General features: G+C 57.8%; 48 protein-coding genes and 1 tRNA gene (1 of these 49 running past the window's edge). 28 read left to right on the forward strand and 21 right to left on the reverse strand.

Translation table 11 applies throughout. The features are described 5' to 3' along the window. Positions 1 to 548: 548 nt before the first annotated feature. Both WBG04_RS01475 and uxaC read right to left on the reverse strand, forming a co-directional pair. A tRNA-Lys gene (locus WBG04_RS01475) sits at positions 549 to 624 on the reverse strand. Positions 625 to 835: 211 nt separating this feature from the next. Next, on the reverse strand, positions 836 to 2230 hold the full coding sequence (uxaC, locus tag WBG04_RS01480) for a glucuronate isomerase (RefSeq protein WP_424312569.1): 1395 nt from the start codon (positions 2228 to 2230) through the stop codon (positions 836 to 838). A gap of 77 nt (positions 2231 to 2307) precedes the next feature. Here uxaC and WBG04_RS01485 point away from each other — a divergent pair, with 77 nt between their 5' ends. Beyond that, positions 2308 to 3312, forward strand: a complete 1005-nt coding sequence (locus WBG04_RS01485; RefSeq protein ID WP_424312570.1) for an AEC family transporter — start codon at positions 2308 to 2310, stop codon at positions 3310 to 3312. A 9-nt stretch (positions 3313 to 3321) separates the two neighbouring features. On the opposite strand, the gene hflC is transcribed toward WBG04_RS01485, so the two are convergent. Together hflC and hflK are read right to left on the reverse strand one after the other, a co-directional pair. Then, positions 3322 to 4317: a protease modulator HflC gene (hflC, locus tag WBG04_RS01490; protein WP_424312571.1), complete on the reverse strand. Its 996-nt coding sequence runs from the start codon at positions 4315 to 4317 to the stop codon at positions 3322 to 3324. Positions 4318 to 4320: 3 nt separating this feature from the next. Further along, positions 4321 to 5289, reverse strand: a complete 969-nt coding sequence (gene hflK / locus WBG04_RS01495; RefSeq protein WP_424312644.1) for an FtsH protease activity modulator HflK — start codon at positions 5287 to 5289, stop codon at positions 4321 to 4323. A 480-nt stretch (positions 5290 to 5769) separates the two neighbouring features. Here hflK and WBG04_RS01500 point away from each other — a divergent pair, with 480 nt between their 5' ends. The 6 genes from WBG04_RS01500 (at position 5770) to WBG04_RS01525 (ending at position 11216) form a co-directional block, all read left to right on the forward strand. Then, on the forward strand, positions 5770 to 6624 hold the full coding sequence (locus WBG04_RS01500) for a histone deacetylase family protein (protein WP_424312572.1): 855 nt from the start codon (positions 5770 to 5772) through the stop codon (positions 6622 to 6624). Position 6625: 1 nt separating this feature from the next. After that, positions 6626 to 7546 carry a 2-dehydropantoate 2-reductase gene (locus tag WBG04_RS01505; RefSeq protein ID WP_424312573.1) on the forward strand — a complete coding sequence of 307 codons (921 nt, stop codon included), beginning with the start codon at positions 6626 to 6628 and terminating at the stop codon, positions 7544 to 7546. Positions 7547 to 7754: 208 nt separating this feature from the next. Beyond that, complete coding sequence (locus WBG04_RS01510) at positions 7755 to 8021, forward strand: DUF4212 domain-containing protein (protein ID WP_424312574.1); 267 nt, start codon at positions 7755 to 7757, stop codon at positions 8019 to 8021. A 15-nt stretch (positions 8022 to 8036) separates the two neighbouring features. Then, on the forward strand, positions 8037 to 9857 hold the full coding sequence (locus WBG04_RS01515; RefSeq protein ID WP_424312575.1) for a sodium:solute symporter family protein: 1821 nt from the start codon (positions 8037 to 8039) through the stop codon (positions 9855 to 9857). A 57-nt stretch (positions 9858 to 9914) separates the two neighbouring features. Beyond that, positions 9915 to 10406, forward strand: coding sequence for a Dps family protein (locus WBG04_RS01520; RefSeq protein WP_424312576.1), 492 nt, complete (start codon positions 9915 to 9917; stop codon positions 10404 to 10406). Positions 10407 to 10472: 66 nt separating this feature from the next. Then, on the forward strand, positions 10473 to 11216 hold the full coding sequence (locus WBG04_RS01525; protein WP_424312577.1) for a purine-nucleoside phosphorylase: 744 nt from the start codon (positions 10473 to 10475) through the stop codon (positions 11214 to 11216). 21 nt (positions 11217 to 11237) lie between these two features. On the opposite strand, the gene WBG04_RS01530 is transcribed toward WBG04_RS01525, so the two are convergent. The 3 genes from WBG04_RS01530 to WBG04_RS01540 form a co-directional block, all read right to left on the reverse strand. Then, positions 11238 to 11639, reverse strand: a complete 402-nt coding sequence (locus WBG04_RS01530) for a Minf_1886 family protein (RefSeq protein WP_424312578.1) — start codon at positions 11637 to 11639, stop codon at positions 11238 to 11240. Positions 11640 to 11749: 110 nt separating this feature from the next. Beyond that, a complete protein-coding gene (gene miaA / locus WBG04_RS01535; protein ID WP_424312579.1) occupies positions 11750 to 12655 on the reverse strand; it encodes a tRNA (adenosine(37)-N6)-dimethylallyltransferase MiaA in 906 nt (301 codons plus the stop codon). Positions 12656 to 12726: 71 nt separating this feature from the next. Continuing rightward, on the reverse strand, positions 12727 to 13566 hold the full coding sequence (locus WBG04_RS01540; RefSeq protein ID WP_424312580.1) for an RNA recognition motif domain-containing protein: 840 nt from the start codon (positions 13564 to 13566) through the stop codon (positions 12727 to 12729). A 348-nt stretch (positions 13567 to 13914) separates the two neighbouring features. On the opposite strand from WBG04_RS01540, the gene WBG04_RS01545 reads away from it, so the two are divergent. From WBG04_RS01545 to WBG04_RS01555, 3 genes are read left to right on the forward strand one after another with little or no spacing between them, the layout of a single operon-like run. Beyond that, complete coding sequence (locus tag WBG04_RS01545; RefSeq protein ID WP_424312581.1) at positions 13915 to 14874, forward strand: D-alanyl-D-alanine carboxypeptidase family protein; 960 nt, start codon at positions 13915 to 13917, stop codon at positions 14872 to 14874. Positions 14875 to 14915: 41 nt separating this feature from the next. Then, positions 14916 to 15989 (forward strand): 6-phosphofructokinase, encoded by a 1074-nt coding sequence (locus WBG04_RS01550; RefSeq protein ID WP_424312582.1) that lies wholly within the window; start codon positions 14916 to 14918, stop codon positions 15987 to 15989. Positions 15990 to 16021: 32 nt separating this feature from the next. Continuing rightward, positions 16022 to 16507, forward strand: a complete 486-nt coding sequence (locus tag WBG04_RS01555; protein ID WP_424312583.1) for an Lrp/AsnC family transcriptional regulator — start codon at positions 16022 to 16024, stop codon at positions 16505 to 16507. A 126-nt stretch (positions 16508 to 16633) separates the two neighbouring features. On the opposite strand, the gene WBG04_RS01560 is transcribed toward WBG04_RS01555, so the two are convergent. From WBG04_RS01560 to WBG04_RS01570, 3 genes are all read right to left on the reverse strand, one after another. Beyond that, positions 16634 to 17509, reverse strand: a complete 876-nt coding sequence (locus WBG04_RS01560; protein ID WP_424312584.1) for a LysM peptidoglycan-binding domain-containing protein — start codon at positions 17507 to 17509, stop codon at positions 16634 to 16636. A gap of 179 nt (positions 17510 to 17688) precedes the next feature. Next, positions 17689 to 18882: an efflux RND transporter periplasmic adaptor subunit gene (locus tag WBG04_RS01565; protein ID WP_424312585.1), complete on the reverse strand. Its 1194-nt coding sequence runs from the start codon at positions 18880 to 18882 to the stop codon at positions 17689 to 17691. A gap of 80 nt (positions 18883 to 18962) precedes the next feature. After that, positions 18963 to 20378, reverse strand: a complete 1416-nt coding sequence (locus tag WBG04_RS01570) for an efflux transporter outer membrane subunit (protein WP_424312586.1) — start codon at positions 20376 to 20378, stop codon at positions 18963 to 18965. 32 nt (positions 20379 to 20410) lie between these two features. On the opposite strand from WBG04_RS01570, the gene WBG04_RS01575 reads away from it, so the two are divergent. Genes WBG04_RS01575 through WBG04_RS01590 form a run of 4 tightly spaced genes read left to right on the forward strand, consistent with a single transcriptional unit; the run spans position 20411 to position 24391 of the window. Further along, positions 20411 to 21142, forward strand: a complete 732-nt coding sequence (locus tag WBG04_RS01575) for a RimK/LysX family protein (RefSeq protein ID WP_424312587.1) — start codon at positions 20411 to 20413, stop codon at positions 21140 to 21142. Positions 21143 to 21174: 32 nt separating this feature from the next. Then, on the forward strand, positions 21175 to 22710 hold the full coding sequence (locus WBG04_RS01580; protein WP_424312588.1) for a UUP1 family membrane protein: 1536 nt from the start codon (positions 21175 to 21177) through the stop codon (positions 22708 to 22710). After that, positions 22707 to 23708, forward strand: a complete 1002-nt coding sequence (locus WBG04_RS01585) for an alpha-L-glutamate ligase-like protein (protein WP_424312589.1) — start codon at positions 22707 to 22709, stop codon at positions 23706 to 23708. Before WBG04_RS01580 ends, WBG04_RS01585 begins: the two co-directional genes overlap by 4 nt. Continuing rightward, complete coding sequence (locus WBG04_RS01590; RefSeq protein ID WP_424312590.1) at positions 23705 to 24391, forward strand: ABC transporter ATP-binding protein; 687 nt, start codon at positions 23705 to 23707, stop codon at positions 24389 to 24391. Before WBG04_RS01585 ends, WBG04_RS01590 begins: the two co-directional genes overlap by 4 nt. Here WBG04_RS01590 and WBG04_RS01595 read toward each other — a convergent pair. Both WBG04_RS01595 and WBG04_RS01600 read right to left on the reverse strand, forming a co-directional pair. Next, positions 24388 to 24693: a hypothetical protein gene (locus tag WBG04_RS01595; RefSeq protein ID WP_424312591.1), complete on the reverse strand. Its 306-nt coding sequence runs from the start codon at positions 24691 to 24693 to the stop codon at positions 24388 to 24390. The genes WBG04_RS01590 and WBG04_RS01595 overlap by 4 nt on opposite strands. Before the next feature lie 59 nt (positions 24694 to 24752). Further along, the gene (locus tag WBG04_RS01600; RefSeq protein ID WP_424312592.1) at positions 24753 to 25850 is read right to left on the reverse strand and encodes a HupE/UreJ family protein; all 1098 of its coding nucleotides are present in this window, start codon (positions 25848 to 25850) and stop codon (positions 24753 to 24755) included. Between the two features lie 77 nt (positions 25851 to 25927). Between WBG04_RS01600 and WBG04_RS01605 the strand changes: the two genes are divergently transcribed. After that, positions 25928 to 27223 (forward strand): dihydroorotase, encoded by a 1296-nt coding sequence (locus tag WBG04_RS01605; protein WP_424312594.1) that lies wholly within the window; start codon positions 25928 to 25930, stop codon positions 27221 to 27223. A gap of 96 nt (positions 27224 to 27319) precedes the next feature. After that, the gene (locus tag WBG04_RS01610) at positions 27320 to 28813 is read left to right on the forward strand and encodes a bifunctional metallophosphatase/5'-nucleotidase (protein ID WP_424312595.1); all 1494 of its coding nucleotides are present in this window, start codon (positions 27320 to 27322) and stop codon (positions 28811 to 28813) included. Between the two features lie 41 nt (positions 28814 to 28854). Here WBG04_RS01610 and WBG04_RS01615 read toward each other — a convergent pair whose 3' ends face one another. The 6 genes from WBG04_RS01615 to WBG04_RS01640 form a co-directional block, all read right to left on the reverse strand. Beyond that, entirely contained in the window at positions 28855 to 30441 is a 1587-nt protein-coding gene (locus WBG04_RS01615; protein ID WP_424312596.1) for an Rne/Rng family ribonuclease, read from the reverse strand. Between the two features lie 25 nt (positions 30442 to 30466). Beyond that, positions 30467 to 32623 carry a penicillin-binding protein 2 gene (gene mrdA, locus WBG04_RS01620; RefSeq protein ID WP_424312597.1) on the reverse strand — a complete coding sequence of 719 codons (2157 nt, stop codon included), beginning with the start codon at positions 32621 to 32623 and terminating at the stop codon, positions 30467 to 30469. Between the two features lie 7 nt (positions 32624 to 32630). After that, entirely contained in the window at positions 32631 to 33224 is a 594-nt protein-coding gene (locus WBG04_RS01625; protein ID WP_424312598.1) for a hypothetical protein, read from the reverse strand. Beyond that, positions 33221 to 34030, reverse strand: a complete 810-nt coding sequence (gene mreC / locus WBG04_RS01630) for a rod shape-determining protein MreC (RefSeq protein ID WP_424312599.1) — start codon at positions 34028 to 34030, stop codon at positions 33221 to 33223. The genes WBG04_RS01625 and mreC overlap by 4 nt, the downstream gene beginning before the upstream one ends. A gap of 31 nt (positions 34031 to 34061) precedes the next feature. After that, positions 34062 to 35090: a rod shape-determining protein gene (locus WBG04_RS01635; RefSeq protein WP_424312600.1), complete on the reverse strand. Its 1029-nt coding sequence runs from the start codon at positions 35088 to 35090 to the stop codon at positions 34062 to 34064. Positions 35091 to 35299: 209 nt separating this feature from the next. Beyond that, a complete protein-coding gene (locus WBG04_RS01640; RefSeq protein ID WP_424312601.1) occupies positions 35300 to 36094 on the reverse strand; it encodes a ParA family protein in 795 nt (264 codons plus the stop codon). An 88-nt stretch (positions 36095 to 36182) separates the two neighbouring features. On the opposite strand from WBG04_RS01640, the gene WBG04_RS01645 reads away from it, so the two are divergent. Then, a complete protein-coding gene (locus tag WBG04_RS01645; protein WP_424312602.1) occupies positions 36183 to 39152 on the forward strand; it encodes an SNF2-related protein in 2970 nt (989 codons plus the stop codon). A 258-nt stretch (positions 39153 to 39410) separates the two neighbouring features. On the opposite strand, the gene WBG04_RS01650 is transcribed toward WBG04_RS01645, so the two are convergent. Together WBG04_RS01650 and WBG04_RS01655 are read right to left on the reverse strand one after the other, a co-directional pair. Then, on the reverse strand, positions 39411 to 40148 hold the full coding sequence (locus tag WBG04_RS01650; RefSeq protein WP_424312603.1) for a hypothetical protein: 738 nt from the start codon (positions 40146 to 40148) through the stop codon (positions 39411 to 39413). 7 nt (positions 40149 to 40155) lie between these two features. Then, entirely contained in the window at positions 40156 to 41040 is an 885-nt protein-coding gene (locus WBG04_RS01655) for a hypothetical protein (protein ID WP_424312604.1), read from the reverse strand. Positions 41041 to 41130: 90 nt separating this feature from the next. Between WBG04_RS01655 and WBG04_RS01660 the strand changes: the two genes are divergently transcribed. The 11 genes from WBG04_RS01660 to WBG04_RS01710 all read left to right on the forward strand — a co-directional run bounded on the left by WBG04_RS01660 (position 41131) and on the right by WBG04_RS01710 (position 56975). Then, positions 41131 to 41961 carry an alpha/beta hydrolase gene (locus tag WBG04_RS01660; RefSeq protein ID WP_424312605.1) on the forward strand — a complete coding sequence of 277 codons (831 nt, stop codon included), beginning with the start codon at positions 41131 to 41133 and terminating at the stop codon, positions 41959 to 41961. Between the two features lie 139 nt (positions 41962 to 42100). Then, positions 42101 to 46786 (forward strand): glutamate synthase large subunit, encoded by a 4686-nt coding sequence (gltB, locus tag WBG04_RS01665; protein WP_424312606.1) that lies wholly within the window; start codon positions 42101 to 42103, stop codon positions 46784 to 46786. 36 nt (positions 46787 to 46822) lie between these two features. Next, the gene (locus WBG04_RS01670) at positions 46823 to 47458 is read left to right on the forward strand and encodes an elongation factor P (protein ID WP_424312607.1); all 636 of its coding nucleotides are present in this window, start codon (positions 46823 to 46825) and stop codon (positions 47456 to 47458) included. A 143-nt stretch (positions 47459 to 47601) separates the two neighbouring features. Then, positions 47602 to 49368, forward strand: a complete 1767-nt coding sequence (locus tag WBG04_RS01675; protein ID WP_424312608.1) for a molybdopterin-dependent oxidoreductase — start codon at positions 47602 to 47604, stop codon at positions 49366 to 49368. A 12-nt stretch (positions 49369 to 49380) separates the two neighbouring features. Next, positions 49381 to 50649: a complex I subunit 1/NuoH family protein gene (locus WBG04_RS01680; RefSeq protein WP_424312609.1), complete on the forward strand. Its 1269-nt coding sequence runs from the start codon at positions 49381 to 49383 to the stop codon at positions 50647 to 50649. A gap of 15 nt (positions 50650 to 50664) precedes the next feature. Further along, positions 50665 to 51231, forward strand: a complete 567-nt coding sequence (locus tag WBG04_RS01685; RefSeq protein WP_424312610.1) for a 4Fe-4S binding protein — start codon at positions 50665 to 50667, stop codon at positions 51229 to 51231. Positions 51232 to 51249: 18 nt separating this feature from the next. Further along, positions 51250 to 51819, forward strand: a complete 570-nt coding sequence (locus WBG04_RS01690) for an NADH-quinone oxidoreductase subunit J (protein WP_424312611.1) — start codon at positions 51250 to 51252, stop codon at positions 51817 to 51819. 18 nt (positions 51820 to 51837) lie between these two features. Continuing rightward, entirely contained in the window at positions 51838 to 52155 is a 318-nt protein-coding gene (gene nuoK / locus WBG04_RS01695; RefSeq protein ID WP_424312612.1) for an NADH-quinone oxidoreductase subunit NuoK, read from the forward strand. Positions 52156 to 52190: 35 nt separating this feature from the next. Continuing rightward, positions 52191 to 54017 (forward strand): NADH-quinone oxidoreductase subunit L, encoded by a 1827-nt coding sequence (nuoL, locus tag WBG04_RS01700; RefSeq protein WP_424312613.1) that lies wholly within the window; start codon positions 52191 to 52193, stop codon positions 54015 to 54017. A 20-nt stretch (positions 54018 to 54037) separates the two neighbouring features. Next, a complete protein-coding gene (locus WBG04_RS01705; RefSeq protein WP_424312614.1) occupies positions 54038 to 55465 on the forward strand; it encodes a complex I subunit 4 family protein in 1428 nt (475 codons plus the stop codon). Between the two features lie 43 nt (positions 55466 to 55508). Then, positions 55509 to 56975 (forward strand): NADH-quinone oxidoreductase subunit N, encoded by a 1467-nt coding sequence (locus WBG04_RS01710; RefSeq protein WP_424312615.1) that lies wholly within the window; start codon positions 55509 to 55511, stop codon positions 56973 to 56975. A 23-nt stretch (positions 56976 to 56998) separates the two neighbouring features. On the opposite strand, the gene trpD is transcribed toward WBG04_RS01710, so the two are convergent. Further along, a protein-coding gene (gene trpD, locus WBG04_RS01715; protein WP_424312616.1) for an anthranilate phosphoribosyltransferase crosses the window boundary here: on the reverse strand, positions 56999 to 57671 show its 3' portion. Its footprint extends 371 nt past the window's final position; only the last 673 of its 1044 coding nucleotides appear in the window; the start codon falls outside the window, past its right edge; the stop codon is at positions 56999 to 57001.

The following is a 57671-nucleotide window of genomic DNA, read 5'->3' on the forward strand; positions in this document are numbered from 1 at the left end:
CCGCAAACACTCTTCCCTCGGCTACCGCACCCCGGCCCAGTTCGAGGCCTCATTCAACACGCTAAACTAACCAAATATCGGTCCAAAAATCAGTTGCATCTCAGACCGGGGCCGCGAGCGAATTCAATGAGCCGATCAAGCAAAGCGTCCCTGCGAGTTTAGAAGGAAAGCTACGAGGGATGCAAAGGGATGGAGGAAGGATTGAGATCATCGGATTTTTACGGGTGACGGATTTTTACGGGTGAGAGTGTGGCCGGGATCAGAGTAGAGCCCGCTGAGCAATTGCTCAGCGGGCTCCTTTTTCCAGAGATAACCCATTAACTCCGAGAAATATTCCAATGGTCAAAGCTCCAGTCTGAGACTGGATCTCTGACGGAAGGTTTTAGAATTCACCGAACCACGTGAGAAATCTAGCGGGTCGAACGCAGTTGTCATGTCGCCTGTTTCCGTGACAGCGGGGAGGATCGGGCGGGTAGAGGAAAACGAAGGGCCGCCTGAGGAAAGTGACCCGGCGGGGCTTCAAGCGCCCCAACCAACTGGTTCAAAAGTGGTACCCCGTCTAGGATTCGAACCTAGGACCAAAAGATTAAGAGTCTTCTGCTCTACCAACTGAGCTAACGAGGCATTTTCCGCTACCGCAGAGATGGACGAAAAAACTAGTCGTAGGCGTGGCCATGGCAAGGGGAAAATCCGTGGAAAGCAGCACTCTGGGTCGGCCGGGCAAGGCCTCTGCATGTGAGGCACCTCCTCGGCATCTTCTTTCGGTTTCCTCCGGGGTGTCTTGGCAGACTTTCGGTCCCCCTTTTCAGGCTTCGAGAAGGGTCACGCAGCAACGCTATTTGAAAAAGGTCGAGGCATTGCCTGAGCAGACGGCTCGAATCAGATCCGCCAGTGTTTCGAAATCGTCGGGAAGCTCGCCTTTGTCCGCTTCACTGCCGATGAGATTGCAGAGGATTCGGCGGAAATACTCGTGCCGGGGGAAGGAGAGAAAGCTGCGTGAGTCCGTGAGCATGCCCACGAATCGGGACAGCAAGCCGGTGGAGGAGAGGGCGTTGAGCTGCATTTCCATTCCCTCCTTCTGGTCGGCGAACCACCAGCCGGATCCAAATTGAATCTTGCCTGGGATGGCACCTCCTTGGAAGGCACCCGTCATGGCGGCAAACAGGTAGTTGTCGGAGGGATTGATGTTGTAGAGAATGATCTTCGGGAGTGAATCCCGCTCGGCGAGGGCTCCAAGGTAGGTAATCAATGGGCGGCCCTGGGAGAAGTCTCCAATGGTATCAAATCCAGCGTCAGGCCCGAGGTTCTTGAAACCGCTGGGGTTGACGTTGCGGAACGGTCCGAGGTGGAGCTGCTTGGTCCAGCCTTTGGCGGCATCGAGTCGGCCAAGGAAGAGCATCAGATAGAAGCAGAACTTCTCCCGCTCTTCGCCACTGGCTGCTTTGCCACTGCGTGCCTTCTCAAAGATGATCGAGGCATCAGCATCGTCACAAGGAAGGGCGGGGCAGGAATCGAAACCGTGATCGGAAAGGCGGCAACCGGCGGCATGAAAGTCATCGTGACGCCGTTGCAAGGCGTTCAGGAGATCGTCGATCTGGGAGATATCGGTATCGGTGACGGCTTCCAGCTTGTCGATCCACGCATTGAAGTTTTCCGGATGATCGACCGCGAAGGCCTTGTCGGGCCGAAAGGTCGGACAGACGCGGGTCTCAAGGTCGGAATCGGCGATGGCGAGGTGGTCATCGAGCGGGTCAACGGGGTCGTCGGTGGTGCCGACCATTTTGACTTTGAACTTCCGCAGGATCTCGTGAACGCAGAAATCGTCATCGGCAAGACGGGCGTTGGTCTCCTCCCAAATGACATCGGCGGTGTCGGGACTGAGCAGCAGGTCGATATCGAAATAGCGCTGAAGCTCGAGGTGGGTCCAGTGGTGGATCGGATTGCGCAGGGTGAAGGGAACCGTTTCCGCCCAGGCTTGGAATTTTTCACGCGGTGGGGCGTCGCCGGTGATCGAACGTTCGTCGATGCCATTTGCCCGCATCAGCCGCCATTTGTAGTGGTCGCCGGCAAGCCAGATGTCGGCGAGATTTGACCAGCGATGATTGGTGGCAATCTGGTGCTGGGAAAGGTGCGTGTGGTAGTCGTAAATCGGCTCGTCTGCGGCGACTTCGTGGTAGAGGCGACGCGCGGTGGGCGAGTAGAGAAGGAAATCCGTATCCGGGTAGGGCATGGGTTGATTTCCAAGGAAACGGGTAAGGGCGTCAAGGGATTAGCTCGGGCGAAATGGGAGGGATCCCGTTTTTGGCCTTGGATATTGGACAGGAGGGTGATGAGGGTGATCGCGTGCAAGGTGCTGGCGGAATTCTTGAGCAGGTGATGCCAGTGTATCTGCTGCTGATTGTGGGCGCGGCTTTGCGGCGGCTCGGCATGACGAAGCGGGAGAACGACAATGGTATTCTGAACCTCGTCTTCCATGTGATGTATCCCTGCTTCATTTGGGACAACATTCTTGGAAGTGAGAGCGTCAAGGACCCGGTTTCAGTGTGCTGGGGGATCGGCATGGGGTTCCTGATCACGGTGACGGGTTTCCTGCTGGCCTGGCTGGTTGCCGGTTTGCTGGGTTACCAAAAGGGCAACGGGCGACGGACTTTCGCGGTCGCATCAGGGGTGCAGAATTTCGGCTACACGGCGATTCCGGTAGTCCAGCAGCTGTGGGTGGGGACCGGTGCGATGGCGATGCTCTTCGTCCACAATCTCGGTGTCGAACTCGCCATCTGGTCGGTCGGCGTGATGCTGATCTCAGGCGACCGCAAGATCCCCTGGAAGCGATTGGTCAACGGGCCGGTGGTGGCGGTGGTCACGGGGCTGTTGATGGTGGCGCTGGATTGGGATGGGATGAAGGTGCCGGTTGACGGCGGAGAACCCGTCAAGGGGGTGCTTCGAACTACGATGAGTTGGCTGGGTGCGGGAGCATTCCCGGTGGCGATCTTCGTGACCGGTGCGGTGATCATGGATCTGATCGGGACGGAGCGGCCGAGCTTCAAGACCTCGCTCGGTAGTTCGGTTCTGCGTCTGGCGCTTATCCCGGCCGTGATGCTGCTGGCTGCAAAATACCTTCCGGCACCGCTCGCGCTGAAGCAGGTGCTGATCGTTCAGGCGGCCATGCCGGCAGCCCTCACGCCCATTCTTCTCGCCAAGCTCTACGGTGGGCGGCCAGCGGTCGCCGTTGAAATCGTCGTCGCCACAACGGTCCTCAGCCTGATCACCCTGCCCCTGATTCTTCTTTGGGGCAGGGCATTTGTTGGAATCTAGCCTGACGACTTATGGCGCGGTGCTGCTCGCTTTGGCTTCCGTGGTTTTCAGGAGGCGGAAGAGTTCGCTATCCGTCGTCATGATCAGCGTGCTGTCCTTCCCGAGGACGGACTGGTAGACGTCCAAAGTACGAGTGAAGTCGTAGAACTCTGCGGACTGAGCTGTCTGACCGTAGGCATCGGCATAAATCTTGGTGGCCTCGGCGTCGGCCTCACCCTTGGTGGTCTCGACGGTCCGATAGGCACCCGACTCGATCTCCCGTAGCTCTTTTTCCATATTTCCCTGGATCTTGGCGGCCTCACCGGCTCCCTCGGATCGGAAGCGCTCGGCGATTTGCTTCCGCTCGCTGATCATGCGTTCGAAAATCCGCTGCTGGACCGAGGGGTTGTAGTTGATGCGCTTGAAACGGATGTCGAGGAGCTTGATCCCGAACTCGCTGAGCTTGGGAGCAGCCTTGCTGAGGATTTCTTCTTCGAGCTTGGTGCGACCGTGCCTGATGGATTTCAGCACACCGACCTTGCCGGTGCGATCCGCCTCGACGAGTTCCTCGGACTGAAGGGCTTCGCGGTCCTTGGTGGTGCGGACGGCCTCGATGAGATCATGCTTGGCAATGGTGTTCCGTGTTTCACTGCCAAGGATGTCGTTGAGCCGGGAGATCGCGCTGCGCTCGTCGCGGAGACGCTCGAAGAAGACACGCGGTTGGTCGATTTGCCAGCGGCCGAAAGTATCCACGAGGATGTAGGTCTTGTCGCGGGTCGGCATTTCGTTGGCGAGGCCGTCCCATTCGAGGATTCGTTTTTCGATGATGTTGACCTTTTGAACGAAGGGGATCTTGAATTTCAGACCCGCTTCCACGACCGGTTCTCCGATCGGTTTTCCGAATTGGGTGACGATGGCCTGCTGACGCTCATTGATCGTGTAGAATGATCCGGAAGCGACCATCAGAACGATGAGCAGGGCGATGATACCGAGGCATCCGAAAGTGGTCTTCTTGGTGGTGCTCATGGCTTATTTGATGGGAAGGTTGGAGGTGTCGTTGAGATTGAGCAGGGGAAGGATCTGCTTCGCCTCCTCGTCGATAATGATTTTTCTTCCAAGGCGTGGAACGACGTCGCTCATGGTTTCAAGGTAGAGACGGCGTTTGGTGATGTCGGCCGCCTTGGCGTATTCTGAGTAGAGAGCATTAAAGCGGGCGGCGTCGCCTTCCGCTTCGTTGATCCGCTGGGTGGCGTATCCCTGAGCATCGCTGATGGCCCGCTCTGCCTCACCACGAGCCTTGGGGACCGCCCGGTTATAGAGCCCGTTTGCGATGTTGATGGCCTCTTCCTTCTGCTGCTGCGCTTCGTTGACCTCGTTGAAGGAACTCTGCACGGGGCGCGGCGGATTGACGTCCTTGAGCTGGACCTGGTCAATGGTCAGACCCATGCCGTACTTCGTGGTGAGGTCCTTGAGCTTCTGCAGCGACTCGGCTTCGATATCCTGTCGTCCAATGGTCAGAACTTCATCGACGGTGCGATCGCCGACGGCTTCTCGCATGACCGATTCGGCGACATCGCGGAGGGTTCCATCGGGATCACGCACGTTGAAGAGGTAGTCCTTGGGGTCATCAACCCGGTACTGGACGACCCATTCGACGAGGGCGGAGTTGAGATCACCGGTAACCATTTCGCGCGCAAGCTGCCACTCGGAGCGATCGGAAACCTGCCAACGGCTGGTGGCTCCATCCGTACCAAAACCGAATTCCAGCTTCTGCTGGCGGCGAACGGCGACGGGGATGACCTGGTCCACTCCGAAGGGAATCTTGAAATGGAGACCACTGTTCACGGTGTCGCTGTATTTCCCGAATCGCAGGACGACCCCTTCTTCCTCTGCCTGAATCGTGTAGAAGGAACTCCAAGCACCGATGAGCAGCAGGAGGAGCGCCGGGAAAACGAGCAGAAACTTTGGCGGAAAGGGGAGCTTGGGGAATCCGGGCATCTTCGGGAGCTGCGGAAACTGTTGGACGTTACGCGGGGGCAAATCAGGTGGGTCGAATGAGTTGTTCATTGGTGGAGTGCTGGATCGATTTGGTGGGACCCTTACGGAGGATCTCGACATGCGCTAGGAGAATGACGAACTGTTATTGGAATCGAAGCTCTGGGAGTTGGTCCGACGGCGCGGAGGAGGGCGGCAAGTGGGCCTTCACGGGTGGCATCCTACCCGCAATCGAGAGACCGCAGGCTTCCTTTCGCCCGGAGTTCCGGGCCTTGGCGGCTTGAATCCCGGATGCCAGAAGTTTCGGTAGCCCGCTTGTTCGCTGAGGATCAACGAACACCACCGGACTTCAGAGATGGGACGCCAGCTCGAAAAAATTTGCTTAGGCAAGGGCGGGCTGGTGTGATTGCGTAGCGGGAGCTGATGCGTTGCTTCTATTCACAGAACCTCGAGCTGGAATTGCCCTCCGGGCATCCTTTCCCGATGAAAAAATTCCGGGAGTCCAAGGACATGCTGCTGGAAGGCGGGATTCTCAGGCCTGAAGAAGTGATTGAAGTCGGTCAGGCTGCGCACCACGTGTTGCAGTCGGTGCACGCTCCGGAATACATTTCCACGATTTACCGTGGCCAACTCGATGCCAAAGCCCAGTTGCGCTTGGGCTTGCCGATATCGCCGCAGCTCTATCAGCGCAGTGCGACCGAGGTCGAAGCCACCCGCCAAACCTGCTTTGCGGCTCTGGCCGAGGGTGTTGCTGTCTGCCTGGCAGGTGGCACCCATCATGCGTTCAGCAACCATGGGGAAGGCTACAGCGTCTTCAATGATATCGCCGTAGCCATTCGGGATCTTCAAATGCGGCAGCCGGGTATTCGCGTGATGGTCGTGGACACGGATGCCCATCGCGGCAACGGCACCGCGGCGATTCTCGGGGATGACCCGAGGGTTTTCACCTACTCGATCCACGTCGGTCAGTTCACGGACGACGACAAGGTCGACAGCTCGATGGATGTCGAGACCGTGCGCTATGTCGAGGGGGGCATGTATCTCAAGCAACTGTTCAGTTCCTTGGCAGCGGCGCTCGACATCTTTTCACCCGACCTGGTGATCTGGGTGGCCGGCGCGGACAACCACCAGAACGACCGCTTCGGTCAGATGTATCTGACGGTTCAGGACCTGGCACGTCGCGATGAGGTGCTGTTGCGCGCCTTCCTCGGCAATCAGGTTCCGGTCGCCGTGTTGTATGGCGGCGGCTTTAACCGTCAAACCGAGTTCACGGCAAAGATCCACCGCAACACCGTGAAGATGGCGAAGCAACTGGCGCACGAATACCGGGGGCTCTGAAATGGAGCGGATTGCCATCATCGGCGCCGGTGCGGTGGGTCTCTACTACGGGGCGCGACTTGCACTGAACGGGGAGAAGGTTTCTTTTCTGCTGCGCTCGGACTACGACACGGTCGAAGCGGACGGAATCCACCTCGAAAGCATTCATGGCGACGCCCATTTGACCGGAGCCCGGATCTTTCGATCTCCCCAGGAAATGGGTCCCGTCGATCTGATCATTGTTGCTTGGAAGGCGACGTCCAACCCCTTGTTTGAAGAGGTGATTCCGCCGTTGTGCCACGAGAACACGCAGGTGCTCACTCTACAGAACGGTCTGGGAAATTGTGAGCGGATATCAGAGGTCGTCGGCCCTGATCGCGTCCTCGGCGGACTTTGTTTCGTTTGTCTCAACCGACTCTCCGCAGGTCATGTTGGACACACCGCCGGCGGCAAAGTGACGATCGGCGAGTGGCAGCCACAGCCTGATAGCCCCCGTGCCAGTGAGTTGGTCAGGCGCTTCAAGGCTGCCAATATTCCCGCCGAGCTTTCCCGTGATCTCAAAGAGGCCCAATGGCGAAAGCTTGTTTGGAACATCCCTTTCAACGGTTTGTCGATCGCCGAAGGTGGCGTCACCACCGACAAGCTCCTCGCCGACTCCGGAATCGAAGCCGAAGTGCGGGCCATCATGAGCGATGTGGTCACCGCCGCTGAAGCAATCGGTCATAAAATCGACCCCGATGTGATCGATTTCGAGATCAACCGGACGAGGAGTATGGCCGCCTATCGACCCTCAAGCATGATCGACTATATCGAAGGGCGGGAAGTCGAGTTCGATGCCATCTGGGGAGAGCCACTGAAACAAGCTCTGCAGGCCGGGGCAAGAGTTCCGCACATGGAATCGCTGGCAGCCCGGATTCAGAAACGGATCGGCAAACTACAATAATCCGGACAGGAGCATTCAGGGCCACCGATGAACAGGCGATTACCGGGATCAGCCGTCCCGTCTCTTGCCTGAGGACTCAGGAAAATCTTGGAATGCTGGGGGCGAAAGCTAGCGTCGCGAGACCTAGACGCTTGAATCCGTCCCACAACGACTGTTTGGCTCCGGGTTTCTGCCGCGAAAATTTCACTAAAACCCAAATACTGTGCTGATGAAATCCGATCACCCTGTGGCCCATCGTCGGGCCTGCCTGCGAATTGTGCTGTGTCTGCTGGCGGTCTGGTTCACGGTCAGTTTCGGCTGTGGCATCCTGTTCCGCGACTGGTTGGACGCGAACGCCCCGCCCATTGGTCACGCACCTTTTGGTTTCTGGATGGCCCAGCAGGGATCGATCATCAGCTTTATCCTTCTGTTGGTTGTCTATGCATTCCTGATGAACCGCCTCGATGCCAAGCACGGCTACTCGGAAAGCAAATAACGAAAACCTATTCAGATGACCCAAGACCAACTGAACTTCCTTTTCATCGGTATTTCCTTCGCGCTCTATATTTGGATCGCGGTCAAGAGCCGGGCTGCCTCCACCACCGATTACTACACGGCGGGCGGCGGTGTCTCTCCTCTCGCCAACGGAATGGCCACCGCCGCGGACTGGATGTCTGCTGCCACCTTCATTTCGATGGCCGGAACCGTCGCCATTAGCGGCTACGACGCGTCGCGGTTTCTGATGGGGTGGACTGGTGGCTTCGTGCTTCTGACCATCCTGATGGTTCCGTACCTTCGGAAATTTGGCAAAGCAACGGTGCCGGACTTCATTGGTGACCGCTACTACTCGAAGTTTGCCCGCGGGGTGGCGGTTGTCTGCGCGATCTTCATCTGCATGACCTACATCATGGGGCAGATGCGCGGTGTCGGCGTGGTCTTCTCCCAGCTTTTTGGCATCGGAATTCCTGCCGGAGTCATCATCGGGGCGACCATCGTCTTCTTTTACGCCGGCCTCGGGGGAATGAAGGGCATTACCTACACTCAGGTCGCGCAGTATTGTGTCATGGCCTTTGCCTACACCATCCCCGCGGTGTTCATCGCGATCGCACTGACAAACAATTTCATCCCGCAGCTCGGCCTCATCGGGAACTTCACGGCCGGCCCCGAGACCGTTCCGTTTCTCGAAAAACTAAACAGCATCAATACCGAACTCGGATTCGCGGAGTACACGTCCGGAAAACTTTCGACAATGAACATGTTCTGCATCACGGCAGCGCTGATGTGCGGCACCGCCGGTTTGCCTCACGTCATTGTTCGCTTCTTCACCGTGAAAAGCGTCAAGGCGGTGCGGACCTCCGCCTGCTGGACACTGTTGTTCATCGCAGTGATCTATCTCACCGCTCCAACCATCGGCGCCTTCGCCCGGGTTAACCTGATTCAGAAGCTCAACGGCACGAACTACACTGAAGCACCCGCGTGGTTTCAGGAGTTCGAAACGACAGGCCAGATGGCCTGGGTCGACAAGAATAATGACGGAAAAATCCAGTACTTCGGCCCGGCGAAATCGGAAGCGGGGACGGCCACTGTATTCCAGGGTGCCGCACCGACCTATCCAGCTTACGACGCACCGGAGGATCAGCGCGTTGGAGTCAATGGCGAACGGCTGTTAGCCAACAAAGCCGATGAGTCGAATCCGAACGAGCTTTGGTTTGGAAATGACATCATGGTCATGGCGAACCCGAGTATGGCGAACCTGCCGAAGTGGGTGATCGCGCTGTTGATGGCGGGCTGCATTGCCGCCGCGCTTTCCACTGCCGCCGGATTGTTGCTCGTGCTTTCCACCTCCATTTCGCACGACTTGATGAAGAAGATCATCAAGCCGGAGCTCAGCGATAAGGAAGAAGTAAGCTACGCCCGCATCGCCTCGTTCATGGCGTTGGTGGTGGCCACCTATTTCGGAATCAACCCGCCGTCCGCATTCATCGCCAAGACCGTAGCCTTCGCCTTTGGACTGGCGGCTTCTTCGTTTTTCCCAACCCTTCTGATCGGGATCTTTTCAAAGCGCATGAACCGTGAGGGAGCCATGGCTGGCATGCTTGTCGGCATCACCTTCACGATCGGCTACATCCTCTACTTCCAATTCCTGGGGGGCCATAAGGAGCACCTATTGTTCGGAATCGAACCGGAAGGCATCGGCTTCGTCGGCATGCTCCTCAACTTCGCGGTGTCCTTCGCGGTCAGCTCCTTCACTCCAGCGCCGCCACAAGAGGTTCAGGACATGGTCGCCAGCATCCACATCCCCAGCGGTGCTGCTGATGCGTCGCACCACTGACGATGCTCCGAGATAGGGAGGGACATAGCCTCCATCCCATTCGTCTTGGCCCGACGGGTGAAGAACTGCATCTTGCATCAGGGTTTACCTGTGTTAAGTGACGACATGTCGAATTCAGAAAAAGTTGTTGGAGCCTTGCGCCAGGTTGTTGCTGATTCATACGCCCTCCTGGGTCAGACGCATCTTTGCCACTGGAACGTGAGGGGACCTGGCTTCTTCGCTCTCCACACCGCGTTCGAGCAGCAGTATACCGAGCTCTTTGTGGCCGTGGACGAGATCGCCGAACGGATCAGAGCCCTGGGTGCCCTGGCGCCGGGTGGATTGAGCCATTTGGCGAAGCTTTCAGGCATGGAGGAGTTGGCTGAGGATGTTCCGGCCGAGGCGATGGTGAATCATCTGGCGATGGCCAACGGGAAGGTGATTGAAAGTCTTCAACAGGCACGGCAGGCCGCTTCGGACGCCGGAGATGATGAAACCGAAGATCTCATGATTGCTCGCACGCAGGTTCATGAGAAGACCGTCTGGATGCTGAAGGCTTACCTGGGCTAGCATCCTTTACGGAGGTTGCGATTTTTTGGGAGTGCCATCAGGGGAAGGAGGGGCTTCAATGTCCTCATGAGTGGAGTGACAGGCATGGTATTGGGATCGGGGCTCGGATCCCTGGCTGAGAAGGTGGCGGTTAGGGAGCAGATTCCTTTCTCAAAAGCAGGTCTGCCGCAGTCGTCGGTCCCAGGTCATGAAGGACGCTTTCTACTGGGTCAGATCGCGGGGCGCGAGGTGATCGTGATGCAGGGCAGGGTGCATTTGTATGAAGGACACACGGCGAAGGCCGTCACGGCAGGGGTTCGATGGATGAAGGAGCAAGGAGCCGACGAATTGATTCTGACGAATGCCGCCGGTTCGGTGAATGCTGAGTTTCCGACGGAGTCGTGGATGATGCTCAGCGACCACCTCAACCTCACGGGAACTTCACCGCTCGAAGGAGGGCCAGAGTTTGTCGATCTCAGTGAAGTCTATCACGGGGAGTGGCGGGAAGCCGTCAGGAAGACCGCAGAGAAACTCAAGATCGCATTATGTGAGGGCGTGTATGCGGGACTACGAGGACCGCAGTATGAAACGCCTGCAGAGGTGCGCATGTTGAGGACCATGGGAGCGGATGCTGTTGGCATGAGCACGGTGCTTGAGGCAATCCAAGCCCGCAGCCTGGGCATTCGGGTTCTGGGATTTTCCTGCCTCACCAATTGGGCATCCGGAATGCCCGGTGCGACTCTTGACCATCATGATGTGATGGAAAGCGGCAAGAGGGCCGCCAATGAGATGGTCAGGCTGCTTGAAGGCCTGTTTGCCGAAAGGTCCTGAGAGGATTCGATCAACGATCGCCTAACCGCGTGCCTTCTGGGTTTCAGGAAGAAAGGGTAGCCTGAATGCCTCGTCGAAATCGAACACGTCCTCGAAGTCTTCGATCCGATCCGAGTCTTGGCGGCCAAACATTTGTTCCTCGATCAGGAGGAAGACCATCTCGCCGATGTTGCGGGAAGCACTGAGACCCCATTCGCTCATCAAGGTGCCGGCCATCGGGCCGAACTCCTGCAGGGCGAGATCGCGAAACCCGAGCAGCAGTTCCTGACCGGAGACATGCCGCGCGCGCCCATCATTGGATTCCGCGGCGCGTTTGAGGGTGAAGTCGAGCGCGTCTTTCAGAAAAAGATAGGCATGGGGATCGAATCGCTTGTCGCGCTTGAGAATACTCTCGATGGCGTGTTCGAACTGCGCGGCTTGCATGGAGGTATTTTGGACTCAGATTGCCGACTCGTCAAAACCTGATCGATGCCCTCATCGTGGAGGATGCGCCAGGTGAGCCGAGATTCGACTCTTGGAGGAAAAGAGACCGCCTAGTAGCCAAGGAGTTCCATGGCCCTATCCAAGGGGATTTCCTTGTTGGGAGGCCAGTGAAGTGGCTTCAACCATTGCTCACGGCGAAACCAGGTTTCCTGACGCTTGGCATACTGCCGGGTGGCGGCGCGAATCCGCTCGGTGCATTCGCTGCGGTTTATTTTCCCAGCAAGCAGATCTTGGATCTCCCGGAAACCGATCGCCTTCTCGAAGGTTTCCGAGGCGGAAGCCAGGCGGCAAACTTCATCGATGGCACCCTGATCAAGCATGCGTTCCGTGCGCTGATTGATCCGCTGGTGGAGGTCGGGACGTTCGCGCTGAATGAAAAGTCCACGCAGCCCGGCTGAAACCTCGCGGGTGAGGCTTGCCCATCGATCACGCAGATCCGAACAGCGCTGTCCGCTGAGTTCACAGATTTCGATGGCGCGGGTGAGGTAGCGTCGGTTTTGAAGGTCGGTGCGCGAAGCTTCGAGGGGGTCGAGCTCTTGCAAGCGATCCGCCAGTTCTCGAAGCGAAAGCGGCGCCAGCGTCTCCCGATAGGCGGGATCGCCCGATGGAAGGGGTGAGGGGCCGTGGGTGAGAAACTTGAGGTAAAGGCCGGATCCACCCGTCACGATCGGAACCGCTCCACGCCCCTGGATCTCCTCAATGACCGGAAGGGCAAGTCCACGGTAGCGCATGGCATCGCAGGTGTCCTCGGGCCCGAGGATGCCGTAGAGGTGGTGGGGGACGCTCGCCTTTTCATCGGTGGTGGGAGCGGCGGTCAGGACCTCAAGGCCACGATAGAGCTGGAAAGCATCGGCATTAACGACTTCGCCACCCAGCCGCTGGGCTAGATCCGTGGCCAGCGAACTCTTGCCGGAAGAAGTCGGGCCGCAGAGATAAATGATCGGGATGGATTCCATCGAATGGCGTGAGGAAACAAAAAACGCCCCGCCCGAACAAGCGGGCGGGGCGCGAAATCATGCGGACAGGCTCAGCTCTTGTTCTCTTCGTTAGGAGTTTCTGCTGCAATCGGCTCTTCGATGTTGAGAGCGACGGCTTCGGCTGCCTCTTCCTTCTTCTCAACTTCTTGGGTATCGCCTTCGTCTTCTCCATCGGCAGGTCCTTGTGACTTGGCCCCGTTCACCACGAGACGACGCCCCATGAAAAACTGGTCGTGGAGTACTTCGACAGCACGTTTGGCTTCCTCCTTGTTCATCATGTCGATGAAACCATAGCCCTTGGAACGGTGCGTCTGGCGGTTATAGACGATTTCGACGCGGCGGACATTTCCGATCCCCTTGAAGAGTTCTTCGATGTCGTTCTCGGTCGCGTCATACGACATGTTGCCGAGGTAGAGTCGGTTCGACTCGACGACAACGTTTTCGGGGACGCGGCGTTCACGGTGTTCCTCGTTGTCACTCCGTGGCTTCCGCGGTTTGCGTTCGCTCCTAGGCTTTGGCTCCGGAGCATCGTCCGAGCTTGTCTTGGCGACGCGGGTGTTGGACTTGGGAGCGCTGCTGCTCGAGCGTGGTGGGCGGACTGGCTCCTTGTAGAGGCCGAATGCCTTCAGGACTTTCTCCCACCAGGTGAGCGGCACCGGTTTCGGTTGGCGGCGTTCGCGAGTGCGCTTTTGTCCACCATCTCGGTTTCCATCAGTGTTGCCGCGACCGCCTTCGCGCCTGCCGCCTTGACCACCTTCACGGTTATCGTTGCGGGGGCTACCGTCTTGGTTGTTACGGCGGTTGCGATTTCTATTTCTTCCGCCACGTGAGCGTCGGCGTTGGCCGCCGTTGCCCGGGCTATCTGATCTTTCGGATCTTTCGTTTGACATGTATTTGTTACTGTTTGGCGGGTCCATGCGGTCCGGTTTCCGCGAGCAGTGATCCCGTTGGATGTTACTGAACGGCGGTTGGCTATCCCGGCGGATCTTCCGGCTTTTTGGTGCCGGGGAAAACCGACCTTGGCGAAGCGGGACGGTGGGTTCTCCTGAAAGACCCGGGGGCGGCGCATGCGACCCGGTATTGATAGTCGGGGAATCTCGTCCAATTTTCAAGGATCCGAAGTGGTCCCGACGGGCGGGAAGCTACGGTCTGGGGTGGGCATGGCAAGGCGCGAATTGCATTCTCAGGCTTTGGAGTTGAGCCGTGCGGAGTGAACGCTACATTTTGACGCGTCGCCCATGATTCGAGCCATTACCTGCCTTGCCACCGCCATCTGCCTTTTTACCATGGATATTGCCCTGTCTCAGGGAAATGAGGCCATGATGGTCGTCGAGGCCCATTCCGGCAAGGTTTTGATTGCAAGGAACTCAACGGAGAAGCGTCCCGTCGCCAGTCTGACCAAGATCGCCACCGGGGTGATGGTGGTTGACTGGGCGGAGGCTGCCGGAGTGGATCTGGATACCCGTGAAGCCATCGTTCCTCAGGTGGTGGCGATGACTCCGGGCCCGAATCCGATGAGTTTGGTGCCCGGCGATCGATTGACGCTGCGGGCCGCCCTTTACTCAACCTTGCTGGGCTCCGACAATATGGCGGCGCTGACGCTGGCGGACCACGTTGGGCGGGAGTTTCTTGCGCGGAAAGGACGCTCTGGCGAACCGATCAACGCGTTCGTTGGAGAAATGAATGTTCTTGCCGACGCTTTGGAGATGAAGAAAACCCGGTTTATCAATCCGCATGGGCTCGAGCTTGAAGGCAAGGCGGGGACTTCCACTGCGGCAGACATGGCGAAGCTTTCGATCTATGCCATGAGACGTCCGGGATTCACCTTCGTGTCTCGCCAGAAGGAGCGACAGATTTCGGTTACTGGAGTGGAAGGGACAAGGGCCTTCAACCTCAGGAATACCAATGAACTCGTCTCCGACATCATTTTGGGAGTCAAGACCGGCACGACCCGCGCGGCGGGTCCATGTCTCTCGATCTCAGTCGAGCGGGATCCCCTCATTCGCCCCAAAGCCGATGGCAGCAAAGGGGTCACACCACGCCGGTTGATCATCGTCTTGCTCAACAGCCCCGATCGCTTTGGTCGCGCACAAGCACTGATTCCGCAGGGCTGGAGAGTCTATGACCAATGGGTCAATGCCGGGGCACCGGTGAAGGACCGAAAACGCGAGATTCTTCAGGTTCCGAATCCGCGCTAGACTTTCCGCATGAACTGAAACACCTCTCCATCTATTCTACTATGAGAATCGGAATTCTAAACAGCGGTGGCGACTGCCCCGGACTCAACGCAGTGATCCACGGTGTCGTGGGCGCAGCAGATCAACTCGGTTGGGAAGTGATCGGCTTCAAGGACGGCTTCGAGGGCTTGCTGCCACCGGGCGACTACAAGGTGCTCAAGCCAAAGGACACCATTGGCATCGTCAAACTCGGCGGCACGATTCTCGGCACGACGAACAAAGGGAATTTTGCGGCCAAGATCGGCAAGGGCAATCTAGCTGAAGTGCCGGCCGAGATCGTCTCGAAAGCCAAGCGCACCCTCGACCAACTGGAGATCCGCGCGCTGATCATCGTCGGCGGTGACGGCTCGCTGACCACCGGCCTGCAGCTTTATCGCGAAGGTTGGCCGATCATTGGCGTTCCAAAGACGATCGACAACGACCTTCAGGCGACCGCGATGACCTTTGGTTTCGACAGCGCCGTGAGCACGGTGGTCGACGCCCTTGACCGCCTTCACACCACGGCGGAAAGCCACAAGCGGGTGATGGTGCTTGAAGTCATGGGACGCCATGCCGGGTGGATCGCCCTATGGGGCGGGATCGCCGGTGGAGCAAATGTGATCCTGCTGCCTGAGATCGCCTTCAGCACCGAGAAAGTGGCGGAAGTCATTCGCCAGCGTGATGCCCAGGGCCAGCACAGCACCCTGGTCGTGGTCGCCGAAGGAGCAAAGCTCCCTGACGGTGAACTCGTGACCATCCACGAGAATGCCGGCGGAGAGGTTCGTCTCGGTGGAATTGGTGATATTGTGGCGCGGCGGATTGAGACTCTCACCGGCAAGGAGACGCGTGCCTGTACCCTCGGTCACCTCCAGCGGGGCGGCGCCCCGACGGCGCTCGATCGGATTCTTGGGACCCGTTTTGGTGTCATGGCGACAAAGCTTGCCGAAGAAGGCCGCTTTGGTCGGATGGTCAGCTACCAAGCCTACCATGTGGACTCCGTTCCGATTGAGGAAGCCGTGAACAAGCTTCGTGTGGTCGAACCCGACAGCGAGATGGTCGATGCCGCCAGGGCGATTGGTATCTCACTCGGTGACTGAAGCGATGAATCCGTCATCCAACTACTTATCTCATGTCTATTGACCCATTACTCCAGCTACTCCGCCTCAAGGCACGCTACACCCACAAGGAACTGGCTGAAACCCTTTCACTGACCGAGGACCAGGTCCACGCCCGCATTTCCGGATGGGAAGCGGATGGAACCATTGCGGGCTATCAAGCGGTCGTCGATCCAGCCCGTGCTGGGGACGAGGATGTCTCGGCCTTCATTGAGGTCAAGTCGACGCCGGAACGTGGTGGCGGCTTCGACAGGCTTGCCTTGCGGATTGCCCGCTTCGAGCAAGTGACGAGCTGCTATCTGGCCAGCGGTGGCTACGACCTCATGGTGGTGGTCGAAGGAAAAGATCTTCGTGATGTGGCACGCTTTGTCTCGGAGAAACTCAGTACGATGGATGGCGTCCTCTCAACTGCCACCCATTTCCGGCTCAAGACCTACAAGGAAAACGGGTTTCTCTTTGATAAAACGGAGGCCCCGGAGAGACTGAAAGTCGCTCCCTGAGATCGATTGTTTCAAGTCGTCGGGCATCCCATTCGTCTGAGCCAAAAAACCCCATCCGAAAACTGGTTCCGGATGGGGTGGCATACCCGTCAACGGGTATCTTCTTGGGGAAGCGAAGCTCTTTTATCAGGGCTGAGCGGAAACATAGAGCTCCGATCCTTTTGCGAGGACCGTGTTCGTCTCGAGATGAAGACCGTTGAGGGCATTCAGTTTTGCGGGTTCCATGCCATGGGCTTTGGCAAAGTCCCCGAAAGTGATCTCCTTTTCGATACGAACGGAGCGGATGAGAGGTTTGTTACTTACAGGCTTTGGTGATTCGGTGGATGAAAGCTGCGGTGCATCGGCCGCTTTAGTTGCGGGCGGCTTCTGGGCGACGGCTTCGGTTTCGCGAGGTACGAGTTTAAGACTTTGACCGACCTGGATCGCACGGGGATTCGCATTAGGATTCGCCTCTGCGAGGGTTTCCACGCTCAATCCATACTTTCGAGCAATGCCAAAAAAGGTCTCTCCCTCCTTGACGGTATGGGTGCCGCCGCGGGCCGATGGTGCATTCGTCACTTTCTCAGCAGGTTTCGGCTCTGGCTTGCGAGTGCCGGCATCGGCGACCGGAACTTCCTTCGCGGGGAGGAGGAGCTTCTGACCAAGACGAATCAGACTGGCGTCCTTGAGCTTGTTCAGTTTGACCAGCACCTCTGGAGTGGTGCCATTCTTACGGGCAATCCGGCTCAAAGTGTCGCCACGGGAAACCGTATAATACACCGGCTTGGGATCAGGGGCGGGTGGGGTGTTTTGAGTCGCGTTCTCGACCGTTTTTGTCGTTGTCTGCGTTCTGGATGAAGTTTCGAGCAGGCTCCGCAGGCGGCTGTTTTCCTCTTCGAGCTGACGAATCTGGCGCTCTTGCTCCGAACAACGCTGTTCCAACACCGCGATACTGGTTTCCGCCTTGGTCGATTCAGACAATGCGAGCAGCGGCAGGATCGCGAGTAAAGAAAGCTTCTTCATAACGGCGCGAAGACTTTCAAAAACTTCTGAAAGGCGCAATTACAAAGTTAAGGAAACTTAAATATTAATATTTACGAAATTAAGCGGGATGAGCGATTTCTCCGCGTGGGCGCCCGCAGCCTGAGCGGATGAGGCACGGTCCGTGGACGGAGGTGCGGCAAGGCGGAGCCCGCAACAGCTCAGGAATCTGACCGAGCCGCTGCCTTGGCGGCGGAGGATTGAGGCTGGACCACCTCGACGGGAGCGCCATCCGGAGCGTAGGGCAAGCGTGTGGTGGAGAGCCACTGTCCGTTTTCGAGACCCTCGCGAACGACGAGCACCTCGGCACTCGACCAAATGGGCTCAATCAAGGTGCGCTGGATGGCTGGGTCTTCACGATTGATCAGATAGACCACGTTGACTCCGCGAAGAGCCTCCCGTGGAATGACGAAAACGTCCTTGAGCACCTTGCCCTCAATGGCGGCCCGGACAGGCTGTCCGACCCGAAGGGAAGGCTTCCCGATCTCCAGTCCGAAGGGGTCATCGATGCGGGCGATGGCGAACAACTCGCGCGAGGATTCATCCAAGGTGCCTTCGGCTCGGACGATTCTTGCCTGCCAGGTGGACGGTTCTTCATCGACGGCCTGACCGAGGGCATCCGTGAGGGTGACCGGGATCTCTGGATCGTCGGTATGGGAGGGAAGGGTGATAAAGGCGAGCTGCTCAGGAGTGAGCGGGAGACGGACTTCTGCGAAGTCGGTGGCGAAGATTTCGCCCAATGGAGTGGAAGCACCGACCGCCTCACCAAGACCGACGTCGCGGCTTCTGACTCGCCCCGCAAACGGAGCCCTTACTTTAGTGCGTAGAAGATTGCGTTCCGCCTGATCCAGTTCGGCGCGGGCGGCATCAACATTGGCGCGGGCTTCCTTGAGCTGAGGGACGCGCATCACGAGTTCGGAAGGCTCCGTCTCGTATCCGAGGTCCTCCCAATTGAGTCGCGCCTGCTTGGCGCGGGCTTCTTCCTGGGCGAGCGCCGCCTCGGCCCGCGCGAGACGCGACGAAGCCCCTGCCTCTGCGGCCGCAAAATCAGCGGGATCCAATTCGACCAAGACCTCGTCCTTTTCAAAGAAAGCACCGTCTTCAAAGGACGGATGAATTTGAATGATCGAACCCGAGATCGTAGCGGTAAGCGTCGTCTCGTAATGAGCGCGCACCACCCCCTGGCTCTCCAGGATGATCGGGAAATCCACGCGGATCAGCTCGCTGACTTCGGACTTCAGTTTCTGCTCCTCGTGATGTTCTGGTTTGGGAGCTTCGATCGACTTCGAAAGCTGGAATGCGAAGATGCTTCCAAACAGCAGGATCAGGAAAGGTATGAGAATGCGGACAAGCATGGGTGCGGACGAGCCTGAGAAATAGTTGTCACGCTCTGGCTTAATGCCAAATACGAAGCGCTAGAGGGCAACCTTGCGGGTCATTTTGCCGAATCTTCGGTCCTGAAATCGCCTCCAAGCGCGAGGTGGAGGTCGATGCGGTTCTGAAGGCGCTGGTTCCGGAGACGAATCAGGCTCAGCCTGGCATTATTGTCCCTTCGCTGGGCTTCGAGCACATCGAGAATGTCGGACCCTTCGATGCCGTCGGCGTAGTCCCGAGTTGACTGCTTCTCAGCGAGCTGGGCTTGCTCGACTTCCGTCATGAGAAAGACTTCCTGGGATGCGAGCGACGTATCGGCAGAAAGCGTCGACTCCACCTCGCGAAAAGCCTCCAAAGCCGTCTGGCAGTAGTCATTGATCACCGCCTTGTTGCGTTCCACGGACGCCCTCGCGACGTTGCTAAGTTCGCCACCGGAGTAGACTGTTTGGGCGAGACTTGCGGCAACCGATGCCGCCAGATAGCTGGGATCCAGAAGGTTGTTGAAGTTTGAAACCGTATTACCCCCGCCGCCTGTCAGTCGGATGTTGGGAAGAAGATTCTTGCGGGAGGCGTCGGCACGCTTCGCGGTGGCGAAAATTCGTTCCCTGGCTGCTGCCAAGTCTGGTCGGCGCTCGACAAGCCCCGCTGGAATGCCGGCTGGAACGCCCTTTTTGAGAACGGGGAGTTCAGATCCCGCCCTCGAACTTCCGGCAGGATAATCCCCGCATAGGACTTCGAGCGTGCGTGCGGCTTCATCGCGGGCCTGGATACTCGCTTCAAGACTACGCCGAGCGGCCGCGACATTGGTTCGCCCAAACTGGACGTCGAGCGAGCCTTGGCCGGTGCCGACATAGTTTCGCTCGCTGATGCGAAGGTTTCGCTCGAATGAATCGAGGATGACCTTCGACAGATTGAGCTGCTGTTCCGCGGCGATCAGATTGCACCAGGATTTGGCAGCGCTGGCGGCAAGTGAGAGGCGAGCCCCCCGGTAGAGTGCACGAACGGACGCCATGTCGGCATCGTCGGCTTGGTTCAAATCACGCAGCCGTTTCCAAACGTCGACTTCCCACGAGGCCGAAAGGTTGAGGCCGTAGCGCTCGGACTCCGAACTTTCGGCCGGACCATTGCCAGACATCGAGTAGGCGCCGGATGATGAGAGCAATACATTCGGCAGGCCTCGGGACTTCCCGGCGATTCTCAGATATTCGGCCTCCTGCATTCTGGCGGCCGCGGCGGCCAGGTCTTGGTTTTGCGCCATCGCCCGGTCAACCACAGCCTTCATCCTGGGGTCGTGAAAATCAGACAGCCATCCCTGACTGATCTTCCCCTGATTCCCTTTCGCTGAGGCCTTCCACGCGGCAGGGGGGGATAGGGCATACGATTCCTCCGGAGCCTCAAATTGCAAGGAATGACAAGCGGTGAAGCCCGTCATACAAATGAAGAGTGCCCAAGTGGCTTTCGCGAAATTCCATTGCATTCTCCAATAACAGGTGGTGATAGTCAGCCCGCGTGACGAATCAACGAAAGGTCTCTACGTTCCTAATTTGCCTACTCTATCTGTGGGGCTCTGCCGCGCTGTTAACAGCGGCCGATCAGGCTGTCACTGAGGAAAAGCCAGCCGCTAGCCAGAAAGAAAAGGAAGCGCCACCCGAAAAGGAGACGCCTGAGGAAAAAAAACCGGAGAAGGCCGCACCTGAGAAGGCTGACGAGGAGTCAGCAACCCCATCCGACGAAACGGAGGATCCGAAAAAGGTCGAAGATGAGGAAATCGCGGTCGCCGTCGCACGACCGGTTTCAGCCGATCCCGTCCAGATTTATGGATGGAGGGAGTATGTGACGGTGAGCGATGGCAAGTTGGAAGAAAGAATGAAGGCGAAGTTGGACACGGGTGCGTTGACAAGCTCGATCCATGCCGAGGAGAAGGAACTTTTCGAAAGAGATGGCAAGAAGTGGGTGAGGTTCGTCGTCGTCGATCCCAGCGACAAGGATTCCAAGAGACTGCGGATCGAAGCACCTCTCGTGCGTATTGCGCGAATCAAGGAGCCGGGAGGGGAGTCGGAATCGCGAGAAGTCGTCCGGCTTGGATTCGTCATCGGCGACCGGAAGCTCAAGGCCGACTTCACGCTCAATAATCGATCAAACATGCTGAGCCCAGTCCTCATCGGTCGGCGGACGATCAAGGAACTCGGATGGGTCGACTCCAGTCGGGCCTACCTTGCGGACAAAAAGCTGATGCGCTGAGCTCGTCCGCGTCTGTGTCCTCCCGCAATCCCATGGCTTCACGAATCAAGCTTTTCGCCATCGTCCTGATCCTGACCCTGACAGGTGGCGGTATCGCGGCTTACAAGCATGTGTATCTCGGGATCCCCGTGATGGTAGGAAACAAGCCGGCCGAGTGGCTGGTGGAGGCAAAGGTCAGTTTTATCGCAACTGGCAGCCCGGTGAATGCGCGGCTTTCATTGCCCGCCGTGGCCATCGATGAGAACTTGGGATTCGACGCTCGTTCTGCGGGTTACAGTTTTGTCGTTGAGAGAAATCAGGGCGAGTATTCGGCGATTTGGTCGGCCGACGAGATGATCGACAATCAGGCTCTCTACTATCGGGTTCGTTTCGCCGATCAGGGAGTTAAGAGTGGCGATCCGATCCCCCAGTCCGGCGAGGCACCTACTCCAGAAGATCCGGGCCTTTCCGGAAGCCTCCGTTCCGCCGCCGAAAATGTCGTCCGGAGAGCCAAGGAGTTATCATCGGATCCCGATTCACTTTTTGTCGGCGTCTTTCGAGAAATTACCGCGATCGGAAGTTCACCGGAAATCGCACTCCTCAAGCGTCACTACGAAGAGGAGGCCGGCGATAGTGCCCTGACTCGGCTTGGCATCGACCTTCTGAACATGGCGGGCGTGCCCGCGCGCGTGGCCTATGGTGTGAAACTTGAAGAAGTCCGTGGTGCTCAGGATCCGATCTGGATGGTTGAGTATTTCGACGGAGTCTATTGGAAGGTTCGTGATCCAGACGATGCCTCGGCAATTCTTGATCGGCGGACAGCCTTCGTCTGGAATCGCGGCGGTGAACCACTTCTTGATCTGAGTGGCGGTGAGAATTCCCAAGTCACGTTCACGGTCACTCGGGATCAGATTCCTCTTGATCGCCTCACCGACTTGCGGGACTCGAGCCTGCTGGTTTCGACAATCTTCGGGCTGCCCGCCTCCGAACGACAGGTTTTCAGCTACGTCGTACTCATTCCAATCGGTGCCTTCGTTGTCGTGGTGCTTCGCAACCTCGTGGGAATCGCCACCCTCGGCACCTTCATGCCGGTGCTGCTTGCGCTCTCCTTGCTGGAGATGAAATGGCAGCACGGACTGGTGATGTTCGTGGTCATTGTTGGTGCGGGTCTCTACTTCCGATTCGCGCTTTCGCGGCTGAATCTCCTCGTCGTTCCCCGGGTGGCTGCCTGCGTGGTGATCGTGACGCTGCTGATGATGATCCTCAGCGTGCTCAGCTGGCACCTTGGGATTCGGGATGGACTGAAGATCACTCTCTTCCCAATGATCATTCTGGCGTGGACCATCGAACGCATGTCGCTGATCTGGGAGGAGGAAGGCAAGCGCAATGCCATGCTTCAGGTTGGAGGGTCGCTGTTGGTCGCGGTGATCGCCTTCTTTTTCATGAAGGAGCGTCAGATCCGCTACTGGGCCTTCTATTTCCCGGAACTGCTTCTGGTGCTCTTGGCCGGCATCATCCTGCTCGGTCGCTACACCGGCTATCGCTTGAGCGAGCTGATCCGATTCAAGAGTTTCCGCACGCACGAATGAATCGTTGGTGGCATCGCTTTTTCAGGACCCCCGGAGAGCTCCGGGAGATGGGCGTGGTGGGCATCAACATGCGCAACGCACGCTTCGTGCTGCCTAACAATCCAAGGAGGCTCTACGATCTTGTGGACAACAAGATTCGGACCAAGGAGCTGGCGGAAGAGCTCGGAATTGCCATTCCTGAAACCTACGGGATCGTTAGTAATCCCCATGACATGAGTCGCATTGCAAGCATGGTGGGGGAGCGCGATTCATTCGTGATCAAGCCGGCGCGCGGTTCAGGAGGGAAGGGGATTCTCGTCATCTCCGGGAAGGAAGATGGACTGTTCATCAAACCAAGTGGCACGCGCCTCACGCTGGAGGAAGTGAAGCACCACATTTCGAATATCCTCGCGGGACTCTTCAGTCTGGGCGGACGACGTGATGTGGCTCTGATCGAGTATCGCGTGCTGTCGTCAAAAGTCCTGACCGACATCAGTTTTCAGGGCGCGCCCGATATTCGGATCGTCATGTTCCAGGGTTATCCCGTGATGGTCATGCTGCGCGCGGCAACCCGCGAGTCCGATGGTCGGTCCAACCTCCACCAGGGGGCGTTGGGTGTGGGAATCGATATCGCGACCGGGAAGACGATCCGGGCCATCCATCACGGCAAGCCGGTTACCGTACACCCCGACCTCAAGGTCCCCTTGATCGGAATTCAGATACCGGAGTGGGACAAGATTCTCGATATCGCCGTGACTTGTCATGAGATGACCGGACTCGGTTATCTGGGTGTCGACGTGATGATCGACGACGAAAAGGGCCCGCTAATGATCGAGGTCAACGCCCGACCCGGACTGGCGATTCAAATGGCCAACGGTGTCGGCCTGCTGAAACGACTTGAGCCTGCGGTGGAGCGCGCGGCGAAATACAAAGCCGAATCCCGTGCGGCGAAAATCGCCTTCTCGAAAAAGAACTTCGCCGTAAAATTTCCCGAGGCGGATGCCCTCAACCCACCATGATCAAGGCCAGCAACCTTCACCGCAGTTATCAGATCGGCAAAAAGCGGGTCGAGGTGCTGCACGGTATCGAGCTCTCGATAGAAAAGGGAGAACGGGTATTTCTCTGCGGTCCAAGTGGCGCGGGGAAGTCCACTCTACTTTACACCCTGGCGGGATTGGAGCGTCCCCAACAAGGAAGCGTTTCGATCGCGGGCACCGATCTTTACGCCCTGAACCCGAAGCGGCAGGCGGCGTTCAGGAACATCAATATCGGCTATATTTTTCAAAACTACCTGCTGCTTCCGGAACTCACCGCGCTGGAGAATGTGATGGTTCCCGGAGCGATCGGGGGGCGGGACTCGGAAAAGCAGGCGAAGGAAGCCCTCGAGCGGGTTGGTCTTTCCGAGCGAGCCGATCACCTGCCTGCGGAATTGTCTGGAGGAGAGCAACAGCGCGTTGCCATTGCCCGGGCTGTGGTCAATCGCCCCGCCGTCTTGTTTGCCGACGAACCGACGGGAAACCTCGACTCACGCAATAGTGGCGAAGTCATGAAATTACTTCTTGGTCTGGCCGGTGAAAGCGGCACGACACTCGTGGTCGTGACCCATGATCCGAGCCTTGCCAACAGCGGCGATCGGCAATTGATCATCAAGGACGGAAGCATCAATCCCGCCTTAGTCACTGAAGTTTCGCAACGCTGCTAGCGGGGCCGGACAGTCCGATAGCCGGTCATGTAGCCGCGGCCAAAGTCCTTCTGGGTCGACTTGGTGTAAAGATTGGCATAGCGAAAATACTTCGGTTCGAGGCCACGCCGGGCATCCCGGACCCCGAGGTTGAAGCCCTGATTGTGGGCGAGCTTGCCGTCGTTCACCGCATTGGCCGGGTAGCCTGATCCATAACCCGGACCATAACCCGGATTGTAGCCGGGTCCGTATCCGGGAGCAGGTTGATAGTAGCAGGAACTCAGAACTGCGACGAGCAGGGGAAGAATGGCGAGGCGTTTCATTGAGTCCGGACGATCAGCGCTTGCCCTCATGACATCAAGGGAGAATGTGCCGTCGCCGACTAGCTCGCCAGCACTCGCTCAGCGAACATCATCAATCCGGTGCACGCCACCAGGATCGACCCGATGATTCTCACCCAGCGAAAGGCCTCCTTTTTCCACCAGCCGAAGAGCCCGAAGGCCACGGCGAGAACCAGCAATTGTCCGAGCTCTACTCCGATATTGAAACCAGCGACTCCAAACACCAGGGAACCGGGTCGATCAACGGGAAGCAGCGGGGCAAGCATGCGCGCAAAGCCGAGCCCATGGATCAGCCCGAACAAAGCGATGACGACATAGCGGCTGCTTCCCACTTTCTTGAGCCAGAGGTTCTCAATGCCAATCCAAACGATGCTGGCCGCGATGGCGAGTTCGACCCAGAGATCGGGCAGCTGCACCCAGCCGAGGGCAGCCATTGCAAGCGTGATCGAGTGAGCAAGAGTGAAAACCAGGCTTTGGGCCAATAGCGGCTTCCATTGCGGGAGGAGCAGGAAAATTCCGACGATGAAAACCACGTGATCCAGCCCGTCGGGAATGATGTGGCGGAAGCCAAGGTGGATCCAGCCGGCCAGTGTTGGAGTTGTGACTTCGACAGCACCTTCCTCGGACCTTTGTAGTACTTGCTCAGAGTAGCCGCTGATGATCGGGATCGTCTCTTCGTCACTTTGGACGATCAGGACCACGCCGAAAGGTTCCTTCCATTCGATACTCAGAGTGTCGTCCTCAAACGGGCCATCGATCTCGACGTCAATCATCGGGGGCATTTCAGCAACGCCCTCCGTCAGAAAGGATGGGGGACCACGGTCAAAATCAGGAACGGTGAGGGACCACGGGATCGGGCCTCGCTCGCTTCGAATGCTCAGGCACTCCCTGAGGTAAATCTCGGTCTCTCGCCGGATTCGCTTCCACTCTGATTCCCCCAGCTGACGCAGCCAGGCGAGGTCCTGGGCGGCCATCTCCTCGTCACCTCGGAATTCGGGCAACATGTAAGCCGCATCCGCCTCGACGACCGCCCGGAATTGGCCATCCGCCGCGTCGATCCGCAGGGTCATTTCGGCGATCTGATGAGCTCGAGCCATCGGCACCATCACCAGGAAAACAAGAGCAAGGAGCCGATGCACCCGCGGATGGTGAAGGTTCCGGCCCCGAGGACAAGTCCGGGCTTTTCCCTGCGCGGTTCGAGTGGCATGAAAGGTTCATGCCCGATGCCGCGCCGCTCCTGATCAAGAACATCCAGATTGTTTCTGCCGACTCTCCCGATTTCACCATGGCCGATGTCTTCATCGAGCACGGGACCTACCAAAGGATCGGCAGCCATTTTGAAGTAGCCGACGGAACCCGCACCATTGAAGGCCGGGGACGACTTTTGATGCCATCGATGTTCGATGCTCATGTTCACTTCCGCGAGCCGGGCGGCGAGGCCAAGGAAGACATTGCGAGCGGCAGTGAGGCAGCGATCAACGGGGGAATCACCGGAGTGGTGATGATGCCCAATACGACACCCTCGATCGACTCCGGGGCGGTAGTCAAAATGGTGCTCGACAAGGCCAAGGAGGTTTCCCGGATCCCGGTGTATACCTCGGGCTGCGTCACCAAAGGGCGCGAAGGAAGAGAGCTGGCGGCCATCGATGCGATGCGTTCGCTCGGAGTGACGATGCTCACCGACGACGGCGATTCAACCAGCGATGCCGCCGTGCTCTTCCGTGCCATGCAGTATGCCGGTGAATTCGGCATGTTCTTTGCGAGTCACTGTGAGGTGCCCGAACTTGCCGGTCCGCGTGCCCTGAACGACGGTCCGATGGCCTACAAACTTGGAATCAAGGGTAGCCCTGCCTGTGCCGAGGAGATCATCATCGATCGCGACATCCGTCTGGCTCATGCAGCTGGCGCCCACATTCACATCCAGCATGTTTCGAGCAAGCTGGGCATGGAGACGATCGCCTGGTGGAAGTCGAGGGGCGACGTCAAGGTGACGGCGGAAGTCTCTCCGCACCATCTGATGTTCACGGATGAGGATATCGGAGACTTCGACACTCACTATAAGATGAATCCGCCGCTGCGGACGCGGGCCGACAACGAGGCTCTGCTTGAAGGACTTAAAAGCGGCGTGTTTGATCTGCTCGCCACCGATCATGCCCCGCATACTCCATTCGAGAAAGCGCAGGATTTCACGGCGGCACCGAACGGAATCACGGGACTCGAAACGGCGCTGGTTTCGATGTTTGACCGCTTCGTGGCCTCGGGCGAACTCGCTTGGGATGTGCTGGTCAAGCGCTACTCCGCCGAACCCCGCCGGATGATGGGGATCGATCCCGTGCCGGTTATTGAAGGCGGGACCGCGGACTTCCTCCTCTTTGATCCCGAAGCCGAAACGACCTTCAGTGTCGACTTCATGAAGTCAAAGGCGCGCAACACACCATTTCTGGATAAAACCCTCAAAGGTCGCATCGACCTGGTGGCGCTCAAAGGTGAGTTGCTGCTGGAGCGGGATTGAGGGACTTGTCGGCCCCGGCCCATACACTCGCTTGCGGAATGGCCCAATTGGATCGAAGATAGCAGGATGATTAGGGAAATACGCCGCCGGGATTTCATGGTTACGGGAGCCGGCTGGCTGAGCAGCATGCTGGTGGCTCGTGCCGTGGAGGAGAAAAGAGCGAAGACGATTTCGATCTTTCACACCACGGATCTGCACGGGCATATCGAACCGACCGTGGATTACGACGGGGTGGGGGACGTCGGTGGCATGGCTCGCTGCGCGACTCAGATCCGGCGCTGGCGAAAACAGTTCCCTGATTCGTTGTTGGTCGATGTCGGGGATGTTTATCAAGGAACTCCGGTGGGTCTTCAAACCGAAGGCAAGATCATGATCGATCTCTTCAATCGGCTTGGCTACGACGCGTGGGTCATTGGGAATCATGACTTCGATTGGGGTCGCGAAGTGCTTGAAGGAGCGTTTGCCCATTCGAAATCCAAAGTGCTCGCGGGAAACCTCAGAATTGGTGACGCCCTCGTAGGGAAGATCGAGGGAGCTTGGGAAAATGTTCTACCCTGGACCATTCGCGATACCGGTGGCTTTCGAATCGGGCTCGTCGGGCTGACCACGCCGGGACTGCCTTTCTGGTTGGCTCCGGAGACCCTTGGAGGAGTCCGGGTATTCGATCCTGAGGTGGCTCTGAAACAGAGCGTCGCCGAGCTGAAGGCGGAAAATGTGGATGCCATCGTCGTGATGGGGCACATGGGCTGGCGTTGGGAAGAGGACTACGCCAATCCCGTCCCGACTCTGCTGAAGAATGTCGAAGGGGTGGATGTCTATCTTGCAGGGCACAGCCATCAGGATCGGTCCATGTGGTTCGAAGGCGATACCATTTGCTCTCAGGCAAGCTACCATGGGATTCATTGCGGTCGTGTTGATCTGACCTTCGATCTGGAATCCCGAAAGCTGATCGATCGCAAAGCGTTCACCGTTCGGATGGATGGAAGATTTCAATTGGATCCCGCCGTGATGGAGATCGCCCAGCCGGAATTGAAAAAGTCCGAGGCGCAGATGGAAAGGAAGGTTTGCACCGTGAATCGAAAGATTCCCTTGAGAGGCGAAAACTCCCTCAGGACCATCTTTTGCAAAGCGTTTGAGGCTGCCCTGAAACGCGACGGAATCGAAGTCGATGGGGTTTATCACGGAACCTTCGGCACCGGCGCGGTGGAGCCAGGTGACAAAACGGTCGCGGACTGCTGGAACTGGCTGCCCTACGAGAACCTGCTGGTCACCCTCGAACTCGAACCCGAACAGCTGAAGATGATTCTTGAGGAGGAGTTGAGTCTTTCCTCCTCAGACCGGGTGCTGTGGCCTTTCGAGGTCCTTCGCGGTGGTGATGGCAAAATCGCCGAGCTGAAGCTTGAAGGGCAGCCCCTGACTGAAGGCACGCGCTATCGGATCGCCGTGAATTCCTACGACGCCCAATCCGGAGGAAAATCGATGATGGTCCTCAGGAAAGTTGCCCAACTTCCGGGTTCCAAGCGCACCATGACCTCGATCGGAACACGGGCGGCCCTGATCGACTGGTTGTTAGAGCAGAAGGAAATCTGAGAATTGAGGCACCAAGTGGACAATTGGTGCCTTGAATCGCTTCAGGATTTCTCGATCGGTTTCTCAGTCGCGGCGTCGATGATGGCGAATCGTTCCCGGTGAAGTGCCGGATCCGAGCGGAAGATAAGCCGCCCGGAGTGGCTGCGTTCAAGTTCGACAAGCAGCTTGCTGTCGTCGGTCTTGAAACGATTTAGGACGTCCGAGTTCACGACAACGATCAAATCGCCCGCACCTTGCTCCCGCTGCTTGTTGATGACCGTGACCAACTTGCGCTGAATCTCGACGCTCATCGTCATCGGAGTCTTCACGCGTCCCTTGCCTTCGCAATACGGGCATGGCTCGAACATGGTGTCGCGAAGACTCTCGTTGAGTCGCTGCCTCGTCATCTCCATCAACCCGATGGAGGAAATCTGGAGCACCTGGGTCTTGGCCTTGTCGCGCTTGAGTCGCTCGCGCATCACCTTGTAGACGGCTTGTTGATCGCGGCGATGGCGCATGTCGATGAAGTCGACCACCACCAGTCCGCCGATGTTGCGAAGTCGCAACTGGCGGGCGACCTCCTCGGCGGATTCGAGGTTGGTCTGAAGAATCATCTTCTCGACGTCCTTGGCCCCGCGATTGCGGCCGGTGTTGACGTCGATGGAGATCAAGGCCTCGGTTTCATCGATGACGATGTAGCCGCCACACTTCAACCAGACCTGTCTTGAGAAGGCCTCATCGATCTGCTTCTGGATATTGAGGTTTTCGAAAATCGGTTGATTGCTGGCATGGAAGTGGATGCGCCGCTTTGCCCTGCGGGAAACCCTGCCCGCCACTTCACGGATGAACTCAGTGGTCTCCTCATCGTCGCAGAGAACCTGATCGACCTCGTCGGTGAGGAAGTCGCGGGCGGTGCGCTCGACGAGCCCCGGCTCCTGAAAGGCGCAGACGGGTGCCGGCTTCGAGTCGCGCTTCTCTTCCACCGAGCGCCATTGCTCGAGCAACATCGCGAGGTCGCGCACGAAATGACGGGCTCGGGTTCCAAGCGCCACAGTGCGCATGATGATTCCCATCCCCTCCGGGACTGAGAGCCGCTGCATGATCTTGCGCAGACGCGCGCGCTCTTTCGGATCATCAATCTTGCGGGAAATACCAAACTGCTCGGTGTAAGGCATCAGCACCAGATAGCGCCCGGCCAGCGAGATATTGGTGGTGACGCGCGGGCCCTTGGTGCCGATCGGCCCCTTGGAAACCTGGATCATGATTTCCGAGCCGATCGGATAGATGTTCGGGATATCCTTCGAGGTAATCTTCTTCTGCTTTCTCGGCTTGTTGCCGCGTTGGATCTCCTCAAGTCCGGAATCGAGAGCAGCGGGAATGGCATCCCAGAAGTGGAGGAAGGCGTTCTTCTCAAGACCGATATCAACGAACATGGCTTTCAGACCTTGTTCGATGTTCTTGACGCGGCCCTTGAAGATGCCGCCGACGATGTTCTGCTCGCCTTCGCGTTCGACGGTGTATTCTTCGAGAAGACCGTCTTCCAGAAGCGCCACCCGGCGCTCCAGCTTCTCGACGTTGACGATGATGGTGTTTCCTTGCTTCGGATTCGGCTTTCCGATTCCGAGAATGCGCTTGATGCGTTTGATCATATAAATACTTGGTTTGAAAATTGGTTTAGTTGGGTTCTTCGACAGGGAGTGCCCGCGGTATGACGGCACCCTCCTCGTCCACTTCAGGAGTGATGCTTGGTTCTGGTGTGATGGTTGCTTCCGTCGTCAAAGTGACGGCGGGTCGAACTTCAATCGGGTCGCTGGTTTCATCGCCGGTTTCGCCAATGTCGGTGGCGTCAATGGCTGCAAGAACATCTTCGGGGAGTTCGATTTCGAGAATCGGTTCCTTGTCGCCGTAGGCAGGCTCCAGAGGCGCAAGCGGCAAGCGCATGCCTTCATCGCGTGCGAGCAGGCCGCGGAGAATCAGATGCACGAGTGGTCCACAGACGGCACCGCCCGACTTTCCATTCTGGACGAGAACGGCAACCGCATAGCGGGGTTCCTCGAAGGGTGCGAAAGCAACCGTCCAGGAGTTGTGCGAGGGCTTGCCGTCGTCGGAGGTCTGGGCCGTGCCGGTCTTGGCGGCGACTTCGACATTCGGAATCTTGGCCCGACCTGCCGTGCCGCCGGGTTTGTTGACGGCCATCCACATGCCCTGACGAATCAACTCGAGCTCAGAGGGCTCGACCCCTTCCTTGATCAAATCGATTCGGAGCTTCGGCTTGTCCTCGACGAGGAAGGTCCCATTGGGCAGGCGTGCATGCTTGACCAAACGAGGCCGGTAGTAACGACCTCCATTGGCAATACAGGAAACCATGGCACAGAGTTGAAGGGGAGTCGCCAGCGAGTCACCCTGTCCGATCGAGAGCTGGGCGACATCTCCGGATGTCAGCGAGCGGCCGCGATTTGCCTGCTTCCATGCCTTGCTTCCCGGAATGCGCCCACCGCTTTCATTGGGCAGCGGGATCCCGGTCGGCTGACCAAATCCGAGCATCTGGAGACCGGCGACCAAGCGGTCGGCACCCAAGGTATTGCCCAGTTTGAAAAAGTAGGGATTGCAGGACTTTTGAATTGCTTCCGAGAGACCGAGTGAACCGTGGCTTCCCCGTCGCATGTTCCACAACCAGCAGGCGGGTTTGTAACTGCCGTAGGAGACGAAGCCATCGCAGGAGAAACTTCGTGTCGAAAGTCCGTTGAGCGCGCCCGCCAATGCCGTGCCCAGCTTGAAAGTAGATCCCGGCGTGAAGCCGGAGATACATCGATCGGTGAAGGGTGACGACGGATTGTCGAGGTAGGCCTTGTAGATGTCTCCGTTAATACTAGGAATGAAGTCGTTCGGGTCGTAGTCCGGCACCGAGGCCATGGCGAGAATTTCTCCGGTGCGGACATCCATCACGACGGCTGCCCCGCGTCCCACCCGGCGGAGCACGTTCGAGACGAGATACTGGGCATGAGCGTCAATCGTCAGCGTAACATCCGCACCAACCTTCGGTTCGCTGTAATCATCGAGCTTCGTGATCTTGCCTTTCTCGTTCTTGACGTAGGTTTTACTTCCTTCCCGACCGCGAAGAATGTCATCAAAGGTGGCTTCGATACCGAGCTTCCCTTTCTCTTCACCGATGTAGTGATCAAAGACTCGTTTGGCCTCATCCGGAATATCTCCTTTTTCCCACTGTTGCGTGTAGCCGAGTTGATGAACACCGAGTGCTTTGAAAGGGTACTCGCGCTGGGGACGCACATCGAGGTAGACCCCGGGAACCTCGAGGTTGTGTTCTGCGAGTCGGGCGAACTGATCGAAGTCGAGTTCCGTGTTGTAGGAAAACGGAACCAGCCCCCGGTGGGTGACATAGTGCGTCCTGAGTGCGCTCGCATTGTATCCCTTGGCAACGCCGAGTTCAGCCAGCCTGGGAATGATCCACGTATTAACGATCTTGACGATGTCCGTCTCCTCGGCCAACCGCGGCATACCCTTCTCGGAAGTGACCACGTCACGCTTGGCATCGATCTCATTCCGCCGCCGGTACGACTTGTGGATTTCCTCAAGATCAAAGTAGACCTCGTAGTTGCGTCGATTGCGGGCGAGTTCGACTCCGTTCCGATCAAGAATGGCACCACGAATCCCTGGTTCCCGGACGGTGACCAGGCTATCTCCGGGCTCGAGGGACTTGTAGTAGTCCTCATCGGTGATTTGGAATTCATAGAGCCGCGACAGCAGCGCACCGAAGCCGAACAGCACGAGGGCTGTCAGCAGGTAGATACGCAGGCGGTGTCGAGGTTCCATGGAGTTGTTAGGCAGTGAGCGTCTTGGGTTTGGGCTTTTTCAAACCTTCGAAGCGGATCGTGTAGCGAGACCAGTCAGCGAGCCTGAACAGAAGCCAGAAGACAAGCGGCGAGAAGATCATCGTGATCGCCGAGGAACAGGCGATCTTGAGAAGCACCGTCTGGTTCATGACGAACCCGCCACGAATGAAGTTGATGAGCAAATACTCGCCCATCAGGTAGAGAAATACGGCAACCCCCGAAAGCATGGCGGAAAACTGCCACTGACCTTGTCTGAAGAGCGGCTGAATCCCGTGCATCAGGTAACCCATGATGCCGTAGATGACGATCGAATAGCCAAATCGAAGTTGCTCGACCGGTCGCGTGTAGACTTCCGGGTCGCCGCCATGGGGACCAAGGGTGTTCTGGGCGTCGCTCAGAAAACCGCAGACAAAGGCGAGCAGCAGCATGACGGGAACGGGCACCGTCACGGCGGCACACAGGAAGACGAGAGCCACCAACAGGAATCGCGACCCGTTGAGACCGGTCAGCGAGGGAATGAACTGTTGGACGACCACCGAAACGATCACCAAAATCAGCAGGGAAATCGTGTAGCGGATCATGGTTCCTCCTTTTGGGGGGTTAGGACGAAAACCGTGCCGAGATTCTGAAAATCGACGGACGGAGTGACGATCGCCTCCGTGTCAAGTGACCCGGGCTGCAACAGCTCAATCTCCCCGAGTAGGAGATCGGCAGGAAAGAGACCTCCGCGACCGGATGAAAACACCCGCATGCCCTTGCTGAGGCGGGCATCCTTCGAGAGGAAACGCAGACGCAGCTTCGGGCTACCTTCGTGAACACGCTGACCGCTGAGAATCCCTTCCTCCGGACTACCTTCGACGCGCGCGGAAACCTGGCAGGCTTCATCGGTGAGCAGGATCACGCTGGAACGATGCTCGCCGAGTTGATCGACTTTGCCGACGAGACCGCGATCCGTTACGACTGTAAACGCAGTAGCAATCCCCGACTCTTCTCCACGATCAATCTCAACCGTTTGCCACCAGGTCGAGGGTTGGCGCCGGGTGATCCGGGCGGCAATCACATCGAACTGCGTCCGCTCCTTGAAATCCAACGAACGCCTGAGACGGGCGTTCTCCGCCTCGATCGTTCTCAGTTGTGACTCGATCAACTGCAGTCGACCATAGTCGCCGCGCATGGCTTCGACTTCGGCTTCGAGAATTTCCGAGTGCTCCACCTCGTCAATGAAGGTCCGCGCACGGGTTTCAAGGGCAGAACCCGCGGTCAGGAAAGGGGAGATCGCGCGGTAGTAGGAAGCCTGGATTTCTCTCACGGAGCGCTCGCTTCGCGTCAATGCCCATACGGCACCTCCGAGAAAGAGAAGCAGAGCCAGCAGATTGAGCGGCTTCATCCGGAATGAGGAAGGCCGGTCCGAGGACCGGTCAGCGGGTGATGTTGGTGACGCGCTTCAGGACCTCGATTTCCTGAAGCATTTTCCCGGTCCCCTCGGCCACGGCACTCAGAGGGTCTTCCGCGACATGAACCGGAAGTCCGGTCTCTTCACGCAAAAGCTTGTCGAGCCCTCGGAGCAGGGCGCCTCCACCAGCCAGCACGATGCCTCGATCGACGAGGTCGGCGGCCAATTCAGGTGGGCAGCGCTCAAGCGTCGTGCGCACCGCGTCAACGATGGTGGAAAGAGGGTCGGCCATGGCTTCGCGGATTTCCTGCGAAGTGATGGTAATCGTTTTCGGCAGGCCCGCGACGAGGTCGCGCCCTTTGACTTCCATGGTGATTTCCTTGGCGATCGGTGCGGCCGATCCGAGTCGGATTTTGATGTCCTCCGCCGTGCGTTCGCCAATCATCAGATTGTAGTTCCGCTTCATGTAGGAGATGATCGCATCATCGAGTTCATCGCCAGCGGTGCGGACGGAGCGGGCGTAAACGATGCCGCCAAGTGAAATCAGGGCGACCTCGGTGGTGCCGCCGCCGATATCGACGATCATGTTTCCGGAGGCGTCCATCACGGGAAGTCCGACGCCGATCGCAGCGGCCATGGGCTCCTCGACGATGTGGACTTCGCGGGCGCCGGCCTGTTCGGCGGACTCGGAAACCGCACGACGCTCGACTTCGGTGATTCCGGAAGGGACGGCAATCACCACCCGCGGGTTGTTGCGGCGGCCTTTGTTCACCTTGCGGATAAAGTGGCGGAGCATCGCCTCGGTGACTTGGAAATCGGCGATCACACCGTCCTTCAGCGGGCGGATGGCGATGATGTTGCCCGGCGTTCGACCGAGCATGCGTTTCGCATCGTCGCCGACAGCCAGCACTTCGTTGGTGCCTGCCTTGACGGCGACCACGGAAGGTTCGCGCAGAACGATTCCTTGGTCCTTAACGTTGACGAGGGTATTCGCAGTGCCGAGATCGATGCCTATATCATTGGAAAACCAGTTTCCGAAAAGCTTTGCAAACATTCTGAGAGTAAGAGAGTTGAGAAAATTGATGAGTGCCGGGTGAGTCAGTCAGCGCCGATCCTGTGACCGCCGCCGACTGAGCGAAAAAAATCCCTGCACAGAAGATCCGTGCAGGCGCAAAAATATGCGGCCCCGCCTCCCATAGGGTCAAGCGGGAATGCCCGATTATCTAATGATTCCTAAAGACTTCTGTCGTCCTGGAATCGGCATCAAGAGCCCGCCAGGAGCGGCCCGGAGACCGAATGACGGGTCAGAAACTCCTCAGCAAGGCCCATGTAGGCCTTGGAACCGGTTCCCGCAGGGTCGTGCTCGAAGATCGTTTTGGCATGGCTCGGCGCTTCGCCGATGCGGATCGTCCGGGGAATCACGGTATGGTAGAGCTGGTCCGGGAAGTAATTGCCCACTTCCTCGACGACCTGTTTTGCCAGATTCGTGCGTCCGTCGAACATGGTCATGACGATGCCCTCAAGCTCGAGCTCGGGGTTGGCACCGGATTCCTTGATCTGATCGATGACGTGCACGATCTTGGCCAGTCCCTCCAGGCCGAACCACTCGCACTGGAGCGGAATCAGGATTTCATCGGCAGCAGCGAGCGCAGAAGTCATCAGCACGCCGAGGGAAGGGGGGGTGTCGAGAATGCAGAATTCGAAGAGATCGTTCGGTTTGAGACCCTGAAGATGGGTCCGCAAGCGGGTGAGGTGATCTTCGCTGCGGGCGAGCTCGATTTCGACACCGGCGAGATCCATGTGCGACGGGATGATCGAAAGGTTCTCGCGACCGGTCGGCTGAATCTTGTCGCGGACATCGGCGTGACCGAGCAGGGCGGGGTAGACGCTGTCGTCGCCTTCGACTTCAAGCCCAAGCCCGCTGGTGGTGTTTGCCTGAGGATCGAGATCGATCAGCAGCACCCGCTGGCCACACATCGCGAGCGCGGCGGCAAGGTTGAGCGCGGTAGTGGTTTTACCCACGCCGCCCTTCTGGTTTCCAATGGCAATGACTTTCATCTGGCTCGAACGCTCCTAACGAGCGAGGAGTCTTCCGGGTGAGCGCCATAGTGGCAAACAAAACCCGAAAGTAAGACTAAGGAAAACGATGACCTGGACTGAAGAGCTCGTTCGAAGCGAAACCGGCTGGAAGGCCTTTCGTGAGGGAAAGGCGCTCGCGGGGCGGCATCGGATCATCAGCTTCAAGCGCGGCGAGGATCTGCTCACCGGGGCTTTCAAGGAAGGAAAGCGAATGATCCGGACCGTGGTCCGAACCGGCAGCGCCCTTTCCGTGGAATGCGCGTGTCCGGCGAATCAGGCGACCGGAGAAGTCTGCGCTCACGGGGTGGCTCTGCTCCTGACGGCCATCTCCGATCCGCCAAAAGAAGCACCAATTCAAGAAGAGCCGGCTCTCAAAGGTGAATTGCTTGCCTGTGCGATTCGATTTCCAGCGCAGCTTTCGAAGATGCTGAGCGCAGGGCGCCTGAGCGCGCAGATTGAGCGGGCGAAGCGAGAGCCGGACCAGAGCGATGCCGCGTTCTCCATTTGGTTGGCGCGGAATGCTCCGGGCGCGGACTTTCCGAAAATCCTCTCCCTGAATCCGGATCAAATGGGCGACTTCCTGCAAGCACTCGCCGGCCACTCGGACTTGAGCGCCGGGGGCGAAGCCATGACCATCTCGGAAGATCGCCTTGCACCCCTCAGCCTCGCTGCCAGTGAGCATTCATCGGAGCGCATCCGCTTGCGCCTGAGTCCGGACGCGGCCACCCAGACGCCAATCAAATGGGGCGACGGTCTCGGATTGGCCAAGCACTCCGAAGGGGGCTGGCTGATCGGACGTTTGCCGGTTGAACCTTCCTCGTTGGTGTGGCGGGACGAAGCCGCGGAGCTGATGGCCACGGGAGAACTGGAAATCTCGACGTCCGAATTTTTCGCCGAGGCCGATCAGTGGCTGGACCTCTTCCAGAGTCCACTTCCTGGCTGGCTGGGCAGACTGCGATTCGTCCCGGCCGTGCCTCAGTTCACCTTGGAGCTGGAAGGATCGCTCAATGCCTTGGACGCGACCGCAGGCGTCTCCTACTTCGGAAACGAGCCTTCACCCTTGAGCGCCAATCGGTCGGACATTCAGGGACTTCCCAAGCTCGAAGAGGACGAAGCCCTTCGAATGCGTGACTTCCGGGCCGAAGATCAGGCACTTCGGAGCCTGCTCAAAACCGGACTGACCGAATCCACGAAACGGGGGAGCTTCACTCTCCGGGACCCCGACGCCATTCTGAGCTTCCTCGCCGATGATCTCCCCAGACTTCGTTCGCGATGGAAAGTGACGCTGGGCAGCCGATTGGAGCACGTTCTCAAATCGCTCCACGTGATCCGCCCAAAACTCGAATCTTCTCAAGATCTCGCATGGGAATTATCGTTTCAAACGGATGCTGGAAAAGCAGTCCCGGAGGCGAAAATCCGAGAGATGCTGCGCTCAGGCCGACGCTCTATCAAGACCTCGAACGGCGCCACCGTGGCGGTCAGTCGCGAGATTCCGGACTTTGTTGAGCCCCTCCTTGCCGACCTCGGAATCGCCACTCGGGAAGGCCGAATTCAGGCCGATCGAGCTCAGGATTATCTTTTCCGCGAAGCACGTAAAAATAGGAGTGAAAAACTTGACCTTAGTGATGCGAAAAGAACCATTGCGCTTGATATTCCCGAAGGCTTGGAAGTCAAGATGCGAGCCTATCAGGAGGAGGGCTTCCAGTGGCTTGTGGATCGACTTCAGAACCTGTCAGGCGCACTCCTTGCGGATGAAATGGGTCTCGGCAAGACAATTCAAACCATTGTTTCGATTGCGTATTTCAAACAGCGTAAGCAGGCGAGCCTTACGCTGGTTGTCGTGCCGACATCACTCCTGGGCAACTGGCGTGACGAGTTTCAGCGATTCGCGCCAAACATCCGCCTCGTGACCCTTCACGGAAGCAAGCGCGACGCGCTTCGGGATGAGGCGCTTCGCTCGGATGTCGTCCTGACAAGCTACGGGACACTAACCCGGGACCTCGCGTTTCACCTGCGGCAGGACTACGATCTGCTGGTGGTGGACGAGGCGAGCTTACTGCGTAATCCGGACAGCGAGACCTCAAGATCGATTGCCAAAATCCAGGCCCGCAAGCGACTCGCACTGACCGGCACACCCGTTGAGAACCTCCTGAGGGACCTTTGGTCGATCTTTCGTGTGGTGGCACCAGGCTACCTGGGATCAAAGAGCGAATTTGAGGAGCGCTATGCAGCGACTGCCCCCGACATCTCCGAGGGCGCGAGCGAGAGGCTGCGACTGCGCATTTCGCCCTTCGTCCTACGCCGCACGAAAGCCGAAGTCGCCAAGGACCTACCGGAGAAAATCGAAATCGATACCTGGCTCGATCTCGACCGAGGAAGCAGGGGGCTTTACGCGAAACTTGCGCAGGCAGGACTCCGGGAACTTGAAGAGCTGGAAGGGCAGTCGGGTCGGGCGCGCATGCATCTGCTGACCCTGTTATTGCGCTTGAGACAGCTATGCCTCGACCCTCGGTTACTGGATGAGGAAGCCGAACAAGGAGCGAAGAGCGAGAAACTCCAAAGCCTGATCGAGGAGAGGATTGGAAACAATGGTAAAACGCTAGTATTTAGTCAGTTCCGAAAATATCTACACCTAATCCAAAAGGAGTATTCCGAGACTGGAATTCAGGTTTTCTCGCTGGATGGATCGACCCGTGATCGAGGAGCCTTGGTCAAAAGCTTCCAAGGGCATGACGGGCCGGCGGTATTCTTCATAAGTCTGAAGGCAGGAGGCTACGGCCTGAATCTGACCGCCGCCGATACCGTGATTCACATGGACCCATGGTGGAATCCGGCGGTCGAAGCCCAGGCCAGCGACCGGGCCCACCGGATTGGCCAGACGCAGCCCGTGACGATCTACAAGCTCCTGACCCGAGACACCGTCGAGGAACGCGTACGCCGAATGCAGGATTCGAAGCGAGCCGTGATCGACTCGCTCAGCGGAGACGCCGCGCCGGGTAACTGGAGCGAGTCGGACATCAAGTCGCTTTTGGGCTAACCTTGAATAGGGCCTCCAGACCCGAGACCTTGAGGTTTTCGGAAACAGCAGTCCCTTGATAGACCTGAAAAACAGGGAGTCAGACCTCTCCTTTTTTGGACTCCGCATTACATGCATTGTAACAAGTAACCTATTCAAGTGCTTGGGACCTCAATCCTCGGCCTGGGTCTGGAATCCGGTCGTTTCCGGACTTCTTGCCCCAAGATCAAAGCTTTCGCTCGGTCGCTTGTCTCCGTTTTCGCAAACATCGCAGGCTTTTCAGCCGCCGACCGTGATCTGGAACGGCACCTTGGTTTCGCTCAGGTTCTTCCAGTAGCTGACTCGGACTTCGAGCTCGCTGTTCTCGGCCTTGCTGAATGAGAAGGTTTTTGAGTCGCCGCTCCAGCTGCCGCCCGATGAGTTGAGCTTTTTGCCGCCATCCATGATTTCCAATTCGATGATCGATGCGTAGTCGCCGACGACCTTGATCGAGGTGCTGTCTTTGCCGCCGAACATTCCGCCGCTGCTGATCGAGACTTTGAACGGACCCACATCGATCGGTTTGGCTCCTTTGATAAGCTTGCCCGTGGCTTCGTCCGTCTCGCCGCCCGTGAACATGACGACGCTGCCCTCCACTTTGGCACCTTCCAATCGGCCCATCAGTTCGCCGCGGAGTTCGACGGTGAACGATCCGACGTCTCCGTCTTCACTGACTTTTGGAAAAGAACCCTCCTCCCAGATCGACTTTCCGCGCTTGTTCTTCGAAAGTTCGTTGCCATCGCGATCAAGCATCCGGTCGATGACGACGGAATCCTCCTTGAAGGCGACGAGATTCGGACCCGAGACGAGGAATGCGAGTTCCGCTCCGAATTTGTGCCCCATGGGTTTGACCTCGAATGGCACCTTGTCGCTGAGGCTGGCTCCGACTTGATACTGCACCAGGCGGACGGAAATCGGGTCTTCGGCCAAGGCGGTCGTCAGAAGTCCGGGAACAATAAGGAATGCGGTGGGATTCATGTTGGGATCAAGGAATGAGTTTGGCCGCCGTCGCCGGGTCGATCGTGAAGGTCCCTCGGTCGAAGGCCTTGGCGGTGCCACCTTCCTCGACCTTGTATTCGTAGGCCATGATGGGCTTGGTCCCTGGAATTTCGGACATGAGATAGACACGGATCGCGAGCGCTTCCTTGCCGGTCGCTCCCTTCAAGGGTTTGACCCGGAAAACCACATCATTGAGTCCATCCTTTGCTCCGCCTGCAATGATCTCGGCTTCCTTGGTGTTGATAAAGGTGTGGCGGCTGACCTGGTTGACTTGCACTTCGACCTCACGGTCTGGACAGTAAACGTAGACTTTGGCGATGTATTTCGCCGGGTTGATGGCGATGGGAGTCGGGGGCACCACTCCGGTGGCCTGGAACTCCGGGGTTTCTCGTACATAGGTCAGGTCTCCTGCCGCGAGTTCCTTGCGAACGTCCGGGAGTGCACTGAGATTGACGAACTCGGAGCGATCATATTTCCAGCGCCCGCCTTCGTTAATGAAGGACACCAACATGATGTTGTCGGTCGGGTCGCCACCGATGCCAAAGTCCACTTTGCCGTAAAAGGCGGCCTTGGCTGTCGCTCCGCGCTGGGACACATGGATGGTCCTGAGTCCCTTCAGCGATGGAGGCGGCGCCGGAACCTGAAATACCGATGCTGGGAACGGCCGCTTTTCGGAGAGGATGCGATTGCGCACCTCCATCTGCCGGTGCCTGGCGGTAAGGGCCTGCCATTGTCGGGCATCGGAGCTGATCATCGCCTGCCGCCAGGATTGGTAGGTCTGAATCAGGTTTTTCGCGAGCGCGTTGGTGTCTTGAGCGTCCGCGAGTGCCGCGCTCATCAGAAGGCACATGGAAAGGATTCGTGCTGTCATGGTCAAAACGATTGGACAAGTGATGGCCGGACACAACACAATCCTTTCACCCCGCTGCGGTGGCGGACATCGCCCCCCTTCCCTTCAACGATGAGTATCCTTTCGAAAGTGCCCCCGATCGGCCAGAAGCGTCAGGCCGAGATGCTCAAATCCGCGACTTCCCTGACTTATCTCGAAACGCCCCAGGGTCCGGTTCAGGCTCACTTTTTCGTTCCATCGGATTTTGTTTCCGGGCAGCGGCGCCCGGTGGTGATCTTCCTTCACGGAGGTTTCTGGGATGGGTCGATGCCCACCCAGTTCGTCCCTCAATGCCTGCACTTCGCCAGCCGTGGTGCGATTGCGATCGCCGTTGAAACCCGTGTGGAATCCATTCACGGAACGGGACCGATGGAAGCCTTGGAAGATCTTCAAACGCTGCTGAGCTGGCTCACCGAACATTCCGAGAACTTCGGTTTGGATTTGGACAAAGTGGTGCTCGGAGGGGCTTCCGGTGGGGCTTTTCTGGCGCTGATCGAAGTGCTCCCCAAGGATTCGGGCAATTCCACCCCCATTTCACCCGCCGCCTTGCTGCTTTTCAGCTCGGTGCTGGACACCATGAAGCCCGACCTTGCGCGCCGTTTTCCAGAGAAAAAGACCGCCAAGAGGCTCTCTCCGCTGAGGCTGATCCGCAAGGGTCTGCCGCCGATGATTCTTTTCCATGGCAAGCAGGACCGGGTGACGCCCTACGCGGATGCCGAAAAATTTGCCCGAGTCGTCAAGAGAAAGCGCAACAAGGTGGAACTGATCGATTTCGACAAGGCGGAGCATTCGTTCTTCAATTTCAACGTCTCCGAGCTCTATTACGAGTTGACCGTCAAGGCGGCCGACCGATTTCTTGTCGACCACGGCATTCTTCCACAAGATGAGTTGGCGGAATTGTGATCCGTGATCTAGCTTGCACTAGGCGCAGTTCCTGCTTGGCAGTCGCCGTGAGCTAAAGTTTAGTCCCGCCCCCGTGGTGGGTCACCGCCGGAATCCGATTCGGGCGGCACCTCGGGCAACCCGATTTCCGCTTTCCCTGATGAATCCATTTTACCACTCGAGCACCCCGGTCGTCCCCGGATCCCTTCACAACCTTCTTCAAGAGCACGACAACTGTGGCATGGGTGCCATCGCCCAGATCCACGGAAAACGCAGCTACCAGATTCTCGATTACGCCCTTTGCTCGGTCTGCAACATGACCCATCGCGGGGCCGTCGATGCCGACGAGAAGACGGGTGATGGCTCGGGCATTCTCTCACAGATCCCCTACCCGATTTTCCGCAAGGCGGTTGCCGCACTCGGCGGAAGCTTGGAGAACGATGCAGATCTCGCGGTCGGTGTGTTTTTCCTACCGCTCGATGATCGAGGAGCTCAAGAGCAGATCAGGTCCTTGGCGGAAGGCGTCATCGCCAAGCGTGGCATCGAGAAGATCGGCTGGCGCGAAGCCCCGGTGGATCCCGATGCTCTCGGAAATCTTGCGCGTGCCACCCAGCCACGGATCGAACATTTACTGATGAAGAGGCCTGCAGGTTGGGAGGGCGATCATTTCGAGCGCCAGCTTTTCCTCTGCCGTCGTCAGATCGAGTTGCAGACTCGTGAGGTCAAGGACTTCTACATGCCTTCCTTCTCCAGTCGCCTGATCTCCTACAAAGGTCTGGCCATGCCGGCCGCCCTGCGCGGATTCTACAAGGACCTTCAGGATTCGGATTTCGAAACCGCGATCTCCCTTTATCACCAGCGCTTCTCGACCAATACCTTCCCTGCATGGCCTCTCGGTCAGCCCTTCCGGATGATGTGCCACAACGGCGAGATCAACACCGTCGAAGGCAACCGCAACTGGATTGCCAGCCGCGAAGACTACTTCGAATCCGAGGTGTGGGGCAGTGACGTCGAGCTGCTCAAGGATCTGGTCAGTGACAAGGAATCGGACTCCGCCTCGCTCGATCACGCGCTTGAAGTGTTGGTCCTCTCGGGACGTTCGCTGGAGCATGCGATGTGCATGCTGGTGCCTCCGGCTTATCGAAATGATGAGGATATCTCCGACGATCTGCGTGCCTTCTATCAATACATCCGTTCGTTCTCGGAACCGTGGGATGGCCCGGCAGGTCTGGTCTACACGGATGGGGTGAAGTTGTGTGCTTCGCTCGACCGGAATGGCCTTCGACCATCTCGCTACAAGTTGACGGAAGACGGCCTGCTTTACATCGGTTCGGAAATCGGTGCGGTCGTGATCGACGACTCCTCGGTCATCCGGAAGGGCCGACTCGGCCCCGGTCAAATGCTCTCGGTGGATACGTCCACCGGTGAAGTTCGCAACGACCGGGAAATCAAGGAAGCGCTCGCCAAACAGAAGCCCTACGCGCGCTGGATCGATGAGAACCGTCTCGAGCTCAGGCGTTTTGTTTCTCCGGAAGCGCACGCGCCTGCCGAAGACTTCGGTGCCTTGGAACTCTCACGGCAGCAGGTGGCGCACGGGATTTCGATCGAGGAACTCGACATGGTTTTCCCACCGATGATCAAGGCGGCGCAGGAAGCGGTCTTCTCGATGGGTGACGATATTCCTCTTGCCGTCCTTTCGAGTTACCCACGATTGCTCTTCACCTACTTCAAACAGCGCTTCGCTCAGGTCACCAACCCTCCGATCGACCCGATTCGTGAGTGGGCGGTGATGACGACGGCGGCAGGTCTCGGTGTCGAACACAACTGGCTCGACGAAACACCCGAGCATTGCCGCATCGTGAATCTCGAAACGGCGATCCTGTTCGAGCACCAGCTTGAACGCATCAAGCACCTCGACGAGGAGGGCTTCCCGGCCGTCGTCTTGGACACCACTTGGCCTGCGGTCGATGGACCAGGCGGCATGAAGAAGCGTCTCGATGAGCTATGCAAGGTCGCGACCGAAGCCGTCGATGCCGGAGCAAACATTCTGATTCTTTCGGATCGTACCACCTCGGCGAATCAGATACCAATCCCATCAATGCTGGTGACCGGCACGATTCATCATCACCTGATTCGGGCTCGCAAGCGCTTGCGCTGCTCTCTGGTCGTTGACTCGGGCGAGGCCCGGGATACGCATCAGGTGGCCTGTCTCTTTGGAGTCGGAGCGACAGCGGTCTGCCCCTACATTGGATACGCCACGGTCAGGCAGCTCATCGCAGCTGATGCTGGCAAAGGAAAGCTGGGTGAGGGCATGCTCGTCGAAAAAGCGATGTCGAACTACCGCAAGGCTCTCGAAAAAGGCTTGCTCAAGATCATGTCCAAAATGGGCATCTCCGTCCTCAATTCCTACCAGGGTGCTCAGATCTTTGAAGCCATCGGCATTGGCAAGGAAGTCATCGATTTCTCCTTCACCGGCGTGCAGTCGAAGATTGGCGGGGTCGGCTTCGACGATATTGCGGCCGAATCGATCATCCGTCACCGGGCGGCCTTCGAAGTCGAGGTGCCGGAGGGCGAAACGCTGAATCTTGGAGATCCGGGCTACAACCGTTTCCGCAAGGCCGGCGAACGCCACGCCTTGACGACCGAGGTCATCAAGAATTTCCACACCTATGTGAAGAGTGGTAAGCCCGAGGACTACGATGGTTACGTCAAGGCGACCCTTGAGAATCATCCGATGACCATCAAGGACCTCTTTGAATTCGTGCCGGCTTCGACGGGTCCGGTGCCTCTTGACGAAGTCGAGCCGGTTGAAGAGATCCGCCGACGCTTCACCTCGGCAGCGATGTCACTTGGAGCACTTTCTCCGGAAGCCCATGAGACACTGGCGATCGCCATGAATCGAATCGGCGCCAAGTCGGACTCCGGCGAAGGTGGCGAGGATCCGAAACGCTTCACTCCCTACCCGAATGGCGACATGGCACGTTCGTGGATCAAACAGGTCGCGTCCGGGCGCTTCGGTGTCTCCGCTTACTATCTGGTCAACGCCGACGAACTCGAAATCAAGATGGCCCAGGGCGCCAAGCCGGGAGAAGGTGGCCAGCTGCCGGGACACAAGGTCAACGCCTTGATCGCCAGACTCAGAAACACTCAGCCGGGCGTCCAACTGATCTCCCCTCCTCCGCACCACGACATCTACAGCATCGAGGACCTTGCCCAATTGATTCACGATCTCAAGGAGGTGAATCCACGCGCTCGAGTTACGGTAAAGCTAGTAGCTGAAACCGGAGTCGGGACGGTTGCATCAGGCGTTGCCAAGGCGAGCGCCGATACGATCCTGATCTCGGGTCACGACGGTGGCACGGCCGCGTCTCCCCTTTCCTCCACCAAACACGCCGGCTCGCCATGGGAACTCGGTCTTTCCGAGGCCCAGCAGACCCTGTTGATCAACAATCTCCGCAATCGCGTCACGCTGCGCACCGACGGCGGTCTTCGGACCGGCAAGGACATCGTGACCGCAGCCATCCTCGGCGCGGAGGAATACAACTTCGGCACGATCGCGATGATTGCCATGGGTTGCGTCTACGTCCGCAAGTGCCACTTGAACAACTGCCCCGTGGGAGTCGCCACCACCGACCCCAAGTGGCGCGCGAAATTCAAGGGCACTCCTGAAATGGTCATCAACTTCCTCAACGGAGTGGCCCAGGAAGCCCGGGAAATCATGGCGGGACTCGGAGTCCGCACGCTCGACGAATTGATCGGTCATCCGACTTTCCTCAAGCAGCGCCATGTGCCGGACCATCCGAAGGCCAACACGGTCGACCTCGCTCCAGTGCTCAAGGATGTCATCCCTGCGCTGGCAGAGATTCAGGGGAAGGAAGTGGCCGATTACTCACGCATCCGCACTCAGGATCGCAACGATGGCATTGCCAAGAGAGCCCTCGATATCCAGATCCTTGCCGATCTGAAAAAGGCCTTGGGCGTGGAGCCCGATGCCAAACCAATCGAGATCGAATACGGCGAAGGCGCCTACGATTTCAAAGCACTCGAAGCGATTGGATTGCTGCCGGATCGAGCTGGCGTGGAACTGAGTTACGACATTGTCAATACTGACCGCAATATTGGCACGCGTCTTTCAGGGCGGATTGCCGAGGTGCATGGCAATAACGGTTTCAATGGTCACACGGCGGTAACGCTCAACCTCAGCGGATCCGCAGGTCAGTCGCTCGGTTGCTTCCTTGTCTCCGGAGTGAAGATCGACCTCGTCGGTGAAGCCAACGACTACGTCGGCAAGGGCATGGCAGCGGGTGAAATCATCGTCCGCCCCCCTGCCTGCTCCAAATTCGAAGCGGCGAAAAACGCGATCGCCGGGAATACCTGCCTCTACGGAGCGACCGGCGGCAAGTTGTTCCTCAATGGCCGTGCTGGTGAGCGCTTCTGCGTGCGCAACTCGGGAGCCACCGCCGTCGTCGAAGGCGTGGGAGATCACGGTTGTGAATACATGACCAATGGCTCGGTCGCCATCCTCGGTCGAACCGGAAAGAACTTCGGAGCGGGAATGTCCGGCGGAACGGCTTACGTCTACGATGTCGACGGCCGATTCTATTCGCGGGTCAATCCAGAGATGGTCGTCGTGCTTCCGGTCAAACGCCAGCAGGATACCGATGAACTCAAAACCCTCCTCGAAGAACACGTTGCCAAAACCGGTAGCCCCCACGCCAAGGAGCTTCTTGAAGACTGGAGCACCAGCCTGAATAAGTTCGTGCGCGTAATCGCAAGGGAACGTGCCGCACTCGAGGCCGCCGAAGAGGAGCACGAAGCCGCATCCAATCCGGCACGGACGCGTTGAGGCTTTGGGAATCCTTCCTCAGACGGAGTCGGGCAAGTGAACCGTGTCGCCTCAAGTGTCGACTCGACACTTGCCATCGCCCGCCCGCCTCACTATCTCGCGTCAACCATGGCCAGCAATCCTGTCATCAATCTCCGCCGCGGGCATGCCGTCCGCCACAATGGCGACGTCTGCGTCGTTATCTCCCACGAGCTCAAAACGCCTCCACGGATGGCGTCCTACGTGCAGATGTCCGTTCGCAGCGTGGCCACCAAAAAGGTCTCCAATTTGCGCATGACCTCGAACGACTCCATGGAATCCGTCATGCTTGAGCGGGTTCCTCACGAGTATTCCTACAAGGATTCCGCCGGGAATCACTTCCTGAACAGCGAAACTTACGATGATGTGGTCGTGCCTGCGGAAATTTTCGATGGGGTGAAAGACTATTTGATCGAAGGCCAAGCCTATACCCTGCTTTTCGCCGACGGCGTGGTGGCGGATATCGAGCTGCCACCCTCGATGGAAATGACGGTCACCGATGCTCCCGAAGGCGTCAAAGGGGATTCGGCCAACAATTCCAACAAGACCGTCACCATGGAGACCGGCCTGGTCGTTCAGGCCCCTCTTTTCATCAACCCTGGCGAAAAGCTACTGATCAAAACGGACGACGGTTCCTACATGGGACGCGCCTGAAGACGCGGACTCCGCATTTCTGACCATATAGCCTCCTTTCCGCCCGACTTTGTGAAATTTTTCACAAAGTGCGCTTGCCGCCTGTCTAGGGCCTTTTCATAGTCCGCCGCGACGCGGAGGGAATCTGCGCCAAACTTTGCCACATGAGCGAAAACGCCTCTACTGCAGAAGAACGACTCCCTAAGGATCTCGCCGCCGAAAAGGGCCTCGTCAACGTGCAGATTGACGGAGTCTGGAGACAGGTCCCCAAGGGAACCCGAATGATCGAGGCCTGCCGCATGTTCGCGGTGGAAGTCCCTCATTACTGCTACCACCCCAAGCTGTCCTCACCGGGGAACTGCCGGATGTGCCTCGTCCAGATGGGCATGCCGCCGCGTCCAGCACCAGGTCAGGACCCGACCTTGGACGACGAAGGCTATCAGCCCATCGGCTGGATGCCGCGCCCGGTGATCGCCTGCGCGAACACCGTCGGCGAAAACATGGGCATCCGCACTTCCGGAGAGCTCGTCGAAAAGTGTCGCGAAGGCGTGATGGAGTTTCTCCTGATCAATCACCCGCTCGATTGTCCGATCTGCGACCAAGCCGGTGAGTGCCGCTTGCAGGAGCAATCCGTCGGTTACGGTCGCGGCACCTCGCGCTTCGTCGACATGAAGGTCAAGAAGCCGAAGAACGTCGATATTGGCAAAAACATCCGCCTCGACGACGAGCGCTGCATCATGTGCAGCCGCTGCATCCGCTTCATGGATGAAGTCGCCGGCGATCCGGTGCTTGGTTTCACCCAACGCGGCACCCATACGACTCTAACCGTCCATCCCGGACGTCGTCTCGATCACAACTACGCGCTCAATACCGCCGACATCTGCCCGGTCGGTGCGCTGACATCAAACGACTTCCGTTTCGACATGCGCGTTTGGTTCCTCAAGGAGACCAAAACCATCGACGTGAACTGCGGCACCGGCGCCAATATCGTCGTCTGGACGCGCAACAACACGATTTATCGAATCACGCCGCGCCAGAATGACGACGTGAACTCCTGTTGGATGCCGGACTCGCACCGTCTCAATTTTCACTACATCGATTCGGACGAACGACTTGCCGAGCCATTGATCAAGAAAGATGGCAAGCACCTTCCCGTCTCTTGGAAGGAAGCCATTCAGACCACAATTGAAGGTCTCAAAAAGTTTGACGCGAGTGAAGTGGCCATCATCGCATCGGCTCGGATGACCAACGAGGAACTCTTCCTCGTCAAGGCACTCGCCGGAGATCTGGGAACCGATCATCTGACCATCGTGCCTCGCAGTGCCGAAGGTGACGGCATGCTCGTTTCCTCGGACCGCAACCCGAACACCACCGGAACCAAACTGGTCTGGCGGCGCGAAGATCCGGCTTTTCGACTCACTGAAATCCGCGAAGGAGTCCGATCCGGTGCCATCAAGGGACTTCTGGTTCTTGGAGAGGATCTGACGGCCGATGCTGGCTTCTCCGCTGAAGACATCGCCAAAGTCGAATTCATGGCATCCATCCAGCTTCTCGCTGGTGTGACTGCCGATGCGAGCGACGTCGTTCTTCCCGGAGCGGCCTTTTCTGAAAAGCGCGGATCCATGGTGAATGTCACCGGGCGCATTCAGCGACTCAACCGCGCCACGGAACCGATCGGTCAAGCTCGTGACGATTGGGAAATTCTCCGTGACCTGATCTGCAAGCTGATCAACAAGCCGGCGACGGACGCAGACTACCCGCACATGATCGAAGACATCTTCAAGGACATGGCGGCCAAGACCTCTTCCCTTGAGGGCCTTACCCTTTCCAAAATTGGCGACCTTGGCCAGATCGTGACCGAAACCGGCGTGACCATTCCTCTCCTTGAAAACGAGCGCGCCCGCAAGGCAGCTGGTGAAATTGTTGGCTGATCCTTAAACCTCATGGAACTTCTCACACAGATTCTGATCATCCTGATCAAGGTCGTCAGCCTCACCTTCCTGGTCGTGCTCCCCTTGGTTCCGATCTCGGTGTATTTTGAGCGTCGATTCTCCGCGATTATTCAAGACCGCGTCGGCCCGAACCGGGTCGGCATTCCCCTCACCCTTTTCGGGGGAAAGAAGGATTGGTCATTCTTCGGTCTCGTCCAACCGATGGCAGATGGACTGAAGCTCTTCCTCAAGGAAGACTTCACCCCGACCCATGTCCGAAAGTCATTTTACTGGCTGGCTCCGGCGCTGACCGTAATTCCTGCTCTGGTAACCGTTTGCGTCGTTCCATTCGGTTCCTCAATCTCGATTGGCGAGCGAGAGATCCCTCTGGTCATCGCCGATCTGGATGTCGGACCTTTGTTCATCTTCGCGATCTCCTCTCTAACGGTTTACGGCATCACCCTCGCTGGATGGTCTTCCAACTCGAAGTTTCCCTTCATCGGTGGCGTGCGTTCGACCGCGCAGATGATCTCCTACGAAATCTGTCTCGGGCTCTCCATCATCCCCGTCCTTCTCTACTTCGGCGACCTCAACCTATCGAACATCGTCGAGTACCAAGCCGAGCACGGGTGGTTGCTGCTTCCATTCTGGGGTCACGACGCCGATCACACGCTCGCGAGCAAACTCATCTTCTGGATTCCCGCCTTCATCGCCTTCCTGATCTTCACGATCTCGATCTTCGCGGAAACCAATCGCATGCCCTTCGATCTTCCGGAGTGCGAGACCGAGTTGGTCGGGGGCTACCACACTGAATACTCCTCGATGAAGTTCGCGATGTTCTTCATGGGTGAATATGCCGCGATGGTGATTGGCTCGGCCTTGATCGTCACCATGTTCCTTGGTGGGTGGTCGCTCGGCTTCGGCGCCGACGAGTGGATCAAGGACCTCTCGATCGCCGGAGTCGGTATCGGTGGCCTCGTTCACCTCGCCATCTTCATGACGAAGCTGGTCGCCTTCATCCTCTTCTTCATTCTGGTCCGCTGGACGGTGCCTCGCTTCCGTTACGATCAGTTGATGCGTCTTGGTTGGGTGATCTTCTTCGAAGCGGCCCTGATCAACATTTTCCTCGCAGCCCTCATCATCGCGGCTCCTGAACTCAAGATCGTGTCGACCATCATCGGAGCGGTTCTTCTTGTGGTGGTGTCCGCTGCGCTAATCTGGGTGCTGAAGGTGTCCGATAAAAAGAGCGCTCCGAATTCCGGTCTTCTCGGACAAAACTGAACCTACCCTATTTTCATGGCAGTCATCAAAGTCAAACGCCCCGAGCTGAATGCTGGCGAGGAATTCTACCTCGGCGCCATCGTCAAAGGCTTCTTCATCACCATGAAGCACGCCTTCGACTCCCTGCGTGGGAAGACTCGTGGCGGAAAAGCCATGGCATCATCCGGCCTGGGTGCCACGATGCAGTTCCCGGAGCAGAGGTGGGATGAGCACATGCCGGAATACTACCGCGGTGCGCCGGCACTCGTCACCGATGAGCAGGACCGCGAACGCTGCGTTTCCTGTCAACTCTGCGAGTTCATCTGCCCGCCAAAGGCCATCGCGATCATTCCTGGCGAGATCCCTGCCGACGACCCGTGGGCGAAAGTCGAGAAGCGGCCCAAGGAGTTCGATATTGACATGACCCGCTGCATCTATTGCGGCATGTGCGAGGAAGTCTGCCCCGAACAAGCCATCTACCTTCGCAAGGACTACCTCATTTCCGGCCTCAATCGTGCCGAGATGGTTCACGACAAAAAGAGACTCTACGAGATCGGCGGAAAACGCATCGGTCTGGTCAACAAGTGGAACGAGCTGAAGTAACCATCCATTTCTCTTCCCATGCCCCTGCCCCTATTCTGGTTATTTGCGCTGCTGATGCTGTTCGGCGGCCTCGCCGTCATCACCCTTCGGAATCCGGTCGCGGCCGCGCTCTCGATGGTGGCGTCGTTTGTCGGTCTCGCCGGTCTCTTCATCGGCTTGAATGCCTACTTCGTCGGGATCATGCAGATCCTCGTCTACGCGGGAGCGATCATGGTGCTGTTCGTCTTCATCATCATGCTGCTGGATCTCAAAACCGAAAAGCTCCACACACCGAAGGTGGTGCCGATCGTCGGTGGACTCGGCATTGTGATTGCCTTCACCATCCAGCTGCTGGGGATTCTCGGCGCGACCCCCGACAAACCTTCGACCCCACTCGATCTCAAACAGGCTGCCGCGAACTATGCGATCCAGCACCCGGAAGCCAGTGATCGCATCCCGAGCCGCCTTGAGAAAGGTCAGCTTCCCGACGTCAACCTCGTCGGCGATGTGATTTTCAAGGAATACAATCTCCCGCTTCAGATTGTCGGTGTCCTGCTTCTCGTGGCCACCATCGGTGTGGTCGTCTTATCCAAGCGACAAGCCGTCTGAGCCCTCACCCTCGATACCGTGGCCAGCCTCCATTCCTACCTTCTCGTCTCAGGTCTCCTGTTCGCCATCGGACTAACAGGAGTCGTTCTGCGCCGTAACATCATCGTAATCTTCATGTGTCTCGAACTGATGCTCAGCGCCGCGAATCTTACCATTGTCGCTTTTTCCCGCTTTAACGGCACCAATGGTCTGCCCGACTACAACGGTCAGATGCTCGTGTTCTTCGTGATTACGGTGGCGGCTGCCGAAGTCGCTGTCGGTCTCGCCATCATCGTCGCCCTCTATCGCGCCCGTCAGACCATCGATACCGATGATCTGACCAGTATGAAGGGCTGACCCCATTCACGAACCTTCTCAATCGACTCTCACCCATGTCCCTCGCCTGGCTCTTACTTCTCATACCGCTGCTCGCAGCTGCGGCGAACCAGCTTTACCTGAAGCGGAACGCCTTCATCGCGTCGATGGTTTCCACCGCCTCGGTGGGCGTGACTTTCCTGATTTCCCTCATTCTTCTCGGCAGCGAAGACAGCACCGCAGGTTTCCATTGGATCTCGGTCGGATCCTTCCATGTCGATATCTCATTCAAACTCGACCAACTGTCGAAGGGCATGATGATCGTGGTGACTGGCGTCGGCATGCTGGTGCACATTTTCTCGCTGGCCTACATGGCCGACGATTCGGCGAAAGCCCGCTACTTCACCGGCCTCTCGCTCTTCATGTTCTCGATGACTGGCATCGTCCTCGCCGGAAACTTCATCATGACCTTCATCTTCTGGGAGTTGGTCGGCCTCAGTTCCTATCTGCTGATCGGCCACTGGTATCAGAAAGACTCGGCCGCAGATGCTGCCAAAAAGGCCTTCCTCGTCAACCGCATCGGTGACTTTGGTTTCATGGTGGGAATCCTGCTCCTCTTTGGACTCACCGGCACCTTCGTCTTCGATGACATGAGTGCGGGCCTTGCCACCTTCGCGGCAGCCAATCCTGAAATTGTTGGAACCCTTCTCGGCACTGCGGTGCTTTGCGTCTTCTGCGGCGCAGTCGGAAAATCGGCTCAGATGCCGCTGCATGTCTGGTTGCCAGATGCGATGGAGGGCCCGACACCGGTTTCAGCCCTGATCCACGCCGCGACGATGGTTGCTGCGGGTGTCTACATGCTTTTCCGCGTTCAACTTTCCCTTGGCGAAGAGGCCTTTGCAGGATTCGCTGGTGAGACGATTGCATGGGTCGGCGGTTTCACGGCCTTGGGCGCTGCCTTGATGGCGACGCAGCAAGACGACATCAAACGCATCCTCGCCTACTCCACGCTTTCACAGCTTGGTTACATGGTGATGGCAGTCGGCCTTCTTGCAGGCGAGGCTGGCATGTTCCACCTTTTCACTCACGCCTGGTTCAAGGCGCTGCTGTTCCTCGGCTCCGGAGCCGTCATCTACGCCTGCCACCACGAGCAGAACATCTGGAAGATGGGCGGCCTGTTAAAGAAGATGCCCATTACCGGCTTCACCTTCGCCATTGGCACCGCCGCTTTGATCGCCGTGCCATTTGTGACTTCCGGCTTTTACTCGAAAGAGGAGATCCTCGCCGCGGCTTACGGAAAAAACACGATCCTCTTCGTCATGGCCGTTGGAGTCGCCTTCCTAACCACCTTCTACATGACTCGAGCCTTCGTCGTGGCCTTCCTCGGCAAACACCGCTCCGACAATGCGGAGCACGCCAAGGAAGTCGGACCGCTCATGTTTGTTCCTCTACTGGTGCTTGCCGGGCTCGCCATCGGATCCGCTTGGTTAACCGGCCCCTTGAGCGCCATCCGGCCGGATCATGGAGGCCAACATGTCGAAGGCCATTATCTGGTGATGGGCCTTTCCATCGCCTCGCTGATCGCAGGCCTCATTCTTGGATTCATCCTCTACAAGGGCAGAGCCAGGGACCCCATCTCCATCCCGCTTTTCCGCAACCGCTTCTATCTCGACACCATTTATGAAAAGGGCGTGGTCAAGTATTTCCAGGATGGCTTTGCGGCGATCGTCAACTTCTTCGATGAATTCCTGATCAACGGCCTGCTGGTCGGTGGGACAAGCCGACTCGTCGAATCCTTCGGTGGCATCTTCCGCCGACTTCAAAGTGGAAACCTTCAGGGTTATGCCTTCATCTTCGGCCTCGGAGTGATCCTGGTCGTCTACGTCACCGCCTTCTGGAAGTAATCCTTCAATAGAATCTTTCGATGCTTCTTCTGCTCATACTCATTCCGATCATCGCCGCCTGCGCGATTTTCACCGGTAGTAAAGCCAAGCCGACGGCTCAGATTGCCGGTGCGCTCAATCTTGCTCTCGGTCTTGCCGCGACGGCCTCATCGGGTGCCGGCTTCTGGAACTTCTCCGTGCAGGTTCTCGCTCGTCCGGAAGTCAATCTCTCGCTCAGCCTCGTCGATGGCATGAGCACGATCATGCTGCTGCTGTCGGTGATCGTCACCTTTGCCGCCCTCTTTTCGGGAGCATCCCCTGTTGGCAAGGAGCGACTCTACTACGGCTCCTCCTTGCTGATCTCAGCCGGTGCGATCGGTGCGTTCCTCTCGACCGATCTGTTCTTCTTTTACGCCTTCCACGAATTGGCCCTGATCCCGACCTTCCTGATGATCGGGATGCTGGGCCGGGGCGACCGCAAGGCGGCCGCCTGGAAAATCACGATCTACCTCGGCTTCGGCTCGCTGGTTCTTCTTGCCGGTCTCGCCTGGTTGGCCGCTGCGGTTGGGACCCTCGACATGACGGCGATGTCGGCAAGCAGCATCGACCCGGAAAGCCAGAAAGGCATCGCAGCCCTCTTGATTGTCGGTTTCGGGGTTCTGGTTTCCCTCTTCCCCTTCCATTCCTGGGCGGCACCGGCTTATGCCAGTGCGCCCGCACCGACGACGATGCTCCACGCCGGTGTGTTGAAGAAATTCGGTCTTTACGGTTTGCTTCGTCTGGCCGTGCCCCTGCTTCCTGAAGGAATGGCGGCGTGGTTGACACCGCTCTGTGTGCTGCTGCTTGGCAACGTTCTCTGGGTTGGTTTCGTGACGATCAACCAGAAGCGTCTCGATGGCATGCTCGGAAACTCCTCGGTGATGCACATGGGCTACATCTTTCTTGCGATTGCCGCACTGGTGGCTTCGCCGGAAAATGAACTCGCGAAGCCTGCGGCCGTTCTGCTCATGTTCGCTCATGGTATCTCCATCGCGATGCTCTTTGGTCTGGCGGATCGGATTGAAAGAAATACCGGCACCCTGGATCTCCATGAACTCGGCGGTCTGGCCAAGGCCGCACCCAAACTTGCCTTCCTGTTTGGAATCGTCGGCATGGCGAGCATTGGTCTTCCCGGATTGGCCAATTTTGCCGGTGAAGTGATGGTCTTTATCTCATCGTTCGAAAATTACGATCCTGTCGCAGGTCTCGGCCCGGTTCAGATCACTTGCATCCTCTCCATCTGGGGCGTGGTGATCAGCGCCGTCTACATGCTGCGAGCCTATCGGAACATCTTCCAGGGTCCTCCTGTAACTTCGACCAAATCTGCGGCTGACCTCACGTTGATGGACCGAGTCCCCGCCGTTTTTCTTGCCGTCGTATTGCTCATCGTCGGCATCTTCCCCAACCTCCTTCTCAATTTCTTCAAGTAACTGCTTTGGCATCGATACTTGATTATTGAAAATTTCCTTAACCATGCCCGCCTACTACCTCGAAGCCTTCACGGTGATCCTCGGTATCGTTCTATTGATGTTCGAGGCCTTCGGTCCGAGCCACTCGAAGAAGGCCATCGGACTCTCTGCCGCTGCAGGTTTGGCAGCCATCCTCGTGCTGCTGTTTTTCGTCAAAGGGCCGACTGAAGAAACCGCTTCCGCTCCGATCTGGGAGAACTTCTACGCATTCGACAGTCTCGCGCGCTTCTACAAGGGCTTCGCGTTGGTCTGCACGGCGTTGGTGATTCTGATGTCGATCGACTACCGATCGATCCTTTCTCGTTACACCGACCACCCCGGATCCGAAGCCGGAACTGGCGAATTCTATGCGCTTCCGGTCTTCGCCTGTGCCGGAATGATGTGGATGGCCTCTGCCAAGGACCTTGCTGGTGCCTTTGTGGCTCTGGAACTGGTTACGATCAGCTTTTACATCCTTGTAGCCTACATGCGCCGCAACGTGGGATCGCTTGAAGCCGGTGTGAAGTATCTGATTCTCGGTGCCCTCAGTACGGGTTTTCTAGTCTACGGCATCGCCTGGATCTATGGCGCAACCGGGACCATGAACCTCGCAGCGATTGCTGCAAAGGTCCAAACAATCGAGAACACGACGCCGCTTCTCTTCGGTATCGGTCTGGTGCTCGTCGCGCTCGGCTTCAAGATCGGAGCCGTGCCAATGCAGGTTTGGATACCTGACGTCTATCAAGGTGCGCCCACTCCGACGACCGCCTTTCTATCCGTTGGCTCGAAGGCCGCCGGCTTCATCCTGCTGATTCGCTTCCTCGATCCACTCATGAAACCGGAGTCGCCGGTGGCGGGACCGATTGTCATGATCCTTCTACTCATGGCGACAGCGACCGTGCTTTTCGGAAACTTTGCCGCCATTGCCCAAACGAACTTCAAGCGCCTGCTTGCCTACTCTTCAATCGCCCACGCTGGCTTTCTCATCCTCGCTCTCGCCGCCTGGACGGAGGGAGACCCTAGTGAATTAGGTTCCGTAAATGCCGTTTCCTTCTATCTGGCAACCTACCTGTTGATGACTCTTGCCGCCTTCTTCGTCCTGGCCCAAGTCAGGATTCTGGAAGACTCCGAGATGATCGACGCGTTCGACGGTCTCGGGAAGCGAAGCCCCATGCTCGCCGTTGCGATGACCATCATCATGGCTGCCCTCGCCGGCATCCCGCTGACCGTGGGTTTTTGGGGCAAGTTCTTCGTCTTTCTCCTCGCCGCCAATGCCGGCCTTTGGTGGGGCGTGATTCTTGCAGCTATCGGTGCCTCCGCGGGCTTCTACTACTATTTCAAAGTAATTCGTTCGATGTGGTGGAACGAGCCGGCCGACAAAGCGAAGTCGGTGGAACTTCCAAAGATTTCACGAGTCTGTGTCGCGGCGCTGACCACGGCAGTGATTGTTCTCGGTGTTTGGCCTCAGCCGATCCTCTGGTTGCTCGGCTGATGTGGCGGCCCTGTGCGGAACCCCTACTTGGCAGCGGTCTGCAAGGCACGCAGTCGATCAATCGCACCGCCTTCATCAATGACATTGCGGGCGAGTTCAATACCGTCCCCAATGTCGTCAGCGAGGCCGCAGCAAGCGATGGCCGCACCTGCATTAAGGAGAACCATGTCGCGCTTGGGTCCGGTTTCATTGCCGGAAAGAATCCTTTCAAGGATCGCGGCATTCACTTTGGCATCGCCTCCCGCAAGGTCTTCAACCTCGGCGTGCTTCATGCCGAAGTCACGTGGTCGGATTTCTTCATCCTGAATGTCCTGCATACTGCCCGATTTACAGATACGTGTTGAGCCCAGAAGACTGACCTCATCGACTGAGCGCCCATCCCCTGTGGTTCCGTGGACGGCCCAAGCGCTTTCACGACCGAGGCGCTGAAGGATCTCGGCGAACACCGGGCAAAGCTCGCGGGAGAATACTCCAACAAGCTGGCATTGGGGTCTGGCGGGATTGAGCAAGGGACCAATCAAATTGAAGATCGTCCTGACGCCCTTTGTCGCGAGTTGCTTCCTGACACCCACCACCGACTTGAAAGCCGGGTGATAGGCAGGCGCAAAGAGAAACCCGACACCGGCCTCCTTGATGCAGCGGCGAAAGCCCTCGGCCGGCAGATCAATTCGGATCCCCAGAGCCTCAAGCACGTCG

Origin of the sequence: Haloferula sp. (assembly GCF_049672945.1) — a bacterium.
Classification (GTDB): domain Bacteria; phylum Verrucomicrobiota; class Verrucomicrobiia; order Verrucomicrobiales; family Akkermansiaceae; genus Haloferula.

What these genes read in the sequence shown, in the direction of transcription:
- WBG04_RS01645 (WP_424312602.1), top strand. Translation starts at nt 36,183, where the DNA reads ATGACCTGGACTGAAGAGCTCGTTCGAAGCGAAACCGGCTGGAAGGCC.
- WBG04_RS01545 (WP_424312581.1), top strand. Translation starts at nt 13,915, where the DNA reads ATGATTCGAGCCATTACCTGCCTTGCCACCGCCATCTGCCTTTTTACC.
- WBG04_RS01550 (WP_424312582.1), top strand. Translation starts at nt 14,916, where the DNA reads ATGAGAATCGGAATTCTAAACAGCGGTGGCGACTGCCCCGGACTCAAC.
- WBG04_RS01685 (WP_424312610.1), top strand. Translation starts at nt 50,665, where the DNA reads ATGGCAGTCATCAAAGTCAAACGCCCCGAGCTGAATGCTGGCGAGGAA.
- WBG04_RS01515 (WP_424312575.1), top strand. Translation starts at nt 8,037, where the DNA reads ATGACCCAAGACCAACTGAACTTCCTTTTCATCGGTATTTCCTTCGCG.
- WBG04_RS01585 (WP_424312589.1), top strand. Translation starts at nt 22,707, where the DNA reads ATGAATCGTTGGTGGCATCGCTTTTTCAGGACCCCCGGAGAGCTCCGG.
- gltB (WP_424312606.1), top strand. Translation starts at nt 42,101, where the DNA reads ATGAATCCATTTTACCACTCGAGCACCCCGGTCGTCCCCGGATCCCTT.
- WBG04_RS01615 (WP_424312596.1), bottom strand. Translation starts at nt 30,441, where the DNA reads ATGATCAAACGCATCAAGCGCATTCTCGGAATCGGAAAGCCGAATCCG.
- WBG04_RS01690 (WP_424312611.1), top strand. Translation starts at nt 51,250, where the DNA reads ATGCCCCTGCCCCTATTCTGGTTATTTGCGCTGCTGATGCTGTTCGGC.
- mreC (WP_424312599.1), bottom strand. Translation starts at nt 34,030, where the DNA reads ATGAAGCCGCTCAATCTGCTGGCTCTGCTTCTCTTTCTCGGAGGTGCC.
- mrdA (WP_424312597.1), bottom strand. Translation starts at nt 32,623, where the DNA reads ATGGAACCTCGACACCGCCTGCGTATCTACCTGCTGACAGCCCTCGTG.
- WBG04_RS01570 (WP_424312586.1), bottom strand. Translation starts at nt 20,378, where the DNA reads ATGCAATGGAATTTCGCGAAAGCCACTTGGGCACTCTTCATTTGTATG.
- WBG04_RS01530 (WP_424312578.1), bottom strand. Translation starts at nt 11,639, where the DNA reads ATGCAAGCCGCGCAGTTCGAACACGCCATCGAGAGTATTCTCAAGCGC.
- WBG04_RS01500 (WP_424312572.1), top strand. Translation starts at nt 5,770, where the DNA reads ATGAAAAAATTCCGGGAGTCCAAGGACATGCTGCTGGAAGGCGGGATT.
- WBG04_RS01625 (WP_424312598.1), bottom strand. Translation starts at nt 33,224, where the DNA reads ATGATCCGCTACACGATTTCCCTGCTGATTTTGGTGATCGTTTCGGTG.
- WBG04_RS01560 (WP_424312584.1), bottom strand. Translation starts at nt 17,509, where the DNA reads ATGAAGAAGCTTTCTTTACTCGCGATCCTGCCGCTGCTCGCATTGTCT.
- WBG04_RS01705 (WP_424312614.1), top strand. Translation starts at nt 54,038, where the DNA reads ATGCTTCTTCTGCTCATACTCATTCCGATCATCGCCGCCTGCGCGATT.
- miaA (WP_424312579.1), bottom strand. Translation starts at nt 12,655, where the DNA reads ATGGAATCCATCCCGATCATTTATCTCTGCGGCCCGACTTCTTCCGGC.
- nuoL (WP_424312613.1), top strand. Translation starts at nt 52,191, where the DNA reads ATGTCCCTCGCCTGGCTCTTACTTCTCATACCGCTGCTCGCAGCTGCG.
- WBG04_RS01565 (WP_424312585.1), bottom strand. Translation starts at nt 18,882, where the DNA reads ATGCTTGTCCGCATTCTCATACCTTTCCTGATCCTGCTGTTTGGAAGC.
- WBG04_RS01650 (WP_424312603.1), bottom strand. Translation starts at nt 40,148, where the DNA reads ATGAATCCCACCGCATTCCTTATTGTTCCCGGACTTCTGACGACCGCC.
- WBG04_RS01710 (WP_424312615.1), top strand. Translation starts at nt 55,509, where the DNA reads ATGCCCGCCTACTACCTCGAAGCCTTCACGGTGATCCTCGGTATCGTT.
- WBG04_RS01605 (WP_424312594.1), top strand. Translation starts at nt 25,928, where the DNA reads ATGCCCGATGCCGCGCCGCTCCTGATCAAGAACATCCAGATTGTTTCT.
- WBG04_RS01540 (WP_424312580.1), bottom strand. Translation starts at nt 13,566, where the DNA reads ATGTCAAACGAAAGATCCGAAAGATCAGATAGCCCGGGCAACGGCGGC.
- WBG04_RS01580 (WP_424312588.1), top strand. Translation starts at nt 21,175, where the DNA reads ATGGCTTCACGAATCAAGCTTTTCGCCATCGTCCTGATCCTGACCCTG.
- WBG04_RS01635 (WP_424312600.1), bottom strand. Translation starts at nt 35,090, where the DNA reads ATGTTTGCAAAGCTTTTCGGAAACTGGTTTTCCAATGATATAGGCATC.
- WBG04_RS01590 (WP_424312590.1), top strand. Translation starts at nt 23,705, where the DNA reads ATGATCAAGGCCAGCAACCTTCACCGCAGTTATCAGATCGGCAAAAAG.
- WBG04_RS01555 (WP_424312583.1), top strand. Translation starts at nt 16,022, where the DNA reads ATGTCTATTGACCCATTACTCCAGCTACTCCGCCTCAAGGCACGCTAC.
- WBG04_RS01505 (WP_424312573.1), top strand. Translation starts at nt 6,626, where the DNA reads ATGGAGCGGATTGCCATCATCGGCGCCGGTGCGGTGGGTCTCTACTAC.
- WBG04_RS01610 (WP_424312595.1), top strand. Translation starts at nt 27,320, where the DNA reads ATGGTTACGGGAGCCGGCTGGCTGAGCAGCATGCTGGTGGCTCGTGCC.
- uxaC (WP_424312569.1), bottom strand. Translation starts at nt 2,230, where the DNA reads ATGCCCTACCCGGATACGGATTTCCTTCTCTACTCGCCCACCGCGCGT.
- WBG04_RS01640 (WP_424312601.1), bottom strand. Translation starts at nt 36,094, where the DNA reads ATGAAAGTCATTGCCATTGGAAACCAGAAGGGCGGCGTGGGTAAAACC.
- WBG04_RS01510 (WP_424312574.1), top strand. Translation starts at nt 7,755, where the DNA reads ATGAAATCCGATCACCCTGTGGCCCATCGTCGGGCCTGCCTGCGAATT.
- WBG04_RS01595 (WP_424312591.1), bottom strand. Translation starts at nt 24,693, where the DNA reads ATGAAACGCCTCGCCATTCTTCCCCTGCTCGTCGCAGTTCTGAGTTCC.
- WBG04_RS01675 (WP_424312608.1), top strand. Translation starts at nt 47,602, where the DNA reads ATGAGCGAAAACGCCTCTACTGCAGAAGAACGACTCCCTAAGGATCTC.
- WBG04_RS01525 (WP_424312577.1), top strand. Translation starts at nt 10,473, where the DNA reads ATGAGTGGAGTGACAGGCATGGTATTGGGATCGGGGCTCGGATCCCTG.
- hflC (WP_424312571.1), bottom strand. Translation starts at nt 4,317, where the DNA reads ATGAGCACCACCAAGAAGACCACTTTCGGATGCCTCGGTATCATCGCC.
- WBG04_RS01660 (WP_424312605.1), top strand. Translation starts at nt 41,131, where the DNA reads ATGAGTATCCTTTCGAAAGTGCCCCCGATCGGCCAGAAGCGTCAGGCC.
- WBG04_RS01680 (WP_424312609.1), top strand. Translation starts at nt 49,381, where the DNA reads ATGGAACTTCTCACACAGATTCTGATCATCCTGATCAAGGTCGTCAGC.
- hflK (WP_424312644.1), bottom strand. Translation starts at nt 5,289, where the DNA reads ATGCCCGGATTCCCCAAGCTCCCCTTTCCGCCAAAGTTTCTGCTCGTT.
- WBG04_RS01655 (WP_424312604.1), bottom strand. Translation starts at nt 41,040, where the DNA reads ATGACAGCACGAATCCTTTCCATGTGCCTTCTGATGAGCGCGGCACTC.